Raw genomic sequence first — 57,671 nt, forward strand, 5'->3', positions numbered from 1 at the left:
AGAAGAGCGTCGTCATCCATCGCTGGCCAGGGCTCGCCCAAGCCTTTGTGCAGCCATGCGAGACGTCGGCGCAGCGTCGCGGCTGGCTTGTCCCAGTCGAGAATATCCAGTCCATGCTCGCGGATCGCGGCGATCACGGCCCGGTCGGCATCGCCGCCTTTCGGTGCGGGCAGCTGTCGCTCCGACAAGCGGATTGCGCCAAGCCGCACGGTTTCTCGCACGCGCACGGCGCGACGTTCGGGGTCGAACTGCGCTTCGGTCCGGGTCTGGAAACGTTCGCCGAGTTGAATGCGGATGTCGTCTTCGCTGACGGCGGCGGCAGCGGCGATGCGTGCGCCCTGCGCCTTGCCTTGCAGGTCGGCGACGACGAGGAACTGCTCCTTCGCCAGTTGTTCGGCGGCATCGACCATCGCGCCGCGCCCGTTGGCCAGCACATAGCGGCCGTAGTCGCCGCGCGCCTTTGCGACGCGATCTGGATAGGCCAACAGCAACAGCGCGCCGGGGGAGGCGGTGTTGCTGGCGCGTAGGGCTCTGCCCGCTGATTGCGCCAACCGTTCGGCCATCTTGCGCGCGGCGACTGCACGCGGCGAACGGTCGGCGCGAAAGCGCGACAGGCGCTGGTCGAGGTCGATGGAGGTGCCGCCAAGGCCGCGCTCGGTCAACAGGATCGCCAGTTCGGCAGCAGTTAGGGGGTCGCCGGCGGCGGCGACCATATGGGCAAGGCGCACCGGCAGCGACAGCTTGCGCATCGCCGCACCAGTCTCGGTCAGGCGTCCGTCCGCATCAATCGCACCAAGTTCGTGGAGCAGGGCCCTCGCTTCGGCAAGGGCAGGGGCGGGCGGCGGGTCGAGGAACGACAGGGTCGTGGGGTCGGACACACCGAAAACGGCGCAGTCCAGCACGAGGCCGGACAGATCTGCCTCGACGATCTCAGGAGGTGTGAAGGCGGGCAGGCCGGCAGTCTGTTCGGCACGCCACAGCCGCACGGCAACGCCGGGCTCGGTTCTGCCTGCGCGGCCCGCACGCTGGTCGGCGGAGGCGCGGCTGGCGCGCACCGTCTCAAGCCGCGTCAGGCCCGTGGCGGGTTCGTATCTCGGCAGGCGCGAGAGGCCTGAATCGATCACCACCCGCACGCCATCGATGGTGATGGAGGTTTCGGCGATGGAGGTGGCGAGCACCAGCTTGCGTCGTCCTTCCGGCGCCGGGCGGATGGCGGCGTCCTGCGCCTTGCCGTCGAGACCGCCAAACAGAGGGACGATGTCGACATTGGCCGGGATGCGGCCTTCAAGCTGCTCTGCGGTGCGCTCAATCTCCCGCTGGCCGGGCAGGAACGCAAGCAGGCTGCCGGGCTCCTGCGCCAGCAGGTCGCGGCAGGCCGAGGCCATCGCATCCTCGATGCGCTGATCGGCAGGACGATCACGGTGCCGCAGTTCGACCGGGAAGGCACGGCCCTCGCTTTCGATGACAGGGGTATTGCCAAGCAGGGTCGCGACGCGCGCGCCATCGAGGGTTGCCGACATCACCAGCAGCCGTAGGTCGGGGCGCAGGGCACCCTGAACGTCGAGAGCAAGGGCAAGGCCGAAATCGCCATCGAGCGAGCGTTCGTGAAATTCGTCGAACAGTATCGCCGCGATGCCGGACAGTTCGGCATCGTCGAGGATCATCCGCGCCAGAACGCCTTCGGTGACGACGAGGATACGGGTGCGGGCTGAAACGCGTCTCTCCATGCGCATGGCATAACCAACCGTTTCACCCGGTTCTTCGTTCAGCAGCGAGGCCATGCGTCGGGCAGCGGCACGGGCGGCGAGGCGCCGTGGCTCGAGCAGCAGGATGCGGCCATCGCCGCGCCAGGGCTGGTCGAGCAGCGCCAGCGGCACCAGCGTGGTCTTGCCTGCGCCGGGAGGGGCGACAAGGACGGCGCTGTTGCCCGCGCCAAGCGCCTTGAGCAAGGGCGGCAAAGCTTCGCTGACCGGCAGTGTCGGCAGGACCGGGTTCATGCGACCGGCTCAGGAATGGCGAGCGCGCGCGCTGGCAGGGGAAAGGAATGCACCATGGCCGCGCAATATCATCGCACGGCCATGGCTTGCAATGATGAGGGGCGCGCAGCTGTCAGACGGACTTGGCTTCCTGCTTGATCCGGGGCGGAAGACGGCGTTGAGCCGGGGTTGCGGTCGCGGCGCCGGCCCGCGCGGAAGCCTCGTTGGCGCGGCGGACGATGCCGCGATACCACTCGATATAGTAGGCCAGCGCGAACTGCGCGATCACGCCGGTGACAACGATGGTGATGTCGCCAAAGAAGCCGATCTCATGCGTCATGCGGAATGCCTGCGCGGCCATTGAAAGAATCGTGCCGACCACGAACACCGGCAGCGCGTGACGGCCCATGACCGCCAGCGGATTGCTTGCCGAAAGGCGGGCCAGATTGGACACTGCCGGCAGCGCCACGATCAGATAGGCAAGCGACAGGACGTGGGCGAGGCGTGGCAGCGACAGATAGGTCTTGTCGAAGCCGGTGAGCACCGATGGCAGGCCCATCGACACGTCGATCCCCCACAGCGGCACCTTGACCCAGGCCAGCGACAGCGCGAGGTAGAACCCGGCGGCGCCGACGAGCCAACGATTGACTGGCAGGCTGCCGCCACGGCGCACATGCACCATCACGGCAAGGCCGATCACGAACAGGAACTGCCAGGACAGCGGATTGAGGAACCACACCCCGTTGTTGGGGAAGTTGGGCGGACCGATGCGCCACAGGCCTGCAGCAAGCCAGATCGCGCCCGAAACGCCGACCATTGCGCTCAGACTGTAGCGGCTGATCAGCAAGAGGGCGGGCAGCAGAAGCAGGACGACGGCGTACATCGACAGGATGTTGTTGTAACCAAGCTGGTGGCCGAATGTCACGATTCCGATCAGGGCCTCGGGCGTCATCGCCATCACCGGCCCGATATTGATCTTGCCGAGCAGGTCCGGCGCTGCAAACTGAAGCGCAAAGAAGGAAAACAAAGCCAGCGTCGCCATCGTCGTGCCAAGCTGGGCAATGTAGAGCACGCCAGCGCGCCGCCACACCTTAAGGGTCGTGGCCAATGCGCCGGCACCATGGAACTTCAGCCCATAGGCGAATGCGGCCGACACGCCGGAGATGAGAACGAAAGCCTCAGCTGCGTCCGAGAAGCCGAAATTCTTGGTCGTGAACTGCTCGAACGGGTTGCCCGGCACATGGTTGACGAAGATCGTGACCAGGGCGATGGCCCTGATGACGTCAATCCTGGTGTCTCGAACAGTCTGGGTCATTTTTCGTCATTCTCGGATGGTCACGTATCGTAAAGGCCTGGGCGCCCTTTCGGTTCCGTGCAGCTACCATGCTGAAGCCATTGTAAGGCTTCACAAATTGTAGCTTTTGATGACGATGCACAATTTCGAGTGCTTGGCATCTGACCGACTGATGCCGCGCCATCCATTGCTTTTTAGAATAATTCCAAAGAGTTAATTCCTTGAAGGTGATTGTCATGTTTGAATTGACAAACCCCTTCGCGACCGTATTTAACGAGAGGGCACCGACTGACGGTGCGTCCTTTGATGGCTGGGCCTTGAACCCTTTCGATTGGAGGTAAATGGTGGTTGATGATGCTGGGCGACGGTCGGTCGCCAGGAACTTCCCCTCAAAACGGCTCGCACGCGCGGTCGCTTCCGTATCGCCGCTGGCGTTTACCGCGCTTCTGACAGCTGCGGTGTTTGTCCTGCCTGCTCCTGGAGAGATGGGGTCGGCGCATGCGTCGGCCACGGGGAAGGCGCTGTCGTTCGACATCGTACAGGATGGTCGGACGGGTTCTGTCCAACGTTAAGTGCATAGCCCGGTCGCCAACGCCCGGCGACCAAGCCAAAGAGTGTTTCGATGCTGGTTTGTCACTGCAACCTGATTACTCAGAAAGAAATCGAGAGCACCATCGTGGAGCTTCTCGATCAGGATGCGTGGCAGCTCATCGTGCCCGCAAAGGTGTATCATACGCTGAAAAAGCGAGGCCGTTGTTGCGGCTGCTTTCCAAATGTGGTGGAAACGATCATTCGGGTGACCGAAGACTATCACCGGCGACTGGGTGCCGGCGAGGCAGAGATCTTACCATTTTTGGATCGCGTGCGTGGATTGCGCAGCCAATTCGGGAGTATACACCATGAAGGGCGAAGAACGGATTATCGAGCGGCTTAACGAAGCCCTGTTTCTGGAGCTTGGCGCGGTCAACCAGTATTGGTTGCACTATCGCCTTCTCGACGACTGGGGCTACAAGAAGCTCGCCAACAAGGAGCGTGCCGAATCCATCGAGGAGATGCAGCACGCCGACAAGATCATCGAACGCATCATTTTCCTTGAAGGTCACCCCAACCTTCAGAAGGTGGGTCCGCTGCGGATCGGGCAGAATGTCCGTGAAGTTCTGGAAGCAGACCTGGCCGGCGAATATGACGCGCGCGCTTCCTACAAGAAGTCGCGCGAGATCTGCAACGAACTCGGCGATTACGTGACGCAGAAGCTGTTCGAAGAACTGCTCGCAGACGAGGAAGGCCATATCGACTTCCTCGAAACGCAGCTCGACCTGATGAACAAGCTCGGCGAAGAGAAGTACGGCCTGCTCAACGCAACTCCGGCTGACGAAGCAGAGTAAGACTCACATACTCAAGCAATAAAAACGGCCCGTCAGCATTGCGCTGGCGGGCCGTTTGCCTTGGGAGGCAATCTATCAGCCGGGTCAGGCGGCTTCTGGCGACAGCTCAGGCGCGTCGACCAGTGGGACAGCCTTGAGGCGATCTTTCTGATCCAGCAGGCCACCGGCGCGCAGCAGCGAGGCAAAGCGGCCCTTGTCGCGCATGGCCAGTTCCTGGAAACCACCCAGCTCCACGATCCGGCCGCGTTCCATGAAGATGACGATGTCAGCATCGGAAACCGTCGACAGGCGGTGGGCGATGACAAAGGTGGTGCGGTTGGCACGCAGTTTGTCGATCGCTTCCTTGACCCTTAGTTCGGTCTCCACGTCGAGCGCGCTGGTCGCTTCATCCAGCACAAGGATCGGCGCGTCCTTCAGCACTGCGCGGGCAATCGCGATGCGCTGGCGTTCGCCGCCTGAGAGCTGGCCGCCACGCTCGCCGACCACCGTGTCATAGCCGTCGGTCTTGGCGAGGATGAAGTCCTGCGCAGCCGCGGCGGTGGCGGCGGCATGCACTTCGTCATAGTGGGCTTCTTCGCGTCCAAGGCGAATGTTTGCCTCGATGGTACGATTGAGCAGGCCGGCATCCTGAAACACCGTAGCGATTTGGTCGCGCAGCGACTTGCGTGTGACGGTGCGCGTGTCGATGCCATCGACGCGGATGCTGCCGCATTTGGGATCATAGACCCGCTGCAGGAGGTTGATCAGTGTCGTCTTGCCAGCGCCGGTCGGGCCGACGATGGCGACGGTCTTGCCTGCGGGGATATGGAAGGAGATGTCTTCGACACCGACGCCTGAATCGGGGAAATGGAAGCTGACATTTTCAAACGTGACGTCGCCGCGCAGGCGGCCCACTGGACGTGCGTCCGAAGACTCGGTGCGCTCGGCCACTGCATCTTCAAGCGCATAGAACGGCTCCAGCTTTGCCCGTGCCTCGAACACCTGGTTGACGAAGCCGGTGATCTGGTCGAGACGACCGATCAGCAGCGTGGCAAAGCCGGTGAAGGCGACGATATCGCCAATGCGCAAATGGCCGTTCTGCACTAAGAGCGCGCCGATGATCAGGACAATCATCATCGACAGCGTTGCCGCCAGACGATGCAGCGCGGTTGCCAGCGCCCACCAGTTCAGAACCGGAAACTGCGCGTCGATCAGGTCGGCGGTATAGCGGCGCAACGCTTCGGTTTCCTGCGCCAGACGTCCGTAGCTCTGCAGCACCGAGACGTTGCCGATGGAATCGCTGACATGCGAGAACACACGGTGATAATGCTGTTCGACGGCAGCCTGACCTTCCTTGGTCCGGGCCATCACCGCGCGGCTGATCGAGAGATAGCAGACGCCAAGGCACAGCAAGACGCCAGCCATGCGCCAGTCCATCGCCAGCGCGGTCGGGATCAGCAGCATCAGCGCGATCGCGGTCGACAGATGCTGGCGCATGAATTCCAGCCATAGCGAAAACAGCGTTTCAACCGCGCGCAGCAGCGTATGCAGCGACTGCGAGGTGCCATGGCGATGGTGCCATGACAACGGCATCGTGATGACCTTCTCGAAGGAATCGGACAGCACTTCGGTGCGGCGGCGATGGGCGAGGCGATCTGCCCCGCGCGCCACCAGAACCACGGCAACGATATTGAAAATGCCGAGCGCGGCCCACAGCCCGACTTCCCACACCACGTCGCCTTGCGCGGCGATGGCCTGAATGATCCGCCCGAACAGAACCGGCTCTGCGATCATGGCGACAGCAAGAGCGACATTGGCCGAGCAGAGCAGAATCGTACGGCGTCGTTCGACCGCAAGATACTCCAGAGCTCTCCAATAGATTTGTAGAAGGGACACAGCTTCCTCGCGATTGTGCGGCGCATCAACGGGGCGCGACGCTAAGCTTAGGCATGTCCCTTCACAATGGACAAATTGTGATTCGGTTGCAGTTCCGTCAACAAGAAGAAAGACACGACGATACGTTTCGTGATCGTGTAACAGGCTGAAATATAACGTAAAATGGCAAGTTTGTGACGGCGCCCATCCTAGGGCGTCGTCACAACGACCTCATAAGTGCCGCTATGTTGCAGTGCAACATGATTTTGGGCGGCGCCATCGACCTCAAGCGCTTGGGTCTGGCCGCGCCGAACCCGGATGTTGTAGTCCGCTTCGCCGATTTTCAGGTGCGCTGCAAAATCGTTCCAGGACGATGGCAGGGCAGGTTTGAACGTCAGCATGTCGGCTTCGCGGCGCAGTCCGAGAATGTTCTCGACCGCAACACGGTAGAGCCAGCCAGCCGAACCCGTGTACCAGGTCCAGCCGCCGCGCCCGCCACGCTCGCTTTCGGAATAGACGTCTGCGGCGACCACATATGGCTCGACCCGGTAGCGGTCGGCCGACTCGCGATCGACCGCGTGACTGACGGGATTGAGCATGGAGAAGAGCTCCCATGCCTCGTCCGCGCGTTTGCTTTCCGCCAGCGCTGCGACGAGCCAGGTGGCGGCGTGGGTGTACTGGCCACCATTTTCGCGCACGCCGGGCGGGTAGCTCTTGATGTAGCCGGGCTCCTTGGGCGTTTTTTCGAAAGGCGGCGTGAACAGCCGTGCGATCCGCAGATCCTTGTCGACGAGGGTCTCCATCACCTTGTCGAGCGCCTGTTGCGCGCGCTTCTCATCGCCAGCTCCCGACAGCACGGCCCATGATTGTGCAATGGAATCGATGCGGCACTCCTCTGATGAGGCGGAACCGAGCGGCGTGCCGTCGTCGAATGTGCCGCGGCGATACCATTCGCCGTCCCAGCCTGCGCTTTCGAGCGCCTTCTTGAGCTGCTTGGCATGGTTCATCCACGCGAGCGCACGGTCGAAGTCGCTCCTGTCTTTGGCGATGGTGGAGAAATCCCGCAGCGCCTTCAGAAGGAACCAGCCGAGCCAGACGCTGGTGCCGCGTCCTGCCTCGCCCACGCGGTTCATGCCGTCGTTCCAGTCGCCGCCAAGGATCAGCGGCAGGCCGTTGGCTCCGGTACGTTTGATCGCCAGATCAAGCGCGCGCGCGCAATGTTCGTAGAGCGATACTTTTTCGGGCAGGATTTCAGGAGTGAAGAAAGCGTCGTGCTCGCCATCCTTCAACTGGGGCCCCTGAATGAAGGCGATGACCTCGTCGAGAATCGACGTGTCGCCAGTGACCTTGACATAGTGATGTGTGCCATAGGCAAGCCACACCACATCATCGGAGATGATCGTGCGTACGCCGGCGCCGGTCCCCGGCAGCCACCAATGCTGCACGTCGCCTTCGGGAAACTGGCGCGAGGCGGCGTTGATGATCTGCGCGCGGGCCAGCGACGGATCGTGCAGCAAGAGCGCCAGCGTGTCCTGCAATTGATCGCGGAAGCCGTAGGCGCCACTGGCCTGATAGAAGGCGGAGCGAGCGCGGATGCGGCAGGCATAGGCCTGATAGGGCAGCCAGACATTGACCATCGCGTTGAATGCCGGGTCGGGGGTCTGAACCTGCAACGCGCTGGCGAAACGGTCCCATCGTTCCTTGTTGGCACGCAGGCGGGTGTTGAAGTCCCGTGCGAAGTGCTCGCCGACAAGCTTTCCGATGTCCTCCTGCGCGCCGGCATCGCCAAGCAGCAGATGCAGCTCGGACCTGGCTCCAGGTTCCAGTGTCACGTCGACGGCGATGGCGGCGCATGGATCGCGTCCGGCATCCACCGTGTTGGACAAAGGCAGCCCTCGGCTGACGATGCGCGGGGCAACGCTTGCGCCGCCGGCCCCGAGAAATTCGGCCCGGTCACAGGTGTAGCTCTGCTCGCCGGCATCGCAGGCAAGGAATGCGACCCGGTCGCCAAATTCGAGATGGTAGGGATTGCGCGCGGTCAACGCTCCGGTCGCCGGTTCGCGGCCCGGCACGATATAGGGCGCGGATTTGGCGCGATTGTTGCCCAGCACCCATTCCGCATAGGCGTAGATGCGCAACCTGACCGTGCGGCCGGTGTCATTGGTCAGGCGTAGTCGCTGGACCTTGATCGCTACATCGGGATCCACCAGCTGGATCAGTTCCGTTGTCAGCCCGCCGCTTTGCGCAGTGAAGGTCGATGCGCCGCGCTCATGGCGGGCTTCATAGACGATGCCGGACGAGCGGAACACACAGGCGAGCGGCGAGAATGTCTCTCCGGATTCCAGATCGTGAATGTAGATTGCCTCGCCGGGCCGGTTGGTCACCGGATCGTTCGACCATGGCGTCAGCTGATAGTCGCGGCTGTTTCGGCTCCACGTCCATGATGCGCCCTCCGAAGAGGTATGGAACCCGAATGTTTCGTTGGCGATGACATTGACCCATGGATGCGGTGTCACGGTATCGCCGGACAGGCGCACGACATATTTGCGTCCTTCGTCGGAAAAGCCGCCATAGCCATTCCAGAACGACAAATCATCGCCGTGCGCGTTGACCGCGGGGGCGGACCAGGACGACTGCGGCTGCGCGCTGAGGCGTGCCGGCAACGGTTCGGCCAGGAAGGTGGCGTTTTCGGCGCGTTCGATCTGCGCCAGGATGGGGCCGTTGCGGGTGTGCATCACGACATGGGCGGCACCGATCAGCGTCTGGTAGGACGCATCGTCCATCAGGTCGCGGCGTACCGCGAAGATGTGCTGACGCGGCCCCAGTTCGCTGCCGCGCAGGCGGGCATTGTCACAGAGCAGTTCGATCGACTGCTGCAAGTCCTGCACATAGGACGCGGCCTGCTCGTTGACGATCACCAGATCTGCCATCAGGCCGTGGGCGCGCAGATATTCCTGCATTCGCAATGCCGACGCAACGATTGGAAGATCGGCGACGTCGCTGATGCGCAAGGCGAAGATCGGGAAGTCGCCGGAGATCGCCATCGGCCACAAGGCGGATTGGCGTCCCAGACCGGACGCGATGGTCTCGGCGGGCGCGCGCAGTGCCGGATCGGAAAACAGCAGATAGCGGGCCAGCTTCTGAACCACGGCCGCTTCCCACAGGGTGATGCCGACATGGCGGGTCTGAACCTGCGAGCGGGTCCAGGCCAGTGTTTCCTGCCGCTCATAGCTTTCGCTGTGAACGAAGCGGCGGGTGGCCTCCTCGACATCGGCCCGGTTGGCGGCGACCAGTGTCCAGAAGGTAAGCGTTACCTTCTTTCTTGCCGGAACCCGCACCTTGGCGCGCAACGCCATGATCGGGTCGAGGGTGAAGCCGCGCGAGCCGGTGAGTTGCGCGCCGGGCTCGAAGGCGGCGGCATTGGCGATGGAGCGTCCGCGCCCGATGAATGCGCGCCGGTCCGTCTCGGCCTGAACGTCGCGCGTGACCCCGGCTGTCGACGTCACGAAATGCGCCAGCGCGATGGTCGGATCGCCACTGCTGCGCTGGCGGCGTTCCGCAAAAATGGTTGCGCCGTCGTCGCCGCTGATGTCGGTTTCGACGAACATCTTCGAGAAAGCCGGATGGGCGTTGTCGGCGGCCTCGTAGTTCAGCGCCAGTTCGGCAAAAGACGTCACCTCGATCTGGCGGTCCTTGTCGCCATCGTTCCAGATGGTGATGTGGCGCGCCTCGCCATTCGCCTCGGAGACGACGATGCATTCGACCTGTGAGCGCAAGGTGCCGACCGTCTTTGAGAAGGTCGCCTTGTCGTCGCAGAAGAAGGCGCGGCTGGTCTCGCCCGGTGCTCGTTTTGGCTCGGCTGTCGCCGACCACCAGTCGCCTGTGTCGGGCTCGGAGATGAACAGGAAGGTGCCGCTGCGGTTTTCGGTGGCGTCGGCATTCCAGCGCGTCACAGCAGTCTGGTCAGCGCGGCTGTATCCGGTGCCGGTGGCCGTGACCATGACGTTGTAGTGGCCGTTCGACATGATGTTGGTGGCGATCGGGCTTTCGAGCGGGTCGAGGATCAGGCGCGAGTCGGGCCGGTCCTCCACGTCCTTTGGCTGCAGCCGGTCGCCGGTTTCGGCGCGCAGCGGCATCGCCGGCACTTCACGCGGCGCTTTCTCCTGCAGCAGCAATTCTGCCGCTTCGATCACCGGATCGGAGTGAAAGCGGTCGCGCATGCGACCTTCGAAGATCGCGTTGGCGACAGCGACAATCGACATGCCATGGTGGTGCGCCATGTAGTTGTAGACGACCGCACCTTTTTTCCCGTCCGGCACGCGGGCAGGGGTGTAATCGACAGCATCGTGGAAGCCATAGCGTCCGAGCGCGCCCTCGCGCTGGAGGCGCCGCAGATTTGCCACCGCTTCCGCGGGACGGAACTGCGCCGCCAGCAGGCTGGCATAGGGCGCAATCACCGTGTTCTGCGCCAGCCCGCGCTTGAGCCCGAGCCCAGGTACGCCGAAATTCGTGTACTGGTAGGTCATGTCGCGGTCGCGGGCATGGTAAGCCGCTTCGGAAATGCCCCACGGCACATTTTTCTCGCGGCCATAGGCGATCTGGCGCTGGATGATCAGATTGCTGGTCTGGTTGAGGATGCCTCCCAGCGGCTCCTTCATCACCAGTGGTGGCATCAGATATTCGAACATCGAGCCGGACCACGAGACCAGCGCGCCGCCGAAGCCGATCAGTGTCACCGGACGGCCAAGGCGGAACCAGTGCTCGGTTGGCAAGTCGCCCTTGGCGATGCCGAACAGACTTGTCAGGCGGGCTTCCGAAGCCAGCAGATCGTAACAGCTTTCATCGAGCTGGTTTTCCGACACGCGATAGCCGATCGACAAAAGCTTGCGCTCCTCACGCAAGAGGAACGAGAAATCCATCTCGAACGCGAATTTGCGTGCCCGCTGGCTGAGCGTGGTCATGCGTTCGCGCAGGTTTGCACCGCTTTCAACATGCGAATCCGCCAGATGCGCTTCGCAGACCGCTTCGATCTTGCGCGCCCACAAGGCAAGCTGATCGCTGATTGGCGAGCGAATTTCCTCATGCAGCGCGGTGGCGAGCTTGGTGATGTCACGCGCCGCGACGGTGAGGTTTATCGTGCGGATCGCGGCCGTTTCCGGCTCGCTCATGATCGTGTTGACGGTGCGGTGCATCCCTTCGATCCGTTCGACCAGACGGCTGCGCAGCGGGCGCAGTGAACGGCGGTCGTCGGGAAGGGCTGCCAGCGTTTCCTGCACGATGGTCGTGGCGTCGAGAATGCCGTTATAGTCGCCCTGAAGATAAGCGGCGGGGGCTTCGGCCCATTTGCCACAGGCAGCGGCAACCGCGATCAGATGGCCCGCAAGGTTGCCACTGTCGACCGCTGAGACGTAGAGCGGATGGAGCGGACGAAGTGTCCGCGTTTCGTACCAATTGTACAGATGGCCGCGATAGCGCTCCATCTTCTCGAGCGTGCCCAGCGTCTGTTCAAGTCGCTGAAGCGTTTCCGACAAGGACAGCCAGCCGAAGTCGCGTGCGCTGATCACCGACAGCATGTAGACGCCGACATTTGTGGGCGAGGTGCGGGCGGCGATCACCGGAACCGGCACTTCCTGAAAATTGTCCGGCGGGAGCATGTTGTGCTCCTCGGTCACGAATGTCTCGAAATAGAGCCAGGCGCGCCGCGCGATGGTGCGCAGCGCGACCGCGTCTTCGGCGCGCATCTCCAGCCGGTCTTCCGTTTCGGCGGAGCGGCTGATGAGCCATGCAAAGGCTGGCGATCCTGCCCAGAACAGAGCGAAACAGACCGCAACGAAGGTGCCGGTGGTATCGGTCATCAGCGGTATGAGCAGACCGGCAGCGGCGACCGGCAGAACGCCCCACATGGTGCGGTAGTGTACGCCAAGACCGTCACCACCACGCGCTGCCTGCGAAGCGGTGCGCCATTCCAGGAGGTTCTGGCGGCTGACGAAGAGCCGGTAAAGCGTACGCACGATGGCATCGCCCGTAGACCATGCCTGATGCGCAATCAGCACCATCTTGGTCGCTACCTGGGCGCTGGCGAAGGCGAAGTCGCGTGCAAACGCTGCCATGTGGTTCTTCAGCGTCGCTTCCGGATCACCCGGAAGGATCGAGTTGACGATGCCGAAGGTAAGGGACAGGAAAAGGCTCAGCACCAGCAGCGCCTGCCATTGCGCGGCCTGGGTAAAGGGTAGAACCGTCCAGCCGCAGATCGACGCTGCGATCCACAGGATCGGCAACAGTTCGCGCCGCAGATTGTCGACCATCTTCCATCGCGAGAGGGCCGGGACGCCGTAGGACAGCCGGAAGATCCATGGCAGGAGCTGCCAGTCGCCGCGTGTCCAGCGGTGGTGGCGGGACGCATCGACGAGATAGCGGGTCGGGTAGTCTTCGATCAGCTCGACATCGGTGACGAGCGCTGCCTTGGCAAAGGCGCCTTCGATCAGATCGTGGCTGAGGATGGCGTTTTCGGGGAAGCGGTCCTTGAGCGCCGCTTCCATCGCATCGATGTGATAAAGACCTTTCCCGGTAAAGGTGCCCTCGCCGTAAAGGTCCTGATAGGTGTCGGAAACGGCGAAGACATAGGGGTCGATGCCGCGATTGGCAGAGTAAACGCGCTGGAAGAACGAGGCTTCGTCGCCCGTTGTCAGCGATGGCGTCACGCGCGGTTGCAGGATGCTGTAGCCTGAGGTGATGCGCCGGTTCTGCGCGTCGATGACCGGATGATTGAGCGGGTGATGCAGTTTGCCGACCAGCTTGGCGACCGCGCCGCGTGTCATCCGCGTGTCGGAATCGACGGTCATCACATAGACGATATCGCCGGGCAGCGGATCGGCTGATGGCAGGAAGGTGGTGTCGGCATCGACACGCAGCAGCGTGTTCAGCTCATGCAGCTTGCCACGCTTGCGCTCCCAGCCCATCCAGCAGCCTTCCGCCGAATTGTAGAGCCTGCGGCGATGCAGCAGAAAGAAACGCACATGTCCGCCATCGCCCGGATGGCGCGCGTTGAGCCTGGCGATCTGGTTTCTGGCATGGTCGAGCAGGTCTTCGTCGCCATCCTTTTGCTCCGCGTTGTGGTCGACCCAGTCGGATAGCACGGCAAAATGGACTGCGCCGCTGCGGTTGGAGAGGTAATGCACCTCGATATTGTCGATGGCTTCATCGACATCGTCGCGGCTTCCCAGGAGGACAGGTACGACGACGAGCGTGCGCGCATCGTCAGGAATCGCGTCCTTGTAGTCGTAGCCGATCAGCCGCGTCGGTTTGATGAACAGCGTGACCAGCGAGTTGAACATGCCTGTGGCCGCTTCGCTGGCTGGCAGGGCGAACAGCAGCACCAGCATCCAGAGCGCGCCGGGTGTCAGGCCATACTCCGCAAGCGCGACTGTCGTTGCCCACATGAGTAGCAATGTGAGCGCAAGGATCGAAAGGGCCATGCCCGGCCAGCCGAGCCGGCGCATAAAGCGCACGGCGCGCGTGCGCAGAGGCTGGGTGCACCCCAGATCCTGTTCCAGCCGCACCCTGCCGGGGCCGACCAGCAGGTCTCCAATGTCGAGCGCGGGGACCGCGCCGTCCGCCGCCGACATCTCGCACGCCATGTCGATGGCGCGCTGGGCAACGTCATATTCTTCGCGCCCGGATCGCTTCGCCAGCTTTTCGATCGCGCCGCGATAGGCATCTCGTGAGGGAAAGTCGAGCGATGCGAAATCAGTGCGTTCGCGCAGCAGTGCGTCGATCCGGCTCACTTCCTCGAACCAGGCAGTCCAGTCGATGTCGTCGACCTTGCGCAGACCCTTGATGATGTTGCCGGTGGTCACGTTTCCGGCTGACAGATTGGCATGTTCGGCGAGCGTAATCTCTTCCGCGTCCGTCCCGACCGCCTCCAGCTCGCTTTCGAGCCATGTCAGCCCGCGCCTTGAAATATGCGAGCCGTCACGCAGGCGGTGCAGCAGCTGGGTTGCAAAAGTGTGGTCGCCCGCCTTGTCAGCATTCTGCTTCAGGAAGGCCGCCTGTTCATCTTCCGGCGCGATGGCCAGCAGGTCGGCGACGGCGTTGGCAGCCAGTCGCATTTCGCGTGCTCTGGCGACGCGGGTGGCGAGGCGGCCCAGATTCTCGACCAGCACGAAACGCAGGATCGATGGCAGCGCCCACAATTCGCCGATGCGCAGCGGCTGTTCCTGCTGAAATCCGTCGACGATCGCCTTGAACGTTTCCGGCGACACCGAACTATCGGTATGCGCGACATAGGCCCAGGCAATGGCGAGCACCCTGGGAACACCCCTGCCTTCCAGCAGTGGCAACTGGTGGTAGAACCGGGGTGGCAGGTCACGGCGGATTCCGCTGATGGCCTCTTCGACGACATAGGCGTTGTCGAGCAGCCATTCTGCCGCTGGCGTGACGCTCTCCCCGCTCTGCTGTGCAAGGTTCAGGACATGCACGACCTCGCGGATACGCTCGGCGTTTTCCTTCGTCCGTGTCCTTGGCTCATAGTTCACGAGATCATGGATATGTTCGCATGTGCCATGGGCAACAGCAGCACCAAGAAGGCGCAAATCGCCATAATGTGTGACGGCGGCTCGGATCGGGACGGTGGCATCTGGTGCCGAATTTGCTGGTGGGGTCCGAAAAACAGGGCCGGCCTGAATATTCATAACGCGGAGGCTCGCAAAAGAATGACGGCCGCAAGGCCTGAATGTAGCGGAATGTCCTTTAATCGTTTCAGCGAGGAAAAGGTTCCCCCTGGAGGCTCTTTGGCGGGACAAGTTTTGTTGCGGCGCGTCATACTCGCTCGTGCGTCGCACGAATGAAAAAAGCCGCGCACCAGATGGCACGCGGCTTTTCGTATTAAGGACTTAGCCTATCTGGCGTCAGGCGCCGGCATTGTAGGCGGCAATCGCCGCCATGTTGACGATGACCGAGTCCTTGGCGTTCAGCGGCACGATCTGGACCGACTTGTTGAGGCCGATCAAAAGCGGTCCGATGATCGTCGATCCGCCCAGTTCCTGCAGCATCTTGGTTGCGATGGAAGCCGAGTGATAGGCTGGCATCACCAGAACGTTGGCAGGGCCGGAAAGACGGCAGAACGGATACTGCTTCATCAAATCGGCATTGAGCGCGACGTCAGCCGCCATCTCGCCGTCATACTCGAAGTCGACGCGGCGCTTGTCGAGGATGCGAACCGCCTCCTGTACGCGCGCCGAGCGCTCGCCCTGCGGATGGCCGAATGTCGAATAGGCCAGCATCGCGACGCGTGGTTCGTAGCCCATGCGACGGGCAAAGTTTGCTGCTTCCTCCGCGATGTCGGCGATCTCGGACGCGTCGGGCATGTCGTGAACCGCAGTGTCGGCGACGATGACCGTGCGCCCACGGCACAGGGCGATCGACACGCCGACGACGCGATGACCGGGACGGGCGTCGATGACGCGGCGCACATCGTCCAGCGCGGTCGAATAGTTGCGGGTCACGCCCGTCACCATCGCGTCGGCATCGCCAAGTGCCACCATGCACGCGGCAAAGTGGTTGCGGTCATTGTTGATCAGACGCTGGACGTCGCGCAGCAGGTAGCCCTGCCGCTGCAGCCGCTCATAGATATAGTCGGCATAGACCGCATTGCGACGCGACAGGCGGGCATTGATGATCTCGATACCGGCCCGGTTGAGATCGATGCCCGAATTGCGGGCGTTTTCCTTGATGACCTCGTCGCGACCGATGAGGATGGCCGTCCCCAACTTCTGGTTCACATAGGAAACCGCGGCGCGCATCACCTGTTCTTCCTCGCCCTCGGCGAAGACGACGCGCTTGGGCTGGCGACGCACCCGCTCGTTGATCCGCTGGAGGGTCGAAGCGATCGGGTCGCGGCGTGCGGACAGCTCGTGCTGGTATTTCTCCATGTCGAGGATCGGCCGGCCGGCAACGCCCGAGTCCATCGCCGCGCGGGCAACGGCCGCCGGGATTGCGGAGATCAGGCGTGGATCGAATGGCACCGGGATGATGTAGTTCGGGCCGAATTTGGGGCGGTTGCCGCGATAGGCGGCGGCAACGTCGTCCGGCACATCCTCACGCGCCAAAGCGGCCAGCGCCTCGGCGGCAGCCACCTTCATCGCATCGTTGATGGTGGTTGCGCGCACGTCGAGCGCGCCACGGAAGATATAGGGGAAGCCGAGAACGTTGTTGACCTGGTTCGGATAGTCCGAGCGGCCCGTCGCCATGATCGCGTCGGTACGGATTTCGGCGACTTCTTCCGGCGTGATTTCCGGGTCGGGATTGGCCATGGCGAAGATGATCGGGTTCTTGGCCATCGACTGGATCATCGCCTCGGTGAAGGCACCCTTGGCCGACAGGCCGAACACGATGTCTGCGCCGTCCATCGCGTCGGCGAGCGTGCGCTTGTCGGTTTCGATGGCGTGGGCCGACTTCCACTGGTTCATGCCCTCGGTGCGGCCCTTGTAGACCACGCCCTTGGTGTCGCAGAGAATGACGTTTTGCGGATCAAAACCCATCGCCTTGACCAGCTCGATGCAGGCAATGCCGGCAGAGCCAGCGCCATTGCAGACGAGCTTGGCGGTCTTCATGTCGCGGCCGGTGATCTCCAGCGCGTTGATGAGGCCGGCAGCGGCGATGATGGCGGTGCCGTGCTGATCGTCGTGGAAGACGGGGATGTCCATGATCTCGCGCAGGCGCTGCTCGATGATGAAGCAGTCTGGTGCCTTGATGTCTTCAAGGTTGATGCCGCCGAACGAAGGCCCGAGAAAGCGCACGCAGTTGATGAATTCGTCGACATTTTCGGTGTCGACTTCAAGGTCGATGGCATCGACATCGGCGAAGCGCTTGAACAGCACTGCCTTGCCTTCCATCACCGGCTTGGAGGCCAGCGCGCCAAGATTGCCGAGCCCGAGAATTGCCGTGCCGTTGGAAATCACCGCGACCATGTTGCCGCGCGATGTGTAGTCGTAGGCCCGTGAGGGATCCTCGGCGATTGCCTTGACCGGCACTGCCACGCCGGGCGAGTAGGCCAGCGACAGGTCGCGCTGCGTTGCCATTGGCTTCGTCGGGCTGATTTCAAGCTTGCCCGGACGTCCGGCCGAATGGAAATCAAGTGCTTCCTGCGGGCTGACGGAGGGGCCTTCCTCCGTGGTCGAATTTTTCAACGGCATGTGATGTCTGTGTCCTTCCCCGTCGGCGCGCGATCTTGTGGAGTTTTGCGAAGTCGCATCGATTAAGGCTACACTTGTCTCGTGTAAATCGCCAAGCAGGAAACTGTTTCTCCGAAAAGGCAAAATAGACCTTGAACGACGCGTCGCCCATCGCCCTTGCTTCTGTCGCGCCTGCCATCCCCTCCGCCGAGGGGGCGACGCCGATGATGGAGCAATTCATCGAAATCAAGCAGGCGAATCCCGATTCGCTGCTGTTTTATCGCATGGGCGATTTCTACGAGCTGTTCTTTCAGGACGCCGAAATTGCCAGCCGCGCGCTCGGCATCACCCTGACCAAGCGTGGTAAGCTCAACGGCGAAGACATCCCGATGTGCGGCGTGCCGGTGCATGCCGCCGACGACTATCTGCAAAAGCTGATCGGGCAGGGCTATCGCGTTGCCGTGTGCGAGCAGGTCGAGGATCCCGCCGAAGCGCGCAAGCGTGGCTCCAAGTCGGTGGTCAAGCGCGACGTCGTGCGCCTCGTCACCCCCGGCACGATCACCGAGGATCGGCTGCTTGCGCCGTCCGAGGCCAATTACATGATGGCATTGGGGCGGGTGAAGGGTGCCGAGCACAGCTATGCGCTGGCGTGGATCGACATTTCCACCGGCACCTTCCGCGTCGCCGAGACCAGTGCCGACCGTCTGCTGACCGACGTCTTGCGTGTCGACCCGCGCGAACTGATCGTGCCCGATCCGGTGTTTTACGATCCGGACCTGCGCCCGGTGTTCGATGTGCTTGGCCGCACCGCCACGCCGCAACCTGCAACGCTGTTTGACTCCGCTGCCGCATCGTCGCGCATCGCCCGCTTCTTCGACGTCGCGACGCCCGACAGTTTCGGCCAGTTCTCGCGCGCGGAACTGTCGGCCATTTCAGGCGCAATCGCCTATGTCGAGAAAACCCAGATTTCCGAGCGGCCACCTCTGGCGCGGCCCGAACGCGAAGAGAGCGGCGCCAGCCTCTTCATTGATGCCGCAACCCGCGCCAATCTGGAGCTGACACGCACGCTTTCCGGCAGCCGCGATGGCTCGCTTCTGAAGGCGCTCGACCGCACTGTCACCGGTGGCGGCGCACGGCTTCTGGCCGAACGGCTCACCTCGCCGCTCACGGACCCAGTGGAAATCAACGCAAGGCTCGATGCCGTTTCGATGCTGCTTGCTGAGACGCGGTTGTGCGAAGCGTTGCGCGCGGTTCTCAAGGGCGCACCGGACATGCCACGCGCCCTGTCGCGGCTTGCGCTTAATCGTGGCGGCCCGCGTGATCTTGGCGCGTTGCAAGCGGGGATGACAGCCGCGCGGCAGGTGTTCGACGTGCTCGATCAGGCGCTGTTGCCGGATGATCTGCGCACGACCTGTAAGGCCATCAGCGCGCTGCCACAGGAATTTGCCGCGCATCTCGACCGGGCGCTGGCGGACGAACTGCCGCTCCTCAAGCGCGACGGCAGCTTCGTGCGCGCCGGATACAACGCCGAACTCGACGAGATGCGTGCGTTGCGCGACCAGTCGCGCCGCGTCATCGCCGAGATGGAGCGGGCGCTGATCGAGGAAACCGGCATCAGGTCGCTGAAGATCCGGCACAACAACGTGCTTGGCTACTATATCGAGGTGACGGCCAACCACGCCGAAATCATGAACGGCACCGACGAGGCCAAGGCGCGGTTCATCCATCGTCAGACGATGGCGAGCGCGATGCGCTTCACCACGACCGAGCTTGCCGGGCTGGAGACAAAGATCGCCAACGCGGCCGACCGCGCATTGCAGATCGAGCTTGAGATTTTCGACGCCCTGCTCGCGGAGACCGTCTCGCACGCCGACGCGATCCGCGCGGGCGCGGATGCGCTGTCGCAAATCGATGTCGCGGCAGCGCTGGCGGTCCTTGCCGCGAGCGAGAATTACTGCCGCCCACAGGTCGATGACAGTCTGGCATTCCGCATCGACGGTGGCCGCCACCCGGTCGTCGAGCAGGCATTGCGCCGCCAGCTCGCCGACCCGTTCGTTGCCAATGATTGTGACCTGTCGCCTGACGATGGTGCGAAGAATGGTGCAATCTGGTTGCTGACGGGCCCGAATATGGGCGGTAAGTCAACATTCCTGCGTCAGAACGCACTGATCGCCATTCTGGCGCAGATGGGATCATTCGTGCCGGCGTCCTCGGCACATATCGGCGTGGTCGACCGGCTGTTCTCACGCGTCGGCGCATCTGACGATCTGGCGCGTGGACGTTCGACCTTCATGGTGGAGATGGTCGAGACGGCGGCAATTCTCAACCAGGCGGGCGAGCGCGCCCTCGTCATTCTGGACGAGATCGGGCGCGGCACCGCCACGTTCGACGGCCTGTCCATTGCTTGGGCGGCGGTGGAGTATCTGCACGAAAAGAACCGTTGCCGGGCGATCTTTGCCACGCATTTCCACGAAATGACGGCGCTCTCCGACAAGCTTGCGCGCCTGCACAATGTCACCATGCGGGTGAAGGAGTGGGAGGGCGACGTGGTCTTCCTGCACGAAGTCGGCAAGGGCGCGGCGGATCGCTCCTATGGCGTGCAGGTCGCGCGCCTGGCAGGTCTTCCCGATGCGGTGGTCGAGCGCGCGCGTGCGGTGCTGCGCCAGCTTGAAGAGGGCGAGACTTCGGGCAAGGCAGCCCGCCTCGTCGACGACCTGCCGCTGTTTTCGATTGCCGCGCGGCGCGAGGCGGAAAAGCCCGTGGCCAATGATGCGCTGGTCGAGGCGGTAACTGCCCTGCACCCGGACGAGATGTCGCCCCGCGAGGCGCTTGAGGCGCTCTACCGTCTCAAGGAACTGAGCGCCTCAAGATAGGACTGGCGATCACGCCCTTGCAGGCCCAGGGGCGTTGGTGTGCTGTCCGAACCGGTTGGGCCCCATAGTGCCCGGCGCGACGCACAAAGCGACGAAGGCGAGGAAGTTCAGCATCGGCACGAACAGGAGCGCGGCCATGATGCCGGGCTTGTCGAGATCATGCAGGCGCTTTGCCCCCAACGCTGCCTGTGCCCACAACGACACCAGCAGCGCGAGGCTGAACAGCGTTTCCCAGATCGAGCCGGAGCCGCCGACCTCCTGAATCAGCATCATCCGGTAAGCAAAGAACACGACGACAATCATCATCAGCATTCCTGCCAAGAAATAGGCGGCGCGGCTGATGCGGCCTGAAAAGCCGAAAAAAAGCCAGAAAATCTGGGAGGCGGGCAAGTTTATGCTCCGTTGGAAGGGATCGTGCCGGCAAGATGGCGTGTGTGGACGTGCGGATCAATCCCGCAGAAGGTCATTGATCGATGTCTTTGACCGGGTTTTTTCATCCACGCGCTTGACGATGACGGCGCAATAAAGATTCGGACCCGGTTCGCCATTGCCCATCGGCTTGCCCGGCATGCTGCCGGCGACGACCACCGAGTAGGGCGGAACTTCGCCATAGAAGATTTCGCCGGTGGCGCGGTCGACGATCTTGGTCGACTGGCCGATGAAGACACCCATGCCAAGCACCGCGCCCTCGCGCACGATACAGCCTTCCACGACTTCCGAGCGTGCGCCGATGAAGCAATTGTCCTCGATTACCACCGGGCCGGCCTGCAAAGGTTCGAGAACGCCGCCAATGCCGACACCACCGGAAAGATGCACATGCTTGCCGATCTGGGCGCAGGAGCCGACCGTTGCCCAGGTGTCGACCATCGTGCCTTCGCCGACATAAGCGCCCAGATTGACGAAAGACGGCATCAGGATCGCGCCGGGGGCGATATAGGCGGAGTGCCGCACGATGCTGCCGGGAACGGCACGGAAGCCACCCTTCTCAAATTCGTTCGCCGACCAGCGATCGAATTTTGATGGCACCTTGTCCCACCAGACGGACTCAGACGGTCCGCCCTTGACGATTTCCATCGGATTGAGGCGGAACGACAGGAGCACGGCCTTCTTCAGCCATTGATTGACGGTCCAATTGCCATCGGCCTGGCGTTCGGCGACGCGCGCCGCACCCTTGTCAAGGAGTTCAAGCGCCGCTTCGACCGCGTCGCGAACTTCGCCACGCGTGGCGGCGTTGACGCTGTCGCGCTCATCAAAGGCACGGTTGATGATGGTTTCGAGGGATGACAGGTCAGGCTTTGTCATTGAAAAGCTCCGTTACAGGCTGTTAAGGGTCGAGCCATAGGCTGTACGTAACGTGGCCCCCTCTGGATCGGCGCAAAAATTATGCGATGCGAAGTTGAGGGTCAATTCCAGGATTGCTGCTCTGCAGCATAAAATGACAGGACCGCGAGAAGATGATCCCGGAGGACAAGACCGGCTGGACGCCGCTGCCGCATTCAGATGAAGACCTGGAGCGGGCGAAACTCGTGCCGGACACGCCACAGACGCGCGCGCCGGCCTATCGGCTTGCGTGGGACGACGAAGATTTCATGACCCAGCGCGAATTGCGCGCGGTGCGTTTGCAGCTGGAATTGCTCAAGCCTGAAATGACGCTGGCCGAGCGTGGCATCCGCTCCACGGTCGTGCTGTTTGGCGGGGCGCGCATTCCCGAACCCGGCGGTGACGCCTGGGCGGCCAAGAACGAGACTCAGAAGAAGAACCTTCTCGCCAATGCCAAATATTACGAGGAGGCGCGCAAGTTCGCGCGGCTGTGCTCGGAATATTCAGCCACCACCTATTATCGCGAATATGTCGTCGTTACCGGTGGTGGGCCGGGCGTGATGGAGGCGGGCAACCGCGGCGCGGCGGATTGCGGTGCGCCGTCGATCGGCCTCAACATCGTGTTGCCGCATGAACAGGCGCCCAACCTTTATGTCACGCCGGAGCTATGCTTCAACTTTCACTATTTCGCGATCCGCAAGATGCACTTCATCATGCGCGCGAAAGCCATCGCCATCTTCCCCGGCGGCTTCGGCACGATGGACGAGTTCTTCGAGACGCTGACGCTGATCCAGACCGGCCGCATGGAACGCATGCCGGTGTTCCTGTTCGGCAAGGAATTCTGGAGCAAGGCGATCAACATCGACTATCTCGCCGAGCAGGGCACGATTTCGCCCGGCGATGAAGACATCATCGATGCGGTCGATACCGCCGATGAAGCCTGGGCGATCATCCGCGATTTCTACAAGCTCGCTTGAAAAAAAGGGCCGGTCGGCGTCTGCCGAGCGGCCCAGCGCCGTCAGCCGATATCGGCCAGAATGGTGTTGAGGAACGACGTCAAATCGTCGGTGACGAAATCGACATCGTCCTCAAAAGTCGGGTCCTGCTCCCAGATTTCCGAGAATGTCGGCTCGAAATTGCGCGGCACGATCAGGACTGTCGCCATCCCCATCGCTTTGGGAACCGACAGGTTGCGTGCCAGATCCTCGAACATCGCCGCATTGGGGGTGTCGACGCGATGCAGGCCGACAAACTTGTCGTAAGTTTCACGCGCCGGCTTGGGGGTCAGTCCCGCGGCCACGATATCGAAGATCTCGTCGAACTGGTCGAGGATGCCGAGCTGGCGCGCGGTGCGCTCCGCATGGCCGCGATCGCCATTGGTGAAGATGAACTTGCGTCCCGGCAGTGCCTTGATCGCCTCGCCCAGCGCCGGGTTCGGATCGACCCATGAATAGTCGATGTCGTGCACCTTGTTGAGGAAGTCGTCCGAATCGATGCCGTGACGGGTCATCAGACCGTTCAGCGTGGTGCCGTATTCCTTGTAGAGTTCCTTTTGCAGCGCGCGCGCTTCATCGCGTGGCAGCTGCAAAAGCTCCGACACATAGGCCGTCATCTTGACGTCGATCTGCGAGAAGAGGTTCGAGTGGTGGGGATAGAGCGTGTTGTCGAGGTCGAAAACCCACTCGGTGACATGCGCGAAACGGCGCGGATCGGGACTGTTGGTCATGGACGGAGCCTAGCCGAAAACCGGCTGCGAATGAAGCGGCTGCAGACACGTGGCGCGCTGCCTGTCGCGCGATACTTCAAGTTTAAAAGTTATCCCCAGAAAATTGCCGTGAATCCGGAAAATCGCCACTTCAATTAAAAATTCTGCCTGCGCGGAAAGCATCTCTTCACTTTCCTCGGGCAGTTTCGCGGCCTGAAAACTGGGGGAACTATGCGTAACATCGTCGTGAAGGCTGCCGCGCTTGCCGTCGCTGCGGCCATCTCATCATTCGCGCTGGTCATGACCGTAGTGCCTCTGCTCGGTGGCGTGGTGGAAGGTAATGCCATCGTGATGAGCGCTGTCACGCCACTCGTGGTCGCGTTCCCGGCCGGACTTTTCACTTTCTGGCAGCAGAAGCGGCTGCGCAATGCGTTGAGCGACCTGACTTTTGCGCACAATCGCCTTGCCGAAGCGCATATGGAGCTTGCGCGTGTGCATGCGCAATTGTCGGCCAAGGCGCGCCTTGACGACATGACCGGACTTCTCAACCGCGAGGCGTTTTTCGAGGCGTTGAAAAATGCGCGCCGCCGCACCGATGCGGGCGTTCTGCTGATCATCGATGCCGATAATTTCAAATATATCAATGATACGCACGGTCATCCTCAGGGTGACGTCGCATTGCTCTTGATGTCCGAAGCAATTGCAAAATCGGTGCGTGAGCACGATCTCGTCGGGCGTATTGGCGGCGAGGAGTTTGCGGCGTTCCTGGCGGGAACTGATACGGAAGAAGCGATGATCGTCGCCGAGCGTATCCGTCTCAGCGTCGAGGCCATCAGGTTTTCGCCCGGCGAGGGGCAGGTCCTGCCCCTGTCCGTCAGCATCGGCGCATCGCGCCTGAGAGCGCAGAATTCACTGTCTGATCTCATGCGCGAGGCAGACCGTCACCTGTATCTTGCCAAACGCAATGGTCGCAACCGGGTTGTCTTTGAGGGTGGAGCACCGCTCGCCGCCTGATGTGGCTCTTGCCACCGGGCCGTCGCGCGGGCTACGCCCACCTCGCAACCTGCGGGGGACGACATGGAACTCTGGATACCGATCACGATCGCTGCAGCTTTCCTGCAAAATCTGCGGTCGGCTGCGCAAAAACACCTGAAATCCGTGATGGGCACGACCGGAGCGACCTTTGTTCGCTTCGGGTTTGGTCTGCCCTTCGCCTTTGTCTATCTGTGGTTCCTGCATGTCGGTGCGGGCTATCGTATCCCTGCGATCAACCCGACCTTCCTGTTCTGCGTTTTCATTGGCGCATTCGCCCAGATTTCCGCGACCTTCCTGCTGATCTACCTGTTTTCCTACCGCAATTTTGCGGTCGGCACCGCCTATTCGCGTACCGAGCCCGCGCAGGCCGCCGTGTTTGCGTTGATCTTTCTCGGTGAGCGGCTGACGGCCGGCGCGATTGCAGCGATTGTCATCAGCGTGTTCGGCGTGATGCTGATTTCCGTCGCGCACATGCAGATGACATGGCGCAACCTTGTCGGTTCGCTGTTTGCCCGCAATTCGTTGATCGGCCTTGCTTCAGGCACACTGTTCGGCGTGTCGGCGGTGTCCTACCGCTCGGCATCCCTGGCGCTGGAAGGCCCGAATTTCATGATGCAGGCGGCCATGGTGCTGGTCTTCACGCTTTCCATCCAGACGATCGCGATGGGCGGCTGGATGGCGTGGCGCGACCGCGCCGAAATCGGCCGCATCGCCAAGGCGTGGAAGGTGGCGCTGTTCACCGGCTTTGTCGGTGCAACCGCCTCGTTTGGCTGGTTCATGGCGATGACGCTTCAGCAGGCTGCCGTGGTCAAGGCGCTGGCGCAGGTGGAGATGCTGTTCACCTTTGCCGCCTCGGTCTTTTTCTTCAAAGAGAAGATCAACCGGATCGAGACGGCTGGCTGCATCCTGATCGTTGCAGGAATTCTGGTGCTGGTCCTGCTTGGCTGATCGGGCGTGATCGTTCCCGGCTCAGGGAACGATCAGCGTGCCGGCGCCATGCTCGGTAAAGAGTTCGAGCAGCACGGAGTGCGGCGTCTTGCCGTTGAGGATGACGACGCCTTCCACACCGCGCTCGATCGCTTCGATGCAGGTCTCGACCTTGGGGATCATGCCACCAGAGATCGTGCCGTCGGCAATCAGCGCGCGCGCTTGCGCAACCGTCAACTCGTCGATCAGGTTCTTGTCCTTGTCGAGCACACCCGGCACGTCTGTCAGGAACAAAAGACGCGACGCGTTCAGCGCACCTGCAATCGCTCCGGCGAAGGTGTCGGCGTTGATGTTGTAGGTGTGGCCGTCGCGGCCCGGAGCCACCGGTGCGATCACCGGGATCATTTCCGAGCGGGCGAGAAGGTCGAGCAGCGTGCGGTCAACTTCAACCGGCTCGCCGACGAAGCCGAGGTCGAGCACCTTCTCGATATTGCTTTCCGGGTCTTTCACGGTCTTGCGCGCCTTTTCGGCGAAGACCATGTTGCCGTCCTTGCCGCACAGGCCGATTGCCCATTCGCCCTCGGCGTTGATCAGCGCAACGATTTCCTTGTTGATCGAGCCTGCCAGAACCATCTCGACGATCTCGACCGTCTTCTGGTCGGTGACGCGCAGGCCGCCTTCGAATTTCGATTCGATGCCCATCTTGGTCAGCATCGCACCGATCTGCGGCCCGCCGCCATGAACCACAATCGGGTTGACGCCCGACTGCTTCAACAGCGCGATGTCGCGCGCAAAGGCCTGTCCCAGCTCGGCATTGCCCATGGCATGGCCGCCATATTTCACCACGACGGTCTTGTTTTCGTAGCGCTGCATGAACGGTAGCGCAGCGGACAGGAGGTGAGCCTGTTCTTCGGCGGTGGCACGCTTTTCGGTGGTCATCTGGTCCTCTTGGTCCCGTCGGTAATGCCGCGGCGTCTTAGCCGCAAAAGCGGGTCTGCGCAAATGGTTCGCATTGTGGATGGGCGATCATGCAGGCAGATGGAACTGCGCCCGTCGCGCGCGCCAGCCGGAGATGTTTTCAAGCTGCGCGGCGAGCGAAAACAGCGTTTCCTCCTCGCCTGGCCTGCCGACCGCCTGCACGCCCAGCGGTAGGCCGTCGTCGGTGACATGCACCGGCAGCGAGATTGCCGGCTGGCCGGTGACGTTCTGGATTGCCGGCCAGTGGGTGAACCACAGGCTCTTGTCCATCAGCTGGTCGACGAAGCTGTCAAAGCGCAGCAGGAAGGTCAGCCGCAAATGGTCGAGCAGGGCTTCCAGAAAGGCGTCCGCGCCCTTGGCGTCCATGCCGCCGACCGGCACCGGCGGATGGGCAATCAGCGGCATCAGCACTGCATCGAAACGCGCGGTATGGGCAAGCAGCGCCCGTCCACTGGCCTGCAGTCGCTCCAGCGCGGCATAGGCTTCGCCGGCGGAGAGCAGTTCGCCAAGTCGGGCGATGATGCGCGAGCCGCGTTCGACGCTGCCAATGAGCTGGCGTCCGGCGCGCGCACTTTCCGTTCGCAGCATGCCTGCAATCGAGGATGCCACGATGCGGCAGAAATCGGCCATGAACGCCCGGTCGATCATCGGCAGCGAAATTTCCTCGACGCTGTGTCCGCCTTCCCTGGCGAGTGCGACAGCGGTGTCGAGCGCTTCCATCGTTTCGCGTGAGACCGGCAGGCCCAGCGGTGACTGACGATAGACGGCAAGCGTCAACGTGCCCGGATCGCGCGCTGCCGCCGAGGCGAAGGAGCGGCGCGGGGGTCTTGCAGCATAGGGGGCAAGGCCATCCGGCCCATGCGTCAGATCGAGCAGAAGCGCACTGTCGCGTACCGAGCGGCTGACGACATGGTCGACGACGAAGCCGTACCAGCTTTCGGAGGTCAGCGGCGTGGTCGGGGTGCGCCCGCGCGAGACCTTCATGCCGACAAGGCCGGTGGTAGAGGAGGGCACGCGGATCGAGCCGCCACCGTCCGAGGCATGGGCGACAGGCACAATGCCGGCAGCCACCAGCGCCGCCGCGCCGCCCGACGAGCCGCCGCTGGTGTGGGCGGTGTTCCAGGGATTGCGGGTGGTCCCGAAGGCAGCCGATTCGGTGACGAGCCGCAGACCGAACTCCGGTGTCGTGCTGGTCGCGATGGTGACGAGTCCGGCAGCGCGGTAGCGCTCGGTCAGCACCGAATCGAAATCAGGCACGAAGGGCGGTATCCGGCTGCCATTGTTGGTCGGCACGCCCTTCTGGACGATCCCGAGATCCTTGATTGCAAACGGCACACCGGCCAGCGGTGCATCGGCCGGAAGTTCGGCGACCTGCCTGCGTGCCTGATCGTACAGGCGTTCGGCGATGGCGTTGATGTCGGGATTTACCCGTTCCGCCCGCATGATCGCCGCCTCGACCGCTTCGCTTGCGCTCAGATCGCCGGCCTTGATGCGTTGGGCCAGACCGGTGGCGTCTTCGTTCCACAAAAGCTGTTCAATCGACATGTGCGCTCCCCCCTGCTATCTGACACGGTACCGTCGCCGCGATCAGGCTGCAATGTTGCTGCGCTCAATCAGCGCAACGTTCTGTCCGGCTGTCCAACTGGTGTAATTCTTGACGATGTTTGCAAGACTCTTTCGCAATAGCGGCGAAGCACGCCTCTGGAGCGCCGAAATTCGCGCGATGGCTGCGCTTGCCTGGCCGATGGTGCTGACCAATGTCGCCCAGACGGCGATGACGGTCACCGACGTGATGATGATGGGCTGGCTCGGGCCGACCGAGCTTGCAGCCGGCACGCTCGGCGCAAATCTTTACTTCTCGCCGTTCATTTTCGGCATGGGCCTGGTGCTGGCCGTGTCGCCGATGATTGCGTTTGAGCTGGGACGCAAGCGACATTCGGTGCGCGACGTGCGCCGCTCGGTTCGTCAGGGTTTCTGGATCGCCGGGTCGGTTTCGGTTCCGATCTGGGTGCTGCTATGGTTTGCTGAAGATATCCTTGTGGCGATGGGCCAGGATCCGGCGCTGTCGGCAGAGGCTGGCAGCTATGTCCGGGCGCTGCAGTGGGGCGCACTGCCGTTCTATTGTTTCGCGGTTCTGCGCTCGTTCATTTCGGCGCTGGAGCGGCCACGCTGGGCGATGTGGATCGTGGTCGGCGCGGTCGTGTTCAATGCCGTGTTCAACTACGGCATCATGTTCGGAAATTTCGGCTTTCCGCGTCTCGGTGTAGTGGGAGCCGGCGTCACCACCACGGTGGCGAGTACGCTGATGTTCCTGGCGCTGGCGGTGGTCGTCAGCACTGATCGCAAGTTCCGTCGCTACCGCCTGTTTGGTCGTTTCTGGCGCGCCGACTGGCCGCGCTATCGTGAAATGCTGCGCCTTGGTCTGCCGATTGCCGGTATCATGGCGTTCGAGGTGACGTTGTTTAATGGCGCAGCGTTGCTGATGGGGCTCATCGACGCGGTTTCGCTCGCCGCCCATGCCATCGCGATCCAGTTCGGCTCGCTGGCCTTCATGGTGCCGATGGGCATCGGGCAGGCGGTTACGGTGCGCGTTGGACGCGCCTATGGCGCCGGCGACCGCGGCGGCATCACCCGCGCAGGCTGGACCGCTTTCGCGCTTGGCATTGGTTTCATGATGTGTTCGGCGACGGTGATGATCACGCTGCCTGATGTCCTGATCAGCGCGTTCATCGACGCAAGCGATCCCAAGGCTGCCCCGATTGCAGCGCTGGCCGTGACGTTTCTGTCTCTGGCTGCGTTGTTCCAGATCGTCGATGGCGCACAGGCCGTCGGCGCTGGCATGTTGCGCGGCCTGCAGGATACGACCGTGCCGATGATCTATGCGGCTATCGGCTACTGGCTGGTCGGCATGCCGCTTGGTGTGACGCTGGCCTTTGGCTTCGGCATCGGTGGTGCCGGCATCTGGATGGGACTGGTGGCAGGGCTGGCTGTTGTCGCCGTGCTCCTGATATCGCGCTGGCTGCGGCGGGAAAAGCTGATCGCAGCACGCATGCCGTCGCCGCGATCTAGTGTCAGCTAGGAGGTCGCTCAGCGTCATCGCCAGCGCGCACGCGACGGGGTCGTATGATCGTCTTCGGCGCGCGCCACAGCCACATGAACGGCCGAGACAACGCGTCATGCGAAAGGAGAGCCACCAACCCGACAGCGATGAGGGCGGCAATGAATGAATCGCCCATCGCGCTGCTTAGAAAACTTTCTCGCAGCGATAACACAACAACTCCGTGTAGTATGAAGACCGACAGAGTTGTGGCACCGAAGCGGGTAAATGGCGTTGTCATCGGCGGGACAAGCATTGCCCCTGCCCAGATCAACAACGCGGCCAAAGCCATCAGTTGCAATTTTTCGAATGGCCCAAAAGCCGGATCATACAGCTGCCTGCCGTAGAGCCAGGACGATTCAACGCGACTGCCTTGGCTCATGAAGAAGACAAACGCTGACGCAAAAATTGCGATTGCCGTGTAGCGGAGTGCTTTTGTGTTGGGCGCAAATATTCTTCTTTCTTGAATAGCATATCCAGCGACGAAGAAAGGTGGCGGTTCGTTGCCAGCTGTAAAGCATCGGATCGTAATGAACCCATCCCGCGACGATGCTTATGGCGACGGCAAGCAAGACGGACACATAGCCGTAGCGCAAGAGCGGTAAAGAGGCTTTCCAAGCCAGAAGGCTGGCGAGGTACCAAAGCACCCAGCGAGGGTGGTGCAGATAATAGTCGAGCCCAAGAAAGTTGCCCGACATTGCGTCGCGTGTCGCGTACAGGCCTTGGGCGACGACGAGCACGAGCGCTATGCTGAGCAACTCAGATGCCCACTTCAGCCCGAATGTGCTGGACCGGGACAAATATCCGGCCAACAAAACGAATGCCGGCATGTGGAAGGCGTAGATGGTCTTATAGAGTGCAAGGGTGGTGGGGTTCGATAGCGCCGACTCGATGAGATGCCCGAAAACGACGATTGTTATGAGAATCGCTTTGGCATTGTCCAAATAATCCGATCGTTCCATCACAAACCCGCCAAACGTTCGGAATTTTCATGGGTGGAAACAATTCGATGCTCAAGGTCACGTGCGGCCTAAGCGGAATTTCAGGAACTGGTCACCGGCAAGGGTCTTGAAGCCGTATCAACCGCATCAGCCGCTCGCCATGGCTATGTGCAGATGACCGGTTCAGCCTCGATCAAAGCGCGGCAAGCGAATCTGAAAGATGGCGTCTCGCCTTAAAGCGGCTTTTTGATCCACTTCGAGATGACGCCGATCACGCCTTCGCGGAACAGCATGACGCAGACGACGAAGATGATGCCCTGAATGATCGTCACCCATGCGCCGAACGTCGCCAGATAGTTCTGCATGGTGATGATCACGGTCGCGCCGAGGATTGGCCCGAACACGGTGCCAAGGCCGCCGATCAGCGTCATCAGAACCACTTCGCCGGACATTGACCAGTGCACGTCGGTCAGCGAGGCAAGCTGGAACACGATTGCTTTGGTCGAGCCTGCAAGCCCCGCAAGCGCAGCCGACAGAACGAAGGTCGCCAGCTTGTAGCGGTTGACGCGATAGCCGAGCGAGACGGCACGCGGTTCATTTTCGCGGATCGCCTTCAGCACCTGCCCGAACGGTGAGTGGATGATCCGGTAAATTGCCAGAAGGCCGCCCAGTGTGATCGCCAGCACCACCCAGTACAGGGTGAAGTCGGAGCGCAGGCTGATCAGGCCGAAGAGATGGCCGCGTGGCACCGCCTGAATGCCGTCCTCACCGCCGGTGAACGGTGCCTGCAGGCAGAAGAAGAACACCATCTGCGCGAAGGCCAGCGTGACCATGGCGAAATAGATGCCCTGCCTGCGGATCGACAGCGCGCCGATGACAAGGCCGAGAACGGTCGCGGCCGCGGTGCCCAGAAGAATGGCGAGTTCCGGCGTCAGCCCCCAGGACTTTGCGCTATAGGCGCAGATATAGCTGGCAAAGCCGAAATAGGCGGCATGCCCGAACGACAGAAGGCCGGTGTAGCCGAGCAGAAGGTTGAACGCGCACGCAAACAGCGCAAAGCACATCACCTTCATGACGAAGACAGGGTAGAGCATGAACGGCGCGACGATGCCGGCAGCCAGCAGCGCGATGAAGATCGCGACGTGGTGGCGTGGCATGCCGCCGGTGGCCTGCTGCACCTTGATTCCCGATGTTGCGACGGCAGCGCTCATTATGCGGTCCTCCCGAACAGGCCAGCCGGCTTGATCAGCAGCACGATCGCCATGATGACGAAGATGACCACGGACGAGGCTTCCGGATAAAATACTTTGGTCAGGCCCTCGATCAGCCCGAGGCTGAACCCGGTAATGATGGAGCCGAGGATCGAGCCCATGCCGCCGATGACGACGACCGCGAACACGACAATGATGAGGTCCGCGCCCATGTTCGGGTTGACCGAGTAGATCGGCGCGGCGAGCACACCGGCAAAGCCGGCAAGGGCAACGCCGAAGCCATAGGTCAGTGTGATCATGCGCGGCACGTTGATACCGAAGGCGCTGACCAGCGTCGGGTTTTCGGTGGCGGCGCGCAGATAAGCGCCAAGGCGGGTCTTTTCGATCACGAACCAGGTGGCGATGCAGACCACCAGCGAAGCGAGCACGACCCAGCCGCGATAGTTCGGCAGGAACATGAAGCCGAGGTTCTGGCCACCGGAGAGCTGGCTCGGAATCGTATAGGGCAGGCCGGAGATGCCGTACTGGTTGCGCAGCACGCCCTGGATGATCAGCGCAAGGCCGAAGGTCAGCAGCAGGCCGTAAAGGTGGTCAAGGTGATAGAGCCGTTGTACCAGCAACCGCTCGATGATGACGCCGGTGATGCCGACGATCAGCGGTGCCAGAAGCAGCGCCCACCAATAGTTGATGCCCAGATAATTGAGCAGCATCCACGCGACGAACGCGCCGAGCATATACTGCGCGCCATGGGCGAAATTGATGATGTTCAGCAGACCGAAGATGATGGCCAGACCCAGACTCAGGATCGCATAGAACGACCCGTTGATGAGCCCGAGCAGCAGCTGGCCGAAAAGTGCCTGCGGCGGGATTCCAAGTAGTTCGAACATCCGGCGGTCCTGCTTTGAGGGAGGCATGGATTCGGGGCGCACCCCTGAAGGCGCGCCCCGAAAATCTGCATCTTACTTGACGAGCGGGCAGTTGCCGTCGGCCATCGGGCGGAAGGCTTCGGCTGCCGGGATCGTCTCAAGCGTCTCGTAATAATCCCACGGACCCTTAGACTGCTCCGGCGACTTGACGCGGAACAGGTACATGTCGTGGATCTTGCGTCCGTCCGCGCGGATCTCGCCCTTGCCGAACAACGGGTCGTCGGTGGGCATTTCCTTCATCTTGGCGACGACCGTGTCGGCATCGGTTGTCTTGGTGGCTTCGATTGCTTTCAGATAGTGCAACACGCCGGCATAAACGCCTGCCTGCACCATGGTCGGCTTGTCGCCATCAAGCTTTTCGAAGCGTGCCGACCATTCGCGCGTGCTGTCGTTCAGGTCCCAGTAGAAGCTTTCGGTCAGCACAAGGCCCTGTGCGGTCTGAAGGCCGAGCGCGTGAATGTCGCCGACGAAGATCAGCAGACCTGCAAGCGTTTGTCCGGCCTGCGTAATGCCGAATTCTGCTGCCTGTTTGATGGCGTTGACGGTGTCGCCGCCGGCGTTGGCAAGGCCGATGACCTTCGCGCCGGAAGATTGTGCCTGCAACAGGAACGACGAGAAGTCGGTGCCGGGGAACGGATGACGGACATGGCCGAGGACCTTGCCGCCAGCCTTTTCGACCACCGCCGCCGTGTCGCGCTCCAGTGCGTGACCGAAGGCATAGTCCGCGGTGAGGAAGAACCAGCTGTCGCCACCCTGCTTGACCATTGCCGAGCCGGTGCCATTGGCCAGCGCCCAGGTGTCGTAGGTCCAGTGAACGGTGTGTGGCGAGCAGGCGACGCCTGTCAGATCGGCGGTGCCGGCCCCGGAGTTGATGAAGGTCGCGTTGGCGCCCTTGACAATCTCGTTGACGGCGAGGGCGGCTGACGACGTTGGCACGTCGACGATGGCGTTCACGCCGTCCTGGTCGAGCCACTGACGCGAAATCGTCGAAGCAACGTCGGGCTTGTTCTGGTGGTCGGCGGAAACGATTTCGACCTTCATGCCCTTGGCAGCCGCGCCGAAATCTTCGACAGCCATGCGCGCCGCAACGACGGAGCCTTCCCCCGCCAGGTCGGCATAGATGCCGGAGCGGTCATTGAGTACGCCAATCTTGACGCTGATGTCCTGAGCAAATGCGCTGGACGCCATTAGCGATGCTGCCAGCGACGCGAGCAGAAATCCTGTTTTCCTCATGCCATTTCCTCCCAGATTGGCGTTGTCCGCCGGTTTGTTTTGCTACACGCCGAGATAGGCGTGCAGTTTGCCGATATTCGCCTCGAGTTCGGCGTTGGGGATCATGTCGATGACCTTGCCTTGCTCGACAACGTAGTGCCGGTCCGCCACGGTCGAGGCGAAGCGGAAATTCTGTTCCACCAGCACGATGGTGAAGCCCTGCTCCTTGAGCATCGCGATGGTGCGGCCGATCTGCTGGATGATCACCGGCGCAAGCCCTTCGGTCGGCTCATCCAGCAGCAGCAGCTTTGCGCCGGTGCGCAGGATGCGGCCGATTGCCAGCATCTGCTGTTCGCCGCCGGAAAGCTTGGTGCCCTGGCTGTGCAGCCGCTCCTTCAGGTTGGGGAACAGGGTAAAAATCTGCTCGACGCTCATACCGCCCGGCTTGACCTGCGGCGGCAGCATCAGGTTTTCCTCCACCGACAGCGAGGCGAAGATGCCGCGCTCTTCCGGGCAGTAGGCGATGCCTTCCTTGGCCACATGGCGCGAGGGGGCGTGCATCAGTTCCTTGCCCTGAAAGACGATTGACCCCTTGCGCTTGGGCAGAATGCCCATCACCGATTTGAGCGTCGTCGTTTTTCCTGCCCCGTTGCGGCCAAGCAACGTGACCACTTCGCCGGGACGAACATCGAAATTGATGCCGTGAAGGACGTGGCTTTCGCCATACCAGGCTTCCAGATTGCTGACGGTCAGCAGCGCATCTTCTGCGCCCGCCTGTGCTGTGATTGCGCGTGCAGCCTCAGCCATGGCCAGCTCCGATATAGGCTTCAACGACCCGCGGGTCTTTGGAGACGGTGGCATAGTCGCCTTCCGCCAGCACCTTGCCGCGCGCCAGCACCGTGATGGTGTCGGAGAGCGACGAGACGACAGACAAATTGTGTTCGACCATCAGGATGGTGCGATTGGCGGAAATCCGCTTGATCAGAGCAGCGATGCGGTCGACGTCCTCATTGCCCATGCCGGCCATCGGCTCGTCGAGAAGCAGCATTTCCGGATCGAGCGCCAGCGTCGTTGCAATTTCCAGCGCACGCTTGCGGCCATAGGAAAGGTCTGACGCCTCGGTGGACTCAAATTCGGAAAGTCCGACATCTGCCAGAAGGGCGCGGGCGCGGTCGTCGAAGTCGGACAACACCTTTTGCGAGCGCCAGAAGTCGAACGAGTCGCCGCGCTGTCTCTGCAGCGCGATGCGGACATTTTCCAGCGCCGTCAGATGCGGGAACACCGCCGAGATCTGGAACGAACGCACCAGTCCCAGCCGGGCAATATCGGCGGGCGACAGCGCCGTGATGTCCTGCCCCTTATAGGTGATCTTGCCCCTGGTCGGGGGCAGGAACTTCGTCAGCAGGTTGAAGCAGGTGGTCTTGCCGGCTCCGTTGGGGCCGATCAGCGCATGAATCTGCCCGCGCCGGACCCGAAGGTTCACCCCCTCGACAGCCAGAAAGCCCCTGAATTCCTTGGTAAGATTATCCGCAGCCAGAATGACGCCGTCATCCATTCACAACCTCGCTCACACGCCTTCCGTTTGCCGGTGGCGTTGTTCTGATGAGCCCCCTCCCAGGGTACTCCACTGCCTGTACCCCTCGTCATGACAAGGTCATGCCAAGCAAAACTTGCACAACGGACGGGCCGAATGCAAGGGGCGTAGAACTACGATATCGACTAATTCGAGAGTATTCGGCGCCGCTTGCCAAATGTAACGCTGTACAAGATGCATCATCCGCCTTTTGCATAGGCACATGTACTCTGTGCAAGAGGTTGTGTTGCATCTTCGGCGTTGATCGTCTGGACGATATTGTAATAGTCCCACTCGCTTTTGGACTGGTCCGGTGACTTGACCTCCACCAGATACATGTCTTTGACGAGGCGGCCATCCGCACGGACGCTGGCGCCGGGCGCGAAGAAGTCGTCGACCGGCATTTCCTTCATCTTCGCAGCGACCGTTGCGCCGGCGTCGGTGCCTGCAGCCTCTATCGCGCGCAGATAGTGGAGCACGGAGGAATAGGTTCCTGCCTGCACCATGCCCGGCATGCGTCCGGTCTTTTCCTGGAAACGCTTCGACCATTCGCGGCTGGCGTCATCGCGATCCCAGTAGAAGGCGGTGGTGGCGAGCAAGCCCTGCGCGGTCTCAAGCCCCAGCGCATGAATGTCGCTGATGACGATGACGAGGCCTGCCAGATTCTGACCGCCCTGGGCAATGCCGAATTCGCCTGCCTGCTTGATGGCGTTGATCGTGTCGGTGCCGGCATTGGCGAGGCCGACGATCTCCGCGCCTGATGACTGCGCCTGCAGCAGGTAGGATGAGAAGTCGGGCGAGCCGAGCGGGTGGTTGACGTTCCCGGCGATGGTGCCGCCGCCTTCCTCGACGACCCGCGTCAATTCAGCCGCCATCTGGTGGCCGAAGGCATAGTCGGCGGTCAGCAGGAACCACGATTTCTTGCCCTGTTCGAGAACTGCCTTGGCCGTGCCGACCGATTGCGAATAGGTGTCGAAGACCCAGTGGAAGCCGGTCGGCGAACAATCCGAATTGGTCAGTGCGGTGGTTGCCGGGCCGGTCATCAGCGTGATCTTGCCCTGTTCGCGGCCGATCGTGTTGACCGCAATGGCCACTGCCGAATTGGTCAGGTCGGCGATCGCGTCGACGCCATCGACATCGAACCAGCGACGCGCCAGCGCCGAGGCAACGTCTGCCTTGTTCTGGTGGTCTGCCGCAATGATCTCGACCTTCATGCCTTTGCCGGCCGCGTCGAAATCCTCAACCGCCATGCGGGCGGCTTCGACGGAGGTCAGGCCGCCAAAATCTGCGTAGGTGCCCGTCTGGTCGTTGAGGACGCCGATACGTACGACGCCGTCACTGAGGTCTTGCGCGCCTGCAAGAGCGGTGGAGGCAAGCAAGGCCGTTAACATGCCAAAACGTCTCATGATCTCCTCCCAGAGATGTCGCTAGGGAAGAAGTACAACAGACAATTTTGGCCTGGTCGACGTCACCTCACGCAAAGCTGTTGTGCGTAAATTGAATGACGGAGCTCATCAGAAGCGCGGTTGAGCGCTTGCACGCTACCGATAACAAACAAGTGATCGGTATACAATTTCATTTCACGCGATCGCTGTGGCTTGACGCAATTGCAAACGTCGCATTATGGTTTGGTCAGTTGACCTGATCAGATGACCAAATATGTTTGGTCGCGGGATCGGCAATGTGCGCGGGAGGCAGAATGACAACAGCGGCAAACAATGCGACGCGGCGTGATGTGCGATCCGACATCATGGATGCTGCTGAACGCGTGTTTGCAACGTTGGGATTCGCCGGAGCCACGACGCGCGCAATCGCCGACGAGGCCAAGGTCAATCTGGGGCTTATCCACTATCATTTCAGCTCCAAGGAAGCGCTGTTTGAGGAAGTCGTCGCGCGGCGCAGCAAGCAGGTGAACGATTATCGCCGCTTGCTTCTGGCGCAGGTTCTGGCCGAGCCGGGTGGTCCGACGCTGGAGCGCATTCTGGAAGCGCTGATGCGTCCGACGATCGAGATGAGCAACGAGCATGGCGGCGCTGGCCAGAGCTATTCGCGCATCATCGTCCAGATCGCCTCGGGCACCGACGAGCGCTCGATCCAGATGACCGGAGACAATTTCAACGCCATTGCGCGCGAGTTCATCGACGCATTGGATACACATGTGCCGGGCCTTGGCCGCGAAAACGCGGTCTGGTCCTACATCAATGCCATCTCGCTGGGCCTGCTGATGATGACTCGCACCGGGCGCATCACCGAATTGTCGGACGGGCTTTGCGATGAAGGTGACACGGCGGGATCGATTTCCCGCATCGTTCGATATCTCGCGGCCGGAACCAGATCTCTGGTTTCGACGGCGTGACAGGATCGGCGACACAATCGCCGAATTTCAACAAAGGCAAGGTATCCGGGAGGTTACTATGAAATTCAGAATGCCTATGACTGCTATTGCCGCCGCGCTGGCGGCTTCCGTCGCCATGCCGGCCGCAGCTGCCGAGATCAACGCGACGGTGGTGAACGGCCATCCGCCGGTGTTCCTGTGGGTGAAGCACCTCACCGAGACCTTCATTCCGACGGTCAACAAGGAACTGGAAGGCACCGACTACAGCTTCAAGTGGACCGAAGCCTATGGTGGTACGCTGGCGGCTGTCGGTGGCGAGCTTGAAGCCATCGAGGACGGCCTTGCTGAAATCGGCGCGGTCCCGACCGTGTTCGAGCCAACTGCACTGCCGCTGCAGAACGTGTCCTACTTCACCCCGTTCGGCACACCCGATGCGCAGATCGTCATCGACGCTGTCGACAAGCTGCACCAGGATATCCCCGGCATGATCGGATCCTGGGAAAAGTACAACGCCGAATATCTTGGCGGCGGCTTCGCCCTCGACAATTACGTGCTGATGACCAATTTCCCGGTCGAGTCGATGGATGATCTCAAGGGTCACAAGATCGGCGCTCCGGGCGCAGCGGTGAACTGGGTCGAAGGCACGGGCGCAGTCGGCGTCGCCGGCAACCTGACCACCTATTACAACGACATCCAGACCGGCGTGTTCGACGGCACCATCGTGTTCCCGACCGCTGCCGCCCCTGCAAAGCTGCAGGAAGTCGCCAAGCATATCCTCGTCACCGACTTCGGTGCGCAATATGCTGGTACGCTGGTTGCCAACAAGGAATGGTACGACGACCAGCCGGAAGTCGTGCAGAACGCGCTGCGCACGGCCGCTGCTGCCTACACCAAGGCTTACATCGCCGAGCAGACCCAGCGCGTCGAAGCTGCGCTGAAGCAGATGGAAGATGGTGGTGCCATCATCACCAAGCTCAGCGATGAAAATCGTGCCAAGTGGGCAGCCGCCCTGCCGCAGATTGCCGATGCATGGGCCAAGAACGCCGACGAGCAGGGTCTTCCCGGCTCGGAAGTGCTTGATGCCTATATCGGTCAGCTCAAGGACGCAGGCGTTTCGCTCGGTCGCGACTGGACCCAGCGCTAATCGACATCGGCTGCGGGGGAAAGCTCCCGCAGCCGCTCCTTCTTTCAATCAGGAAGAAAAATCGTGGCCACCACACCGGAAACCCCGACCGGAATACGCAGCTTTGACCTTGTCTTCAGGTTCGTCGATCGCGTCACGGCCGCGATGAGCATGATCGGCACTGCTGCCATCCTGTTCATCATGTGCCTCATCGTCGCCGACGTCGTCGGTCGCGCCTTCTTCAGCCATCCGCTGCCAGGGGTTCCCGAGATTGTCTCGATGCTGATCCTCGGCATCGTCTTTCTCCAGATCGCCAACACATTGTTGCGTGGTCGTCTGACGCGCGCCGATGGTTTTCTCATGCTTGTGCGTTCGAAGTCGCCGCGCCTGGAAGGTGCTCTGGATGCTTTGATGCATCTGTGCGGTGTCGGCCTTGTCGGCGTGCTTGTCTATGCATTCTATCCGCTGGCTGTCCGCAGCTATGGCCGCAACGAGATGGTCGGCACTGTCGGTCAGTTTCTGGCTCCCATCTGGCCGACCTATTTCGTCGTGTTGCTGGGTGCCATCATGCTGTGCCTCGCCTTCCTGCTGCGCGCGATGCAAATTTTCATTCTGACCTTCGGCAATGAAGCTGCCGGGGAGGAAACCCGATGAGCGGTTTTGAAATCGGCCTGTGGTCGCTCGGTGCGATCCTGTTCCTCATCTACACCGGCATGCACGTCGCGATTGCGCTGGCGCTGGTCTCGTTCTTCGGCATCTGGATCCTGCGCGACAATCCGGAACAGGCGGCCCGCATCCTGTCGCTGGCGGCTCGCGAGAGCATTTCCAGCTATCTGTTCGGCGTCGTCCCGCTATTCGTGCTGATGGGACTTGTCGTCAGTCGCGCCAATATCGGCCGTGATACCTTCGACGTCGCAACGCGGTTCCTTGGCAAGCTGCGCGGCGGCCTCGGCATCTCCACCGTTGGCGCCAACGCCATCTTTGCCTCGATCACCGGCATCTCGATTGCCTCTGCCGCCGTCTTCACCAAGATCGCGGTTCCCGAGATGATGCGTGCCGGCCATACCGCCAAGTTCTCCACCGGCGTCGTTGTCGGCTCATCGATCCTTGGTATGCTCCTGCCACCAAGCCTTCTGATGATCCTTTACGGCATTCTTGCCGAGCAGTCGGTTGGCGCGCTGTTCATTGCCGGCATCGGGCCGGGCATCCTCGTCACAGTCGTCTTCTGTGTCGGCATCTGGCTGATGGTGAAATATTGGCCCGGCTTCACCGGGGTTGCCACCACGCCGGATGTCTATGACACCAAGGGCCTCGCCGCCGTGCGGGAAGTCTTCAGTAAGCTCGCGCCGATCGTGGTGCTGGTCGGACTGGTGCTTGGCGGGCTTTATGGCGGCATCTTCACCCCCACTGAAGCCGGTGCCGTCGGCGCGCTCGGTGCGATCGTCATCGCTTTCGTCAAGCGCCGCCTGACGCCGAAGGTGCTCTGGCAGGTGACCATCGAGACCGGTCACATCACCGCGTCGGTCTGCTTCCTCATCATCGCCGCGACGATGTACAGCCGCATGCTGGCGCTGACCGGCCTGCCGACCTTCCTCACCGGCTGGATCGTTGGCATGGAGGTCGGCGTTTACGGCTTCCTGCTGTTCTACATCGCTGTGCTGGTCCTGCTCGGCACCATTCTGGATTCGTCGTCGATCCTGCTGATCACCGTCCCGCTCGCTTTGCCGGTGGCACAATCGCTTGGCATCGACCTGATCTGGTTTGGCATGATCACCATTCTCGCGGTCGAGATCGGTCTGCTGACACCACCGATGGGACTCTCCGTCTTCGTGGTGAAAGGATCGTTGGACGATCCGAATGTTCCGCTCAGGGACGTCTTCGTTGGCGCGGCGCCCTTTGCCGTGTTGATGTTGTTCGCCCTGTTCCTCATCGTGCTCTTCCCGAGCATCACTCTTGGCCTCCTGTAAGGAAAGACCGCATGGCTCGTCGCATTGTCGATATTTCCACGACCCTCAAGGCTGGGATCGCGTCCGATCCCAAGGGAACCGAACCGCAGATCACCTATATCGATCACCAGCAATCCGTCGGTCAGCTCACCGGATTCTTTCCGGGCCTGACCAAGGAGCAATTGCCTGCGGGCGAGGGCTGGGCAGTCGAGCAGCTCGTTGTCTCGACCCATAACGGCACCCATCTGGACGCGCCCTACCATTTCCACTCGACGATGGATGGCGGCAAGCGCGCTTTGACCATCGACGAAGTGCCGCTGGAATGGTGCTTCGGCCCCGGCGTCAAGCTCGACTTCCGCCATCTGCCGGACGGCCATGTCGTCTCCGCCGAAGAGGTCGAGGCTGAACTCGCGCGCATCGGCCACGAGATCCAGCCCGGCGACATCGTCGTGGTCAACACCTCGGCTGGCGCGAAATATGGCCAGGACGACTACCTCGCCTCCGGCTGCGGTATGGGCCGCGAAGCCACGCTCTACCTGACCAGCCGTGGCGTGCGCGTCACCGGCACGGATGCGTGGAGCTGGGATGCGCCATTCATCCATACCGCAAAGCGTTACGGCGAAACCAACGACGCGTCGCTGATCTGGGAAGGTCATCGCGCCGGCATGGAGATCGGCTACTGCCACATCGAGAAGCTGGGCAATCTCGATCAGCTGCCGGCCACCGGCTACATGATCGCCTGCTTCCCGTTCAAGATCGAGAAGGCTTCGGCGGGCTTCACCCGCGCCGTCGCGATCTTCGAAGAGTAATGACTACAGGGAGGACACCTACATTGTCATCGAAAGGACCGAACCCGCTCATCGGCTGGCAGGTCGACCGCGCGCAGATCAGGACCATCGGCACTGATTTGCAGCGGCCGGAATGCATCCTGGCCGAGCGCGACGGCACGCTGTGGGCGGCTGACGCGCGCGGCGGCGTGATGATGATCGCGCCGGATGGCTCGCAACAGCTGATCACCCAGTCGGTCAGCGGTCATTTCGACCTGTCCGGCGATCAGGCGCAAAGCCTTCTGACCGGTACGCTTCCGAACGGCCTCGCCTTTGCCGAAAACGGCGACATCCTGATTTCGAACTTCGGCACCGACTTGCTCGAAATCATGAGCCGCGACGGCCAGACGCGCACGCTCTACGACACCATCGACGGCAAGCCGATGGGCAAGGTCAATTTCGTCCTGCGCGATTCCAAGAACCGCATCTGGATCACCGTCTCGACCATGGTCAATCCGTGGAATGAGGCGATCCGCACCGGGCTCACCGATGGCTATGTCGCGCTGGTCGACGAGAACGGTATCCGCATCGTGGGCGATGGCTTTGCCTTCACCAACGAGATCCGTCTCGATGCCAATGAAGAGTGGCTGTACGTCGCCGAAACCTGCGCCAAGCGCGTGACGCGCCTGCGGGTGCAGCCCGATGGCTCGCTGACCGACCGCGAGGTCTACGGACCTTCGAGCCTCGGTGACGGGTTGATCGACGGCTTTGCCTTCGACGCCTATGGCAACCTCTGGTGCACGATGATCTTTGCCGACCGTCTTGTGGCGATCACGCCTGAGGGCGATGCGTTGACGCTGCTCGATGATGGCGATCCGGCGCTGACGGCGGCATTCGAAGCAGAGTTCGCCACCGGCGAGCCGATGCGCTTCGAAACGCTGGCGGCCTCGGGCGGCAAGATTGCGCCCTGGCTGGCCAGTGTCACCTTCGGTGGCCCCGACCTGCAAACCGTCTATCTCGGTAGCCTGAAGGGCAACACGATTCCCTATTTCCGTTCGCCAGTGGCAGGCTTGCCAATGGTTCATTGGTAAGCAACCGCTAACACAAGTAGAATTCAAGGAGATACCAAATGGCTAAACGCAAGGTCATCATTACCTGCGCCATCACCGGCTCGATCCACACGCCGTCGATGTCGCCGCATCTGCCGATCACGGCAGAGCAGATCGCCGACCACGCCATTGCGGCGTCGGAAGCCGGCGCTGCCGTCGTCCACCTGCACGCCCGCGATCCGCAGGACGGCCGCCCGGTGCAGACCGTCGAGGCCTACGAGCCGTTCCTGAAGGTGATCAAGCAGCGCTCCGGCGCCATCGTCAACATCACCACCGGCGGCGCGCCGACCATGCCGATCGAGGAGCGCGTCGGCCCCGCTGCGCACTTCCAGCCTGAAATCGCCTCGCTCAACATGGGCACGATGAATTTCGGCCTCTACCCGATGCTGGCCCGTTTCAAGGAGTTCAAGTACGACTGGGAGCGCCAGTATCTTGAAGCCTCGAAGGCCGGCGTGTTCAAGAACACCTTTGCCGACATCGAGTACATCCTGACCAAGTGCGCCGAGAGCGGCACCCGCTTCGAGATCGAGTGCTACGACATCGGCCATCTCTACACGCTGGCCCACTTCGTCGATCGCGGCATCGTCAAGCCACCATTCTTCGTTCAGTCGGTGTTCGGTCTGCTCGGCGGGATCGGCGGTCATCCGGAAGACGTGATGCACATGAAGCGCACCGCTGACCGCCTGTTCGGCGACCAGTATCACTGGTCGGTTCTGGGTGCAGGCCGCAACCAGATGCAGATCGCTGCGATGTCGGCTTCGATGGGCGGCAACGTGCGCGTCGGCCTGGAAGACTCGCTGTGGATCGGTGCCGGTCAGCTGGCAGAAAACAATGCCCAGCAGGTCACCAAGGTGCGCCAGATCATCGAAGGCCTCGGCCTCGAGATCGCAACGCCGGACGACGCACGCGAGATCCTGCAGCTCAAGGGCGGCGACCGCGTCAATTTCTAAAGCAATTCCAGCAAAAGTGCGACGCGGGTTTTGCGTCCGGAATTGCGTAGAAAATGGGTTTTGAGCTTTTCCACGATTCGAAGAAAAGTGGAGATAGTCTAGACGCACCTCATTAGCTCGCAAGTACAGCGCCGCCCTTCGGGGCGGCGTTCTGCTTTTTGGAAGCCATCTTTCTCGCGTGACCGGGCCGCCCGTTTGCGCTTATGCTCTGCTCGATCCGAATTTGCAGAAGGAATGGCAGAACGATGGATTTGGGTATCAGGGGCAAGACCGCGATCGTCTGTGGCGGATCGAAAGGTCTGGGACGCGGCTGCGCCGAAAAGCTGGCCGAAGCCGGGGTCAACATCGTCCTCAACGCGCGCTCGCCCGAGCCGCTGGCGCGCACGGCCGATGAGATCGCCAATCGCTATGGCGTCACCGTCACACAAGTTGCGGCGGATGTGACGACGCCGGAAGGGCGCGCGATGCTGCTTGAAGCGGCACCGCAGGTTGACATTCTGGTCAACAATGCCGGTGGGCCGCCTCCCGGCATGTGGCACGATTGGGGTGAGGATGAATGGCAGAACGCCGTCCGCTCCAACATGCTGACGCCGATCCATCTGATCACGGCGGTCCTGCCGGGCATGATCGAGCGCCGCTGGGGCCGGATCGTCAACATCACGTCCGGCTCGGTCAAGGCGCCGATTGCGGCGCTTGGGCTGTCGGGCGCAGCGCGCAGCGGCCTGACCGGCTTTGTCGCCGGCACCTCGCGGCAGGTGGCGCAATATGGCGTGACGATCAACAATCTGCTGCCCGGCTCGCATGAGACGGATCGCATCGAGGCGCTGATGCAGAGCACTGCACGCCAGAAGGGCATTTCTGTCGAAGAAGCGCGCGCCGCCGGCTATGAAGCCAACCCGACGCGCCGTTTCGGCACGTCGGAAGAGTTCGGCGCGACCTGCGCCTTCATGTGCAGCGTCTATGCCGGCTACATGGTCGGCCAGAACATCCTGCTCGACGGCGGCGCGATCAACTCAACGCTTTGAGTTGCGGCAGGGGGCTCACGCCACTTCGTGGAGCCCCTTGCTCTCGCCACGCCAGGCAAAGCGAGAATTGGCGATGTCAGCGTCATAGCAGTCCTGCAACGCGGCCGCCTCACGGGCCAGCGCATCGACGCCGGCAATGATGGTGTCGACCTTGTCGTCGCTCATCAGGACGGAGAAGTTCAGCCTGACCCAGCCCGGCTTGACGATATCCTCGCCGGCACGGATGCGCGCGAACAGCGATGCAGACTCGTCCTCATTGATGTCGAGCAGGCGGTGCGCATAGCTGCCGGCACAGGCGCAACCACCGCGCACCTGAATGCCATACAGATCGCTCAGCATGCGGGTGAACAATTGGTGATGGACCAGTTCGCCGTTGTTGTCGCGAATGCGGAACGAGAAGATCGGCAGCGCTTCCGCCTCGGTGTCGCAGCCCAACAGCTCGATCATCGGATTGTTGCGCCACACTTCCAGCGCGCGGGTGCGCAGTTCTGCGCCGCGCTCCTGCATGAACGCTTCACCGATCTTGTGCTTGACGATCATCGACAATGCGGCCCGGATGTCGCCGATGACGTTCGGCGTGCCGCCTTCTTCGCGGTTGCGCAGATCGGTCGAATAGTCATGTCCCCATGGCGACACGAAACTGACGGTGCCTCCGCCGGGCAGGGTTGGCGTCTGCCGTCGCACCATCGAACCACGGACGATCAGGACGCCCGATGCGCCGGGTCCACCCGGAAATTTGTGTGATGAAAACACGATGGCGTCCTTGGCCGCGTCGGTGCCGCTCATCATCTGCATCGGCAAATAGGGGCCAGCGCAGCCAAAATCCCAGATCGCCACGGCACCATGACGCTTCAACAGCCGGGTCACCGCGTCTGTGTCGGTCACGATGCCCGTCACATTCGAGGCCGCCGAAAAAGTTCCGACGATGAGGTCCGCGCCTGCGGCTGCGGTCAGTTCGCGCTCCAGCATTGCCAGATCCGGGCCGCCTTCGCGGGCTTCTGCGATCTCGATCACCTCAGCGCCGCTTTCGCGCCACGGCAGCATGTTGGAATGGTGCTCATAAGGCCCCATCAACACGACCGCGCGTCCGCCCTTCGCGGTCAGCTCGGCAATGTCGAGCAGACCCACCAGCCGGTTGATGCCGGCGGTGGAGCCCGAGCCTGCAAACACCACGCTGCAGTCGTCTTCGGCACCGGTCAGCTGCGCGATCCTTGCGCGCGCTTCTTCGCGCATGCTGGTGCAATAGGAGCCGACGAACGAGGCCTGCGTATGCGTATTGGCGTAATAGGGCAGCACATGCTCCTGCACGAAATCCTCGACCTGTCGCAGGGCCCGCCCGGAGGCGACATAGTCGGCGTAAATCAGCGGTACCGGACCGCGTGGTCCGTCAAGCATCACATTTTCGCCGATCAGTCCGGCGCGCAGTTGCGCAATCACATCGTTGCTGGAAAGGGAGGCTTCAAAATCGGTCAGGGCTGTCATGGCAATCTCGCAAGTTGATGGCGGCATGATAGAACGAATGAGGGTGCGAATTCATTACCGATTACCTTGCAACACACTGCCAAAATGGGTCATATGAGTGAAAAATAGAGAAATATTGGGTCAGATATGGATTCGATTGATTTCAGCATTTTGCGCGAGCTCCAGCGCGACGCTTCTCTGTCGCAGCGCGCCTTGGCGGAACGTGTCGGGCTGTCGCAAAATGCGTGCTGGCGTCGCCTGAAACTGCTGGAAGAATCCGGCGCCATTCGTAGCCGCACCGTGGTGCTCGATCGCGAGCGGCTGGGTCTGGGGCTGGTCGTCTTCGTCATGGTCAAGACCCGCCACCATTCCGCAGAATGGCTCGCCAGGTTCCGCCGCCACGTCTCGTCGATTCCTGAAGTCATCGACTTTTTCCGCATCGGGGGCGAGTATGATTACATGCTGAAAGTCGTCGCCCAGGACATGATCCGTTACGATGCCTTCTACCGCCGGCTGATTTCCGGCATCGAGCTGGATACGGTCACTTCGCATTTCGCGATGGAGGCCATCGAGGAGCAGCGCCCGATCCCCCTTGGCGCGTATATCGCCAGCTGACAGCGCTATCCAAAACGCAAGGCGCGCGATAGTCTTTCAGCGGGGAGCATGCACGGCACTGGGAGGAGCCTGACCGATGGCGACCGCACGCGAGTTTCTTGCACATGTCGCGCAGACTCTGGCGCAGATCGACGCCGAAGGCCTGACCAAGCACGAGCGCGAGATCACCTCGCCGCAGGGTGGACGGATCGAGCTGGGAACACGCCCGGCGATCAATCTGTGCGCCAACAATTATCTCGGCCTTGCCAATCATCCGCGTCTGCGCGAAGCCGCCATCGAGGCAATGGACACGCGTGGCTACGGCATGGCGTCGGTCCGCTTCATCTGCGGCACGCAGGATCTCCACCACGAATTGGAACGGCGGATTGCCGCATTTCTCGGCCACGAGGCGTCGATCCTGTTTGCCTCCTGTTTCGATGCCAACGGCGCCCTGTTCGAGCCGCTGCTTGGCCCCGAAGATGCGATCATTTCCGACGCGCTCAATCACGCTTCGATCATCGACGGCATCCGTCTGAGCAAGGCGAAACGCTACCGCTATGCCAATTCGGACATGGACGATCTTGAAACCCAGCTGCAGGAGGCGCGCAACGATGGCGCGCGCTTCATCCTGATCGCCACCGACGGCGTCTTTTCGATGGACGGCTACCTCGCCCGCCTGCCGGAAATCCGTAATCTCGCCGACCGGTATGGCGCGATGGTGATGGTCGACGACTGCCACGCCACCGGCTTCATGGGGCCGAAGGGGGCGGGTACTCCGGCCCATTTCGGCGTTCACATCGACCTTGTTACAGGCACGCTCGGCAAGGCGCTTGGCGGGGCGCTGGGCGGCTATATCGCCGGGCCGCAGGCGGTCATCGACCTGCTGCGCCAGCGGGCGCGGCCCTATCTCTTTTCCAACGCGCTGCCACCGGCGATTGTCGGTGCGGCGCTTGCCGTCCTTGATCTCGTCGAGGACGCCGACGATCTGCGCGCCACCCTGTTTCGCAACACCGCCTATTGGCGGCAGGGGCTTGAGGACGCCGGCTTCAAGCTTCTGCCCGGCGAGCATCCCATCGTGCCGGTGATGCTGGGCGATGCGGTTCTGGCGCAGGAGATGGCCCGCGCGCTCGATGCGCTTGGCGTCTATGTCGCCGGCTTCTTCTATCCGGTGGTGCCCAAGGGCACCGCGCGCATCCGAACGCAAATGAACGCGGCGCTGACCACCGCCGACCTCGACACTGCGCTTGACGCGTTCCGCACCGCTGGCCGCCAGCTGGGAGTGATCCGATGAAAGCTCTGGTCAAGGCCAAGGCCGAACCAGGCCTGTGGATGCAGGATGTTCCAGAGCCCGAAATCGGCCCCGACGACGTTCTGATCCGTGTGCGCAAGACCGGCATCTGCGGCACCGATGTTTATATCTGGAACTGGGATGAGTGGGCGCAGCGTACCGTGCCGGTGCCGCTGGTCACCGGCCATGAATTTGCCGGCGAGATCGTCGCCCTTGGGCGCGACGTCACCGATCTCAGGGTCGGTCAGCGCTGCTCCGGCGAAGGGCATCTGATCGGCACCACCAGCCGTCAGAGCCGCTCCGGGCGCTTTCACCTCGACCCTGAAACGCGCGGCATCGGCGTCAATGTGCAAGGTGCGTTTGCGCAATATCTGCGGCTGCCGGCGTTCAACGTCGTGCCGTTGCCCGACACCATCCCCGACGAGATCGGCGCGATCCTCGATCCGCTCGGCAACGCCGTCCACACCGCGCTCAGCTACGACCTCATCGGCGAGGATGTGCTGGTCACGGGGGCAGGGCCAATCGGCATCATGGCGGCGGCGGTGGCGCGTCATGTCGGCGCGCGCCATGTCGTCATCACCGACGTCAACGAAACGCGCCTCCAGCTTGCCACCCGCGTTGCCGATGTCGTCCCGGTCAACGTTGCGCAGGAAGACCTCAAATCCGTCATCCCCCGTCTGGGCATGAACCAGGGCTTTGATGTCGGCATGGAAATGTCGGGCAACCCCGCTGCTTTCGACCAGATGGTCGAGGCGATGGTGATGGGCGGGCGCATCGCCATGCTCGGCATTCCGCCGCGCCCCGCGCCGGTCGACTGGAGCCGCATCGTGTTCAAGGCGCTGACGATCAAGGGCGTCTATGGCCGCGAGATCTTCGAGACCTGGTACAAGATGATCGCGATGATCGAAAACGGCCTCGACCTGACGCCGATCATCACGCACCGCTTCGCCGCCGAAGATTTCGTGCAGGGCTTCGACACCATGCGCTCGGGCCTCAGCGGCAAGGTCGTGCTCGACTGGAGTTGAGCGGTGCGAAGAAGAGACGAAACTTGAACGGGGGAACAGCCATGCGTTTGAAAATTTCGATCCTCGCCTTGGCGGCGGGCTGGGCCATGACCACCCATGTCGCGTTCGCCAACGAACCCGATCCGATGGATCACTGGTTCGGTGGCGAGTACCAGAATTGCGATGGCTCCACCGTCGACATGATGGAGTGCATCGGCGAACTGCGCGACAAGTGGGACCATCGTCTCAACGATGCCTATATGCGTGTCCTTGCCGATCAGGAGGGCGCGCAGAAACAGGCCTTGCGCCACGCTCAGCGTCAGTGGATCGCCTATCGCGATGCCAACTGCGCTTTCTACGCTGGTGGGGAGGGCTCTATCGCCCGCCTCGAAACCGCGACCTGTTCTTACGTGCTCACCCGCGATCGTGCGCAGGAACTCGAAATGATGCTGCAGGAGTAAGCCGGCAGCCAGCGCGGATCGTGAGCGCTCTGCCCGCTACGGCGTGCTGCAATCGATGCTCAGGGTGGCGCCACTCCCGACGGGTGCGCCATCCTGGTTGACCAGCACCAGATCGTTGATCGTCAGCTTTTCGCCGGCGACCTCAATCTCGAATTCCTGCGAAACGACCCGACCCGCCTCTATCTTCCGCTCAGGGCTGGCGTAGGGACGATCGACACCAAGGCCAATGGTCAGTGCATTTGCCGTTGACGACAGCTCGAAGAAGAATTTTTCGCCGTCGGGCGCTGTTCCGGGGCCGCGGATTTCGATGTCGTAAATTCCGTCCTGCTCGTAGAATGCGCATGTGGACGGGGTGAACTCGTAGCGACCGGCGGCGGTCTCCAGAGCACCCGACCCGGCAGCGGGAAGGTTCTTTGCTTGCGGCGCTTCCGCCTCTGCACTGCATCCGGCAAGCATCAGGCTGGCGCACGAAACGACCAGAAGAGCAAAGCGCGTGTGCCGCCGCTGCGCTCTAGAATCTTGCATGAACATTTCGCTCTCCACGATCTATGGATATGACCAGCCGTCGTGCTCGACGCGGAAGATCCGCAATGGCGCGCCGGGTTTGGTGGTGTCGGCGCGCAGGTAGAAGACCGCGCGCTGGTCCTTGCCGAAATTGGTGAAGTCGACATTGATGGTGATCATGCCGCGCAGCATCGGCTGGTCGGGGTCGGGCATGGGGTCTTCGATGGCACCGTCGAAGTCCTGCGCGCCATACAGAGGGTGCGCACCGACATTGCCGGAAGCCAGCCAGGCGACGATGTCGTCGGTGAAGTAGTTTCTGGATACGGCAGGATCGAATGCGCTCGGCAGATTGCTGTTTTCCGACTGGAACTGGCGTTCGTAGAGCTCACGCACCAAGTCCTGCGCCTGAGCAACCGGATCGATGCCGGGGGCTGCTGCATAGGGTTCGGGCGCTGGCTGTGTCGGGCGGGACTTTGTCGCTGCGGCGATGGGCTCGCTGCCATCGGGGGTGATATAGCGTTGCGCCACCCAGCCCGCCTTGCTCATCGCCTTGTTGCGCATCAGGCACCAGCGGGGCGGCAGCGCGCTGATCTGCGCCTGCGTCATCGCCATGTAGTGGGCAGCGGTGTAGAATGGCACACAGGTGATCTGCTGCATGTTGCGTTCATTGTGGGCGAATGTCTCGATCACCGGATAGTTGGTGCCGGGCCCCATCCGGGCATTGAGAACATCGTTGCCGGGGACGCCCGTGACACGCCAGGCATCCGGGCCGTGGCCATCGATCTCGGCATGGGCGGCAGGCACAGCCATGCCGAGCGCCATGACAAGCAATGCGGCCTTGAATGTGTGTGTCATGGTCATTTCACCTCTACGATCGCACGGCCCAGAACCTTGCGGCCGCCGACGTCAAGAAACCGGATTTCATAGGTTCCGGCCTGTGCCGGCATCTGCAGCTCCAGCGACTTTTCCGCTCCGACCTTGTGCGCGGCAATCCAGCTGAAATCGGCCTGATCGGCGCGGGCAAGGGCGACGCGCTGGTCCGCGCTTCCGGCTTCCGCGCGCCACGACACGGTGATTGTCTCGCCGGCCCCGGCTTCTGCCGGTGCAGCCAGTCCAGCCCCGTCATCCAGCGGCGCGTCTTGCGCCACCACTTCCAGCTGGTGGCTGGCAAGAGTGCGGGCGCCTTCGCGCAACACATAGCGGATTTCGTAAAGCCCTGTTTCAGCTGGCGCCTTCATCTCGCCGGCACGTGCGTCCCGAACCCGGATATAGTCGGCATATTTTCCCTCGGCGGTCCCAGCGGGAACGATGGTGACATAGTCCTCCGGGTGGATCGAGATCGACCAGCTCACCTGAATCCTGGTTCCGGCCCTGGCGACATCGGGGCCGCTCACCGTCACTTCGGCCTCAACGACTTCCACAGGGGCGGACGCCATGGTGCGGCCCCCTTCGCGCAGCACATAGCGCACTTCGTAAAGGCCCGGCTCTGCGGGCGCGATCAATCGGTTTTCGGTGACATCGCGCACGCGCTGATAGTTGGTGTATTTTCCTTCCTCGGCTCCCACTGGAACGATGGTGACATAGTCTTCCGGATGGATCGACGCCGACCAGGTCACCTTGAAGCTTGCGCCAGTGGTCACCTCTTTCGGCGCGACGACCCCGATCTCGGCTTCAACGACCTCCACAGGCGTAGACGCCATGGTGCGGCCTCCTTCGCGCAGCACATATCGTACTTCGTAAAGGCCGGGCTCTGCGGGCGCGGTCAGTCTGTTTTCGGTGACATCGCGCACGCGCTGATAGTTGGTGTATTTTCCCTCCTCGGTTCCGGTGGGGACGATGGTGACATAGTCTTCCGGATGGATCGACGTCGACCATGTCACCTTGAAGCTTGCGCCTGTGGTCACCTGTTGCGGCGCAGTGATACCGACTTCGGCCTCGACGACCTCGACGGGAGTTGCTCCCAGCGTATGGCCATCTTTCCGTGTGACGTAACGTACCTCGTACAGACCGGGCTGGGCTGGTGCGATCAACCTGTTTTCGGTGACATCACGCACGCGCTGATAGTTGGTGTATTTTCCTTCCTCGGCTCCGACCGGAACGATGGTCACATAGTCTTCCGGATGGATCGAAGCCGACCAGGTTACCTTGAAGCTCGATCCCGTTGTCACCTGTGCCGGCGCCTGGATCGCTATTTGCGCCTGTGGCTCCGGCTCCGGCTCAGGCGCCACCTCGGCCTCTGGCGGCGTCATTGGCTGCAAATCCATCACCGACTGGACATGGGCCAGTGCGGCCTTCAACTCATCGGCATTCTGCGCCGGAACGAACACGCCGCCGGTGTTTTCGGCAATACAGGCAAGGCTTTCATGGGCCTGATCCTCAAGGTCGAAGCCGACGACATGGGTCGTGAACTTCACGCCCTGCCGGGCCAGTTGTTCGGCCAGCGCGCAAGGGTCGGCCTGACAGGTTTCCAGACCATCGGAAATGAGCACCACAGTGGCGGGGTTGTCGCGATAGGACAGGAGTTCCGCGGCGTGCTGAACGGAGGCGGAAATCGGCGTCTTTCCTTTCGGGCGGATACGGTTCACCGTGCTGATGAAGCTTGCCCGGTCGAGCGGCCCCGGCTCGATCAGGGTCTCGATGTCGCGGCAGTCGCCTTCCGAGCGATGCCCGTAGGCGACGAGGCCGAGATTGATGTTGTCGGACCAGCCGGTCACGAGATCGGCCATCACGTCGCGCGCGATCTCGATCTTGCTGGTGCCGTCGATCTGGCCCCACATCGAGCCGGAGGCGTCATAGACGATAACCACGTCTTCCGCCGCTGCGGCGACCGACAAGGGCGTGGTGATGGCGGTGACCGCGACCAGTGCTGTCTTCAGAGCTTTCATCATGGTGTTTCGTTCCGTAGATTGTTTCATGCTGGCCGCACATCGCCATTGCCGTGCACGCCGGACCCAGCCGACGCCCCCATGGCGCGCGCCTTCAGCTTGCGGAATTTGGCAGACATCTGTTCCAGCCGCGCATCCCATTCGGGATCGGGCTGCTGATTTTCGATGGTCTTGAAGAACACCTGCATCAGGCAGGCGATGGCGAATGGCTCCAGCAATGCCGCCTTGACGCTCCAGGCAAACAGCAGCGCAAACACGAAGCCACCGGCCGCCCATGCGCCGGGCATCAGGTAGACGACGAGCGCAGCCGGCGCGAGCATGACCAGAAACACCAGAAAGCTCATGAAATAGACGATGATCGCCAGCCAGGCGGCATTCTTGAGCATGACCTTGTAGTTCTGCCCGTAAAGCACCAGCGCTTCCCGTGCCGATCCCCAGGCGTTGGTCGAGCCGGTGCGGATTGCGTAGGCCAGGATGACTTCGTCGATAAAGCCGACGGCAACCCGCAGGAAGGCATGCAAAATGCCGGAAATCTGCCTTGCGCCCGGTATCGGCAGAATGGTCAGGATGCCGCGCACCAGCCCCGTGATCGCGCCGATCACGCCTTTGACGAGTTGGTCGATGGCAAACAGGACGCTGGCCTCGGCAAAGCGCTGCTTGACCACGGCGGTGGCATGGCTGATCTGTGATTTTCCGTCCGGCATCGGCTTGCCGTCGATCAGTTCGACCAGCACCGCGATATGGCCTGCCTTGACGATGTAGAGGATATATTCGCGTGCCCAGTACATCGCGATCCCGAACATGCCGAAGCCCATCGCGCCGCCCCACAGCGTCGCATTTGCCTGAAAGCCTTCGTCACCGAAGCCGCCGACGCCATAGCCAATGCCTGCGCCGGTTCCCGTCACCAGAACATAGCCGACCGCAATGCCGAAATAGACCGCCATCCGCAGCACGATGAACGGCATGGTCCGTGCCATCATTGCCAGCGCATTGCCGACGCTGAAATCCCACATGCTTCCCCCTGCCTTCCAAATCGCTGCATCAAGCCTAGCAGGGGCAAAGCAGGCATGCCCCGTCCATTTGGATAGGGACATGGTGGAAAGCGTGAGTATAATCAGCGTTCAGGGTTCTGCGGCAGGAAGACGATCGGAGAGGCAGCACGCTGTCTTTAACTGAAGATTGGGGGCTGGGCGTCGATTTGCGGAGTTTTACTTTTTCTAGTCTGGCACTCATCTCGCTTTACAGTGTGATGCTCGCCGATAGTTTTGGGCAGGCGCAGCCGCTGCCTCTGCCTTCGCCCGCTGCCCCCATTCTTTCGGTGCACGGCTCTGTTGCCCGCGCCAATGCCGACGGAGCGGCGCATTTCGACCTGGAGATGTTGCGCGCGCTGCCTGCTACCCGGCTTGAGACGACGACAGCCGTCACCGATGGAGTGCGTCGTTTCGATGGGGTCTTGATGCGGGATCTTCTGGCGCATGTCGGCGCGCAGGGAAAAACGCTGACGGCGAGAGCCCTGAACGATTATGCAATCGAAATCGCGATGGAGGAATTCGACCGCTTCGACATTCTCGTCGCCTATGAAATGGATGGCGAGCCGCTGTTGCCGAGCGACAAGGGGCCGCTCTGGATTGTCTATCCGCGCGACCGGCATGCCGAGCTGCAGGATATCCGCTTCGACTATCGCTGGGTGTGGCAATTGCGATGGATCGAGATCAGGTGAACAGGCGCGCGCGTTCATTGCTGGGCGTAGCGCTGCCGGTTTCGGCCATTATCATTTTTGTCGTGCTGCTGGCATTTTCGCTGATGCGCCTGTCCGATATCGAGCGAAACATGCGCCTTGAGGCCACGCAGAACATGCTGTGGGTGATTTCGCGGGCACATGTTTCAAGTCTTCAGTTGGGCGAGGCTGTCGCCGGAATCTTGGCCGGAGAGGTCGATCCTGCCGGGATGGAACTGCGTCTGAACGTCTTTCTCAGCCGGCTTGCCCTGCTGGACGACGGTCCGCAGCGTCGGCGGATGGAGCTGCTTGGCGCGTCGGCTTCTCTTGATGCATTGCGGGGAAGTCTGCCCGAACTCGCCTCCTTGCTGAAGGACGCCGGTCCGCAGACGATGCCGCGCATCCGGGCGCTTTTGTCTCCCTATAATGCGGCGCTCACTGAAGCGGCCAACAAGGCGATGGTGGCCGAATGGGACGACCTCGGCTCCACGCTCGACGCCACGCGCAAGCAACTTTGGCAGATCATCATCTCGATGATCGGCATATCGCTGGCTGGCACTGTCCTTTGCGTCCACTTTGTCCTGGCCATCCGCGATGCGAGGCAGCGCACCCGCCTGCTCAACCAGGAAAAGGCGTTCTCCGAACTTCTCATCGGGTCCAGTGGCGAGGGTATCATCGCTGTCGACATGGAGCGTCGCTGCACGGTCTGGAACGAAGCCGCTGAACGGCTGTTCAATGTCAGCGCCGGTCGGGCGACGGGTGTTGCGCTGGGCGATCTGTCAGGCTTCTTCGAGGTGGACAGGATCGAGAAGGCCATCGGCGAGGCGCTGCGGGGCGGGGCTGTCGCACTGCTCGACCAGCCGTTCTTTCCAGATCACCAGTCCGAGCCGCTCTATGTCGATCTGCGTTGCTTTTCACTGCGCGATGGTGGCCGCATCATGGGCACGATCCTGCTGATCTCGGACGTCACCGAACGCCGGGCAGTCCAGCGTGAAATCGCCGATCATCGCGATCATCTCGAACAGTTGGTGCAGGCCCGTACGCAGGAGCTTGACGCGGCGCTGACCAGAGAACGCGCGACGGCTGACCTTTACCGCAACTTCGGCACGATGATCTCGCACCAGTTCCGCACGCCGCTCGCGCTCGTCGATTCAGCGCTTCAGCGTCTCGTCCGGCGGCGCGACCGCCTCACGCCGGCGGAAATACTGGAGCGCGGCACGCAAGCTCGCAGTGCCATTGCGCGCCTCGTCAGGCTGGTGGAGAGCACGCTCGACGCGGCGCGGCTCGACGCCGGCCAGATCGAGGTTCGCAGCCAGGCTTGCGATCTCGGCCTTCTTGTTGCGGACATCTGTACACGGCAGGCTGAGGATATGGGCGGGCGACGGATCACGGTCACGCCGCCGGTCGATGGGCCGCCGATTGCCCATTGCGACCCAGTACATGCGGAGCACATTCTGACAAACCTTTTGTCCAATGCGCTGAAATATTCTCCGAAGGAGACATTGATCGGCATCAGTTTTACCGTCGATCAGTCGCGTATAGCCTGCATCGTGACGAATACCGGATCATTAGGAGGTGCGCTCGAGCGGGACGCGCTGTTTGACCGCTATTATCGCGGCAGCAACACTGAAGGCTGTCCCGGCATCGGGGTCGGGCTTTATATGGCGAAGGCGCTCGCGCGCCTGCAGGGCGGCGACGTGTGCTTGCAGGCTTCGGAGCCGGGAACGGTCCGCATGGCGATGGTGCTGCCACGCAGCGTCTGCGGGTCCGGTGCCGTTGCGGCTGCGAGCGTGGCACAGGAGCCGGCATGATTTCGGCGGCTTCCCCGAGCGAACGACCGTTCGTGATCCTCTGCATCGAGGACGAAGCGCAGTTGCGCCGCGACATCAGGGATGAGCTGATCGAGGCTGGCTATCAGGTCGTCGAAGCTGGCGATGGCAGCGAAGCGCTCGCGATACTGGAAAACCAGCGCCCCGATCTGGTTCTGTGCGACATCTCCATGCCGGGGCTGGATGGTTATGGCGTGCTTGAGGAGCTGCGCCGAAATGAACAGGAACATGCGGAAATTCCGTTCCTGTTCCTGTCGGCGCTGGGCGATCCAAGGCACATTGTCGATGGCAAACGGCTTGGCGCTGATGATTATCTGGTCAAGCCAATCGACTACGACCTCCTGCTGGCGACGATCGAAGCACGGTTGCGTCAGATCGGACGGATCAGGTCGGCGCGGCGGCCGCACTCGCCCCAGCCTGCTTGCGATGCAGGGACGCTGGCGCGTTCTTACGGCCTCACCCCGGCGGAAATACGGATAAGCCGGGCGCTCACCGAAGGCAGTAACCTGACGCAGATCGCAACCGATCTGGGTGTTTCGCGCTCGACCGTTGCCTTCCATATGCGCAACATCTTCCAGAAGACCGGAACCGGCCGGCAGGCTGAACTGGTTGCGCTGCTGCTTCGTCAGTAGCTTCGAGCGAAGCCTTATTGCATTCCGTCCAGCACCGTCTGCACCCTGACGCGATGTCGCGGGTAACGCTGTGGGCGTTCTTGCATCAATGTCGTATCGTCTCTCCGGTCGGCGTTTAGGATCTCGTAATGGGTGCCCGGATCGCCATGGCGCTGGCGAGCAAAAGGACATCACAATGACCGCTATTCCACTGCAGGCGCTGCTCGTCGGCGATATTCGTCCGCTGGGGCCGCGCGGCATACCGAGCGGGATCGCCAAGTCGCCTGTCGAACGATCTGTGATCCTTGGCGCGACCGGCCTTGTCGGCGACGCGCAGGGCGACACCCGGCATCACGGCGGCGCTGAAAAAGCGCTCCACCACTATGCGCTCGATCATTATCCCGCATGGCTTGCTGAAATCGGCCAGCGCGATGTGCTTGGCGCTCCCGGTGCCTTTGGCGAAAACATTGCGACGTCCGGGCTGGTGGAGAGCGACGTGGCCGTCGGCGATGTTTTCGCCATTGGCAGCGCCGTCATCGAGGTCAGCCAGGGTCGCCAGCCCTGCTGGAAACTCAATGAACGCT

The 57,671-nt window shown here is 61.9% G+C and carries 47 protein-coding genes (2 of these 47 running past the window's edge); 23 read left to right on the forward strand and 24 right to left on the reverse strand.

Annotation, left to right across the window (positions count from 1 at the left end; all coding sequences use genetic code 11):
• The 3 genes from hrpB to BMZ42_RS17965 all read right to left on the reverse strand — a co-directional run.
• On the reverse strand, nucleotides 1-1,997 hold the 5' portion of the coding sequence (gene hrpB / locus BMZ42_RS07580) for an ATP-dependent helicase HrpB (RefSeq protein ID WP_091520560.1). The gene continues 457 nt to the left of window position 1, outside the view; 1,997 of the gene's 2,454 nt are visible here — the first part of the coding sequence; it begins with the start codon at nucleotides 1,995-1,997; its stop codon lies off the left edge, out of view.
• Between the two features lie 112 nt (nucleotides 1,998-2,109).
• On the reverse strand, nucleotides 2,110-3,291 hold the full coding sequence (locus BMZ42_RS07585) for an OpgC family protein (RefSeq protein ID WP_091520562.1): 1,182 nt from the start codon (nucleotides 3,289-3,291) through the stop codon (nucleotides 2,110-2,112).
• On the reverse strand, nucleotides 3,260-3,805 hold the full coding sequence (locus BMZ42_RS17965) for a hypothetical protein (RefSeq protein ID WP_175556659.1): 546 nt from the start codon (nucleotides 3,803-3,805) through the stop codon (nucleotides 3,260-3,262). The genes BMZ42_RS07585 and BMZ42_RS17965 overlap by 32 nt, the downstream gene beginning before the upstream one ends.
• Nucleotides 3,806-3,892: 87 nt before the next feature.
• Here BMZ42_RS17965 and BMZ42_RS07595 point away from each other — a divergent pair, with 87 nt between their 5' ends.
• A complete protein-coding gene (locus tag BMZ42_RS07595; RefSeq protein WP_091520566.1) occupies nucleotides 3,893-4,204 on the forward strand; it encodes a (2Fe-2S)-binding protein in 312 nt (103 codons plus the stop codon).
• Nucleotides 4,170-4,655 (forward strand): bacterioferritin, encoded by a 486-nt coding sequence (gene bfr / locus BMZ42_RS07600; protein ID WP_091520568.1) that lies wholly within the window; start codon nucleotides 4,170-4,172, stop codon nucleotides 4,653-4,655. The genes BMZ42_RS07595 and bfr overlap by 35 nt, the downstream gene beginning before the upstream one ends.
• Before the next feature lie 84 nt (nucleotides 4,656-4,739).
• Here the strand turns inward: bfr and BMZ42_RS07605 are convergent, their stop codons facing one another.
• The 3 genes from BMZ42_RS07605 to BMZ42_RS07615 form a co-directional block, all read right to left on the reverse strand.
• Entirely contained in the window at nucleotides 4,740-6,530 is a 1,791-nt protein-coding gene (locus tag BMZ42_RS07605; RefSeq protein WP_091520570.1) for a glucan ABC transporter ATP-binding protein/ permease, read from the reverse strand.
• 188 nt (nucleotides 6,531-6,718) lie between these two features.
• The gene (locus tag BMZ42_RS07610) at nucleotides 6,719-15,199 is read right to left on the reverse strand and encodes a glycoside hydrolase family 94 protein (RefSeq protein WP_091520573.1); all 8,481 of its coding nucleotides are present in this window, start codon (nucleotides 15,197-15,199) and stop codon (nucleotides 6,719-6,721) included.
• A gap of 216 nt (nucleotides 15,200-15,415) precedes the next feature.
• Nucleotides 15,416-17,701 (reverse strand): NADP-dependent malic enzyme, encoded by a 2,286-nt coding sequence (locus BMZ42_RS07615; RefSeq protein ID WP_091520575.1) that lies wholly within the window; start codon nucleotides 17,699-17,701, stop codon nucleotides 15,416-15,418.
• Between the two features lie 203 nt (nucleotides 17,702-17,904).
• On the opposite strand from BMZ42_RS07615, the gene mutS reads away from it, so the two are divergent.
• Nucleotides 17,905-20,553 carry a DNA mismatch repair protein MutS gene (mutS, locus tag BMZ42_RS07620; protein ID WP_091520732.1) on the forward strand — a complete coding sequence of 883 codons (2,649 nt, stop codon included), beginning with the start codon at nucleotides 17,905-17,907 and terminating at the stop codon, nucleotides 20,551-20,553.
• A 9-nt stretch (nucleotides 20,554-20,562) separates the two neighbouring features.
• Here the strand turns inward: mutS and BMZ42_RS07625 are convergent, their stop codons facing one another.
• Nucleotides 20,563-20,943 (reverse strand): DUF805 domain-containing protein, encoded by a 381-nt coding sequence (locus BMZ42_RS07625; RefSeq protein ID WP_091520577.1) that lies wholly within the window; start codon nucleotides 20,941-20,943, stop codon nucleotides 20,563-20,565.
• A 57-nt stretch (nucleotides 20,944-21,000) separates the two neighbouring features.
• Nucleotides 21,001-21,855: a 2,3,4,5-tetrahydropyridine-2,6-dicarboxylate N-succinyltransferase gene (gene dapD, locus BMZ42_RS07630; RefSeq protein WP_091520580.1), complete on the reverse strand. Its 855-nt coding sequence runs from the start codon at nucleotides 21,853-21,855 to the stop codon at nucleotides 21,001-21,003.
• Between the two features lie 152 nt (nucleotides 21,856-22,007).
• Here dapD and BMZ42_RS07635 point away from each other — a divergent pair, with 152 nt between their 5' ends.
• Nucleotides 22,008-22,850: an LOG family protein gene (locus tag BMZ42_RS07635; protein WP_091520582.1), complete on the forward strand. Its 843-nt coding sequence runs from the start codon at nucleotides 22,008-22,010 to the stop codon at nucleotides 22,848-22,850.
• Nucleotides 22,851-22,891: 41 nt separating this feature from the next.
• Here BMZ42_RS07635 and BMZ42_RS07640 read toward each other — a convergent pair whose 3' ends face one another.
• Both BMZ42_RS07640 and BMZ42_RS17970 read right to left on the reverse strand, forming a co-directional pair.
• Nucleotides 22,892-23,599, reverse strand: a complete 708-nt coding sequence (locus tag BMZ42_RS07640) for a pyrimidine 5'-nucleotidase (RefSeq protein ID WP_091520585.1) — start codon at nucleotides 23,597-23,599, stop codon at nucleotides 22,892-22,894.
• 9 nt (nucleotides 23,600-23,608) lie between these two features.
• On the reverse strand, nucleotides 23,609-23,761 hold the full coding sequence (locus BMZ42_RS17970; RefSeq protein ID WP_175556660.1) for a hypothetical protein: 153 nt from the start codon (nucleotides 23,759-23,761) through the stop codon (nucleotides 23,609-23,611).
• A gap of 48 nt (nucleotides 23,762-23,809) precedes the next feature.
• On the opposite strand from BMZ42_RS17970, the gene BMZ42_RS07645 reads away from it, so the two are divergent.
• Nucleotides 23,810-24,592, forward strand: a complete 783-nt coding sequence (locus tag BMZ42_RS07645) for a GGDEF domain-containing protein (RefSeq protein WP_091520589.1) — start codon at nucleotides 23,810-23,812, stop codon at nucleotides 24,590-24,592.
• 63 nt (nucleotides 24,593-24,655) lie between these two features.
• Entirely contained in the window at nucleotides 24,656-25,561 is a 906-nt protein-coding gene (locus BMZ42_RS07650; protein ID WP_091520591.1) for a DMT family transporter, read from the forward strand.
• Between the two features lie 21 nt (nucleotides 25,562-25,582).
• Here BMZ42_RS07650 and argB read toward each other — a convergent pair whose 3' ends face one another.
• Both argB and BMZ42_RS07660 read right to left on the reverse strand, forming a co-directional pair.
• Nucleotides 25,583-26,479, reverse strand: coding sequence for an acetylglutamate kinase (gene argB, locus BMZ42_RS07655; protein WP_091520593.1), 897 nt, complete (start codon nucleotides 26,477-26,479; stop codon nucleotides 25,583-25,585).
• 87 nt (nucleotides 26,480-26,566) lie between these two features.
• Nucleotides 26,567-28,063 carry an amidase gene (locus BMZ42_RS07660; protein WP_091520595.1) on the reverse strand — a complete coding sequence of 499 codons (1,497 nt, stop codon included), beginning with the start codon at nucleotides 28,061-28,063 and terminating at the stop codon, nucleotides 26,567-26,569.
• A 115-nt stretch (nucleotides 28,064-28,178) separates the two neighbouring features.
• On the opposite strand from BMZ42_RS07660, the gene BMZ42_RS07665 reads away from it, so the two are divergent.
• Nucleotides 28,179-29,597, forward strand: coding sequence for an MATE family efflux transporter (locus BMZ42_RS07665; protein WP_244523196.1), 1,419 nt, complete (start codon nucleotides 28,179-28,181; stop codon nucleotides 29,595-29,597).
• Between the two features lie 377 nt (nucleotides 29,598-29,974).
• Here the strand turns inward: BMZ42_RS07665 and BMZ42_RS18235 are convergent, their stop codons facing one another.
• From BMZ42_RS18235 to BMZ42_RS07705, 7 genes are all read right to left on the reverse strand, one after another.
• Complete coding sequence (locus tag BMZ42_RS18235; protein ID WP_091520599.1) at nucleotides 29,975-30,577, reverse strand: acyltransferase family protein; 603 nt, start codon at nucleotides 30,575-30,577, stop codon at nucleotides 29,975-29,977.
• Between the two features lie 212 nt (nucleotides 30,578-30,789).
• Complete coding sequence (locus BMZ42_RS07680) at nucleotides 30,790-31,713, reverse strand: branched-chain amino acid ABC transporter permease (protein ID WP_244523200.1); 924 nt, start codon at nucleotides 31,711-31,713, stop codon at nucleotides 30,790-30,792.
• A gap of 53 nt (nucleotides 31,714-31,766) precedes the next feature.
• Nucleotides 31,767-32,654, reverse strand: a complete 888-nt coding sequence (locus BMZ42_RS07685; RefSeq protein ID WP_091520603.1) for a branched-chain amino acid ABC transporter permease — start codon at nucleotides 32,652-32,654, stop codon at nucleotides 31,767-31,769.
• A 72-nt stretch (nucleotides 32,655-32,726) separates the two neighbouring features.
• A complete protein-coding gene (locus BMZ42_RS07690) occupies nucleotides 32,727-33,926 on the reverse strand; it encodes an ABC transporter substrate-binding protein (protein ID WP_091520606.1) in 1,200 nt (399 codons plus the stop codon).
• Nucleotides 33,927-33,968: 42 nt separating this feature from the next.
• Nucleotides 33,969-34,712, reverse strand: a complete 744-nt coding sequence (locus BMZ42_RS07695) for an ABC transporter ATP-binding protein (protein WP_091520608.1) — start codon at nucleotides 34,710-34,712, stop codon at nucleotides 33,969-33,971.
• Nucleotides 34,705-35,460, reverse strand: a complete 756-nt coding sequence (locus BMZ42_RS07700) for an ABC transporter ATP-binding protein (RefSeq protein ID WP_091520611.1) — start codon at nucleotides 35,458-35,460, stop codon at nucleotides 34,705-34,707. The genes BMZ42_RS07695 and BMZ42_RS07700 overlap by 8 nt, the downstream gene beginning before the upstream one ends.
• A 218-nt stretch (nucleotides 35,461-35,678) precedes the next feature.
• Nucleotides 35,679-36,884 (reverse strand): ABC transporter substrate-binding protein, encoded by a 1,206-nt coding sequence (locus tag BMZ42_RS07705; RefSeq protein WP_091520613.1) that lies wholly within the window; start codon nucleotides 36,882-36,884, stop codon nucleotides 35,679-35,681.
• 293 nt (nucleotides 36,885-37,177) lie between these two features.
• On the opposite strand from BMZ42_RS07705, the gene BMZ42_RS07710 reads away from it, so the two are divergent.
• The 8 genes from BMZ42_RS07710 (at nucleotide 37,178) to BMZ42_RS07745 (ending at nucleotide 44,733) form a co-directional block, all read left to right on the forward strand.
• Entirely contained in the window at nucleotides 37,178-37,834 is a 657-nt protein-coding gene (locus BMZ42_RS07710; RefSeq protein WP_175556661.1) for a TetR/AcrR family transcriptional regulator, read from the forward strand.
• Nucleotides 37,835-37,904: 70 nt separating this feature from the next.
• Nucleotides 37,905-38,957 carry a C4-dicarboxylate TRAP transporter substrate-binding protein gene (locus tag BMZ42_RS07715; RefSeq protein WP_175556662.1) on the forward strand — a complete coding sequence of 351 codons (1,053 nt, stop codon included), beginning with the start codon at nucleotides 37,905-37,907 and terminating at the stop codon, nucleotides 38,955-38,957.
• A gap of 63 nt (nucleotides 38,958-39,020) precedes the next feature.
• A complete protein-coding gene (locus BMZ42_RS07720) occupies nucleotides 39,021-39,590 on the forward strand; it encodes a TRAP transporter small permease subunit (protein WP_091520620.1) in 570 nt (189 codons plus the stop codon).
• Nucleotides 39,587-40,903, forward strand: coding sequence for a TRAP transporter large permease (locus tag BMZ42_RS07725; RefSeq protein ID WP_091520623.1), 1,317 nt, complete (start codon nucleotides 39,587-39,589; stop codon nucleotides 40,901-40,903). Before BMZ42_RS07720 ends, BMZ42_RS07725 begins: the two co-directional genes overlap by 4 nt.
• An 11-nt stretch (nucleotides 40,904-40,914) precedes the next feature.
• Nucleotides 40,915-41,691, forward strand: a complete 777-nt coding sequence (locus BMZ42_RS07730; protein WP_091520625.1) for a cyclase family protein — start codon at nucleotides 40,915-40,917, stop codon at nucleotides 41,689-41,691.
• 23 nt (nucleotides 41,692-41,714) lie between these two features.
• Nucleotides 41,715-42,740: an SMP-30/gluconolactonase/LRE family protein gene (locus BMZ42_RS07735; protein ID WP_210185207.1), complete on the forward strand. Its 1,026-nt coding sequence runs from the start codon at nucleotides 41,715-41,717 to the stop codon at nucleotides 42,738-42,740.
• Between the two features lie 38 nt (nucleotides 42,741-42,778).
• The gene (gene kce / locus BMZ42_RS07740) at nucleotides 42,779-43,708 is read left to right on the forward strand and encodes a 3,5-dioxohexanoate:acetyl-CoA acetone transferase (RefSeq protein WP_091520630.1); all 930 of its coding nucleotides are present in this window, start codon (nucleotides 42,779-42,781) and stop codon (nucleotides 43,706-43,708) included.
• Between the two features lie 245 nt (nucleotides 43,709-43,953).
• Nucleotides 43,954-44,733, forward strand: a complete 780-nt coding sequence (locus BMZ42_RS07745) for an SDR family oxidoreductase (protein WP_091520631.1) — start codon at nucleotides 43,954-43,956, stop codon at nucleotides 44,731-44,733.
• Nucleotides 44,734-44,748: 15 nt separating this feature from the next.
• Here the strand turns inward: BMZ42_RS07745 and BMZ42_RS07750 are convergent, their stop codons facing one another.
• The gene (locus BMZ42_RS07750) at nucleotides 44,749-46,215 is read right to left on the reverse strand and encodes an aminotransferase class V-fold PLP-dependent enzyme (protein ID WP_091520634.1); all 1,467 of its coding nucleotides are present in this window, start codon (nucleotides 46,213-46,215) and stop codon (nucleotides 44,749-44,751) included.
• 126 nt (nucleotides 46,216-46,341) lie between these two features.
• On the opposite strand from BMZ42_RS07750, the gene BMZ42_RS07755 reads away from it, so the two are divergent.
• The 4 genes from BMZ42_RS07755 to BMZ42_RS07770 all read left to right on the forward strand — a co-directional run bounded on the left by BMZ42_RS07755 (nucleotide 46,342) and on the right by BMZ42_RS07770 (nucleotide 49,541).
• A complete protein-coding gene (locus BMZ42_RS07755; protein WP_091520635.1) occupies nucleotides 46,342-46,809 on the forward strand; it encodes an Lrp/AsnC family transcriptional regulator in 468 nt (155 codons plus the stop codon).
• Nucleotides 46,810-46,885: 76 nt separating this feature from the next.
• Nucleotides 46,886-48,079: a glycine C-acetyltransferase gene (locus BMZ42_RS07760; protein WP_091520638.1), complete on the forward strand. Its 1,194-nt coding sequence runs from the start codon at nucleotides 46,886-46,888 to the stop codon at nucleotides 48,077-48,079.
• Nucleotides 48,076-49,101 carry an L-threonine 3-dehydrogenase gene (gene tdh / locus BMZ42_RS07765; protein WP_091520640.1) on the forward strand — a complete coding sequence of 342 codons (1,026 nt, stop codon included), beginning with the start codon at nucleotides 48,076-48,078 and terminating at the stop codon, nucleotides 49,099-49,101. The genes BMZ42_RS07760 and tdh overlap by 4 nt, the downstream gene beginning before the upstream one ends.
• A gap of 41 nt (nucleotides 49,102-49,142) precedes the next feature.
• On the forward strand, nucleotides 49,143-49,541 hold the full coding sequence (locus BMZ42_RS07770; RefSeq protein WP_091520642.1) for a lysozyme inhibitor LprI family protein: 399 nt from the start codon (nucleotides 49,143-49,145) through the stop codon (nucleotides 49,539-49,541).
• A gap of 36 nt (nucleotides 49,542-49,577) precedes the next feature.
• On the opposite strand, the gene BMZ42_RS07775 is transcribed toward BMZ42_RS07770, so the two are convergent.
• Genes BMZ42_RS07775 through BMZ42_RS07790 form a run of 4 tightly spaced genes read right to left on the reverse strand, consistent with a single transcriptional unit; the run spans nucleotide 49,578 to nucleotide 53,943 of the window.
• Nucleotides 49,578-50,072: a hypothetical protein gene (locus BMZ42_RS07775; protein ID WP_091520645.1), complete on the reverse strand. Its 495-nt coding sequence runs from the start codon at nucleotides 50,070-50,072 to the stop codon at nucleotides 49,578-49,580.
• Nucleotides 50,073-50,087: 15 nt separating this feature from the next.
• Nucleotides 50,088-50,900 (reverse strand): SH3 domain-containing protein, encoded by an 813-nt coding sequence (locus tag BMZ42_RS07780; protein WP_091520647.1) that lies wholly within the window; start codon nucleotides 50,898-50,900, stop codon nucleotides 50,088-50,090.
• A gap of 2 nt (nucleotides 50,901-50,902) precedes the next feature.
• Complete coding sequence (locus tag BMZ42_RS07785; RefSeq protein ID WP_175556663.1) at nucleotides 50,903-52,933, reverse strand: vWA domain-containing protein; 2,031 nt, start codon at nucleotides 52,931-52,933, stop codon at nucleotides 50,903-50,905.
• 23 nt (nucleotides 52,934-52,956) lie between these two features.
• The gene (locus BMZ42_RS07790) at nucleotides 52,957-53,943 is read right to left on the reverse strand and encodes a hypothetical protein (protein ID WP_091520653.1); all 987 of its coding nucleotides are present in this window, start codon (nucleotides 53,941-53,943) and stop codon (nucleotides 52,957-52,959) included.
• Nucleotides 53,944-54,128: 185 nt separating this feature from the next.
• Here BMZ42_RS07790 and BMZ42_RS07795 point away from each other — a divergent pair, with 185 nt between their 5' ends.
• The 4 genes from BMZ42_RS07795 to BMZ42_RS07810 all read left to right on the forward strand — a co-directional run.
• Complete coding sequence (locus BMZ42_RS07795) at nucleotides 54,129-54,650, forward strand: putative pterin-binding protein (protein WP_210185208.1); 522 nt, start codon at nucleotides 54,129-54,131, stop codon at nucleotides 54,648-54,650.
• Nucleotides 54,647-56,458, forward strand: a complete 1,812-nt coding sequence (locus tag BMZ42_RS07800) for a sensor histidine kinase (RefSeq protein WP_210185209.1) — start codon at nucleotides 54,647-54,649, stop codon at nucleotides 56,456-56,458. Before BMZ42_RS07795 ends, BMZ42_RS07800 begins: the two co-directional genes overlap by 4 nt.
• A complete protein-coding gene (locus BMZ42_RS07805) occupies nucleotides 56,455-57,108 on the forward strand; it encodes a response regulator (protein ID WP_091520659.1) in 654 nt (217 codons plus the stop codon). The genes BMZ42_RS07800 and BMZ42_RS07805 overlap by 4 nt, the downstream gene beginning before the upstream one ends.
• 175 nt (nucleotides 57,109-57,283) lie before the next feature.
• Nucleotides 57,284-57,671, forward strand: the 5' portion of a protein-coding gene (locus BMZ42_RS07810; protein ID WP_091520662.1) for an MOSC domain-containing protein. 314 nt of this gene lie beyond the right edge of the window; the window shows 388 of its 702 coding nt (coding positions 1-388); its start codon is at nucleotides 57,284-57,286; its stop codon lies beyond the right edge, outside the window.

The sequence above is a fragment of the Aquamicrobium aerolatum DSM 21857 genome (genome assembly GCF_900113935.1).
Classification (GTDB): domain Bacteria; phylum Pseudomonadota; class Alphaproteobacteria; order Rhizobiales; family Rhizobiaceae; genus Aerobium; species Aerobium aerolatum.

Excerpts from the sequence above, each read along its gene's own strand:
- BMZ42_RS07610 (WP_091520573.1), bottom strand. The coding sequence starts at position 15,199 with ATGAATATTCAGGCCGGCCCTGTTTTTCGGACCCCACCAGCAAATTCG.
- BMZ42_RS07635 (WP_091520582.1), top strand. The coding sequence starts at position 22,008 with ATGATCCCGGAGGACAAGACCGGCTGGACGCCGCTGCCGCATTCAGAT.
- BMZ42_RS07790 (WP_091520653.1), bottom strand. The coding sequence starts at position 53,943 with ATGTGGGATTTCAGCGTCGGCAATGCGCTGGCAATGATGGCACGGACC.
- BMZ42_RS07780 (WP_091520647.1), bottom strand. The coding sequence starts at position 50,900 with ATGACACACACATTCAAGGCCGCATTGCTTGTCATGGCGCTCGGCATG.
- BMZ42_RS07660 (WP_091520595.1), bottom strand. The coding sequence starts at position 28,063 with ATGTCGATTGAACAGCTTTTGTGGAACGAAGACGCCACCGGTCTGGCC.
- BMZ42_RS07585 (WP_091520562.1), bottom strand. The coding sequence starts at position 3,291 with ATGACCCAGACTGTTCGAGACACCAGGATTGACGTCATCAGGGCCATC.
- dapD (WP_091520580.1), bottom strand. The coding sequence starts at position 21,855 with ATGACAAAGCCTGACCTGTCATCCCTCGAAACCATCATCAACCGTGCC.
- tdh (WP_091520640.1), top strand. The coding sequence starts at position 48,076 with ATGAAAGCTCTGGTCAAGGCCAAGGCCGAACCAGGCCTGTGGATGCAG.
- BMZ42_RS07700 (WP_091520611.1), bottom strand. The coding sequence starts at position 35,460 with ATGGATGACGGCGTCATTCTGGCTGCGGATAATCTTACCAAGGAATTC.
- BMZ42_RS07715 (WP_175556662.1), top strand. The coding sequence starts at position 37,905 with ATGCCTATGACTGCTATTGCCGCCGCGCTGGCGGCTTCCGTCGCCATG.
- BMZ42_RS07680 (WP_244523200.1), bottom strand. The coding sequence starts at position 31,713 with ATGCCACGCCACCACGTCGCGATCTTCATCGCGCTGCTGGCTGCCGGC.
- BMZ42_RS07805 (WP_091520659.1), top strand. The coding sequence starts at position 56,455 with ATGATTTCGGCGGCTTCCCCGAGCGAACGACCGTTCGTGATCCTCTGC.
- BMZ42_RS07705 (WP_091520613.1), bottom strand. The coding sequence starts at position 36,884 with ATGAGACGTTTTGGCATGTTAACGGCCTTGCTTGCCTCCACCGCTCTT.
- BMZ42_RS07775 (WP_091520645.1), bottom strand. The coding sequence starts at position 50,072 with ATGTTCATGCAAGATTCTAGAGCGCAGCGGCGGCACACGCGCTTTGCT.
- BMZ42_RS07695 (WP_091520608.1), bottom strand. The coding sequence starts at position 34,712 with ATGGCTGAGGCTGCACGCGCAATCACAGCACAGGCGGGCGCAGAAGAT.
- BMZ42_RS07745 (WP_091520631.1), top strand. The coding sequence starts at position 43,954 with ATGGATTTGGGTATCAGGGGCAAGACCGCGATCGTCTGTGGCGGATCG.
- BMZ42_RS07725 (WP_091520623.1), top strand. The coding sequence starts at position 39,587 with ATGAGCGGTTTTGAAATCGGCCTGTGGTCGCTCGGTGCGATCCTGTTC.
- BMZ42_RS07615 (WP_091520575.1), bottom strand. The coding sequence starts at position 17,701 with ATGCCGTTGAAAAATTCGACCACGGAGGAAGGCCCCTCCGTCAGCCCG.
- BMZ42_RS07595 (WP_091520566.1), top strand. The coding sequence starts at position 3,893 with ATGCTGGTTTGTCACTGCAACCTGATTACTCAGAAAGAAATCGAGAGC.
- BMZ42_RS07650 (WP_091520591.1), top strand. The coding sequence starts at position 24,656 with ATGGAACTCTGGATACCGATCACGATCGCTGCAGCTTTCCTGCAAAAT.
- BMZ42_RS17965 (WP_175556659.1), bottom strand. The coding sequence starts at position 3,805 with ATGTCGAACGACAGCGCCTTCCCCGTGGCCGACGCATGCGCCGACCCC.
- BMZ42_RS07640 (WP_091520585.1), bottom strand. The coding sequence starts at position 23,599 with ATGACCAACAGTCCCGATCCGCGCCGTTTCGCGCATGTCACCGAGTGG.
- BMZ42_RS07785 (WP_175556663.1), bottom strand. The coding sequence starts at position 52,933 with ATGATGAAAGCTCTGAAGACAGCACTGGTCGCGGTCACCGCCATCACC.
- argB (WP_091520593.1), bottom strand. The coding sequence starts at position 26,479 with ATGACCACCGAAAAGCGTGCCACCGCCGAAGAACAGGCTCACCTCCTG.
- BMZ42_RS07710 (WP_175556661.1), top strand. The coding sequence starts at position 37,178 with ATGACAACAGCGGCAAACAATGCGACGCGGCGTGATGTGCGATCCGAC.
- BMZ42_RS07770 (WP_091520642.1), top strand. The coding sequence starts at position 49,143 with ATGCGTTTGAAAATTTCGATCCTCGCCTTGGCGGCGGGCTGGGCCATG.
- BMZ42_RS07730 (WP_091520625.1), top strand. The coding sequence starts at position 40,915 with ATGGCTCGTCGCATTGTCGATATTTCCACGACCCTCAAGGCTGGGATC.
- BMZ42_RS07690 (WP_091520606.1), bottom strand. The coding sequence starts at position 33,926 with ATGAGGAAAACAGGATTTCTGCTCGCGTCGCTGGCAGCATCGCTAATG.
- BMZ42_RS07645 (WP_091520589.1), top strand. The coding sequence starts at position 23,810 with ATGCGTAACATCGTCGTGAAGGCTGCCGCGCTTGCCGTCGCTGCGGCC.
- BMZ42_RS07760 (WP_091520638.1), top strand. The coding sequence starts at position 46,886 with ATGGCGACCGCACGCGAGTTTCTTGCACATGTCGCGCAGACTCTGGCG.
- BMZ42_RS07665 (WP_244523196.1), top strand. The coding sequence starts at position 28,179 with ATGTTTGCAAGACTCTTTCGCAATAGCGGCGAAGCACGCCTCTGGAGC.
- bfr (WP_091520568.1), top strand. The coding sequence starts at position 4,170 with ATGAAGGGCGAAGAACGGATTATCGAGCGGCTTAACGAAGCCCTGTTT.
- BMZ42_RS07685 (WP_091520603.1), bottom strand. The coding sequence starts at position 32,654 with ATGTTCGAACTACTTGGAATCCCGCCGCAGGCACTTTTCGGCCAGCTG.
- mutS (WP_091520732.1), top strand. The coding sequence starts at position 17,905 with ATGATGGAGCAATTCATCGAAATCAAGCAGGCGAATCCCGATTCGCTG.
- BMZ42_RS17970 (WP_175556660.1), bottom strand. The coding sequence starts at position 23,761 with ATGCTTTCCGCGCAGGCAGAATTTTTAATTGAAGTGGCGATTTTCCGG.
- BMZ42_RS07755 (WP_091520635.1), top strand. The coding sequence starts at position 46,342 with ATGGATTCGATTGATTTCAGCATTTTGCGCGAGCTCCAGCGCGACGCT.
- BMZ42_RS07750 (WP_091520634.1), bottom strand. The coding sequence starts at position 46,215 with ATGACAGCCCTGACCGATTTTGAAGCCTCCCTTTCCAGCAACGATGTG.
- BMZ42_RS18235 (WP_091520599.1), bottom strand. The coding sequence starts at position 30,577 with ATGGAACGATCGGATTATTTGGACAATGCCAAAGCGATTCTCATAACA.
- kce (WP_091520630.1), top strand. The coding sequence starts at position 42,779 with ATGGCTAAACGCAAGGTCATCATTACCTGCGCCATCACCGGCTCGATC.